Genomic DNA, 57226 nt, shown 5'->3' on the forward strand with positions numbered 1-57226 from the left:
CCTCGGGGTCGCGGGCGCCGGTGTCGAGGTCCTGGTACGAGTAGATGACGATCGGGCCGGCCCACGCACGGGCGCCCCAGATCCGCGCCCCGACCGCCAGGTACCTCGCCTGCTGCGCGTCCGAGACGCCGCGATCGCTGTTCGTCGGGAACCCGAACTCGGTGGCCCACATGGCCTTGTCGGCGTCGCCGTTCGCGACCATGACGGCACGGACGTCCGTCGCACCCCGGAGCCAGTTCCACGCGACGTCCGCGGTCGGTGCGTCCGGCCAGGAGTACGGGTGCATGCCGACCGCGTCGAGGTACGCACCCCCGCCGGCCGCGTAGACGCCACGCAGGAAGTCAGGTGGGGACCACGTGCCGCCCCCGGTCCGGGCGGGAGCGAGGCCGGTGGAGATCACGCCGACCGTGACGCCCGCGGCGATCCCCGCGGCACGGAAGGCGCGTGCTCCCGGGACGAGCAGGTCGTGCGTGTACGCCTGCGGTGACATCCCGGTGATGTTCACCTCGTTGCCGATCTCGACGGCACGCACCCCGGCTGCGAGCATCGGGGGCGAGGCACGGTCCATGAAGGCCGCGAAAGCCGGCCCGCATCCGCCTGGTGCCGAACCCGCCCACCCCGGCACGCCGGTGAGGACCGGGAGCACCGTGAGGCCGTGCGCCGTCGACGCCTGGTAGACGGCGAGCGTGTGGGTGAGGTCGTACGAGTCCGGGCCGGACGGCTCGATCGCCGCCCAGTTCAGGTCGAGCCGGACGATCGTCGCGCCCGTGGCGGCGATCCCGCGGAACAGCGTCGTCAGCCGCGCCGAGCCGAGGGTCATCGGCTGGTCGCCCTGGGTGAACCCGAGTCCCCCCATCCGCCGCAGGGCGTCCCGGGAGGCGCGGGTCGAGCTGTCGACGGCCGTGCCGGACCGCACCTGCGCGCTCGGCGCCGAGGCCGACGCCGACGGGGCGGCCGCGTCGTCCGCCGGGACGGAGCCGTGGTCACCGCAGGCCGACAGGGTCGACGCCGCGCCGGACGTCCGGTGCACCCAGACGGCGCCGACGCCGACGAGCACGACGAGGGCCACCCCGCCCGCGACGAGGTACGCCCATCGGTGGCGGCGGCGTGCCCTCGTCGGGCGGTGCGCCCCGTCGCCGGGAGCGTGTGCCGCCATCAGACCTCCGGCACGACGATCGGGGCGACGGCCCCGGATCCGGCAGGCGGGAGGCCCGGTGCGGCGGGCTCGGTGGGCTCGGGGGCGTCGAGCAGCACGATGTCGGACTGGACGTCCGCGTGCCGCGGCATCGCCCGCACGAACACGGTGGTCTGGTACAGGACGGTGACGATCCCCGTCACGACGAACCCCGCGGCGAGGGCGTCCGCCGCGCCGATGAGCGCGGTGAGCAGGACGGCGAGGAGCCCGGCGCCGAACCCGATGAGGGAACCGCGGCTGATGACGCCGACGCGGTCGACGGCCACGAGCGCGACGCTCGTCATGTAGCTCCCGAGGACGCTGAAGCCCATGAACGCGCCGAGCATGAGTCCCGCGAACGCGGGCACCTGGACCTGGCCCGCGGTGAGCAGACCGCTCGCGACGGGCAGCAGCACGGTGTAGACCACCCAGGCCAGCACCGAGATGACGAGGATCGCGGCGAGCGAGCGCCGGAGGGCGCGGACGAGGGCACGTCCCTGCTGGGACGGGACCGCGGCCTGCATGTACTGATGCACCGGCTGCATCGCCATCGTCGCGAACCGCAGGAGCTTCTCGTTGAGCGCGTACAGCGGGAGCTGCGCCGGGATGAACCGCGCGACGATCACGAGCACGAGCGGGTAGTACGCGGCGACGGCGACGGCGACGGCGACGCCGTGGCGCTGTTCGCGGATGACCCGCCACGCGCCGGCCGCGTCGTGGACCCCGCCCGCGGGCCGCCGCACTCCGCCGAGGAGTCGCACGGACACGATGACGAACGCGGCGAGAGCGCCGGCGAGCTGCAGCGCCGAGAAGGCGATGAGCCCACCGCCCAACGCGAGCGCGCCGACCCCGAGGACCGTCCCGACCACGCGCGGCACGGTGTCGGCCCAGAACAGCGCCACGGGCTCGCGTCGGCCGATGAGGGCCCATGTGCCGGAGAGTCCGCCCGCCGCCATCGCCACGCCCGCGACGACGGCGGCCAGGTGCGCGGTCGGCGCGATGACCCACGTCACGCCGACCGTGATGGCGAGGACGGGGACGAGCACGATCAAGCGGGCGACGATGGAGTCCCAGTAGGCGACGGCGTGCTCGCTCCGCGGCATCATCGCGATGCGGGCGGGCCCGGTGATGCCCCACCCGAACATGGTCAGGACGCTGAGGGACGACCCGACGGCCTGACCCAGCGCGACCGCGGCCCAGGAGTGGGCGCTCGTGAGGGTGACGATCACGGGGATGGTGACGATGCTCGACGCCCCGGACACCACGACGGTCGCGAAGAACCAGCCGAAGGTGCGGATGCGGCGACCGACGCCCTCGCTGTCGACCCGGGCCTCCCGGCGGGTGCGTCCGTCGGTCTCGGTGGTGTTCACAACGGCCTCCTGGATGGACGGGGTGCGGGAACGGTGACGGGTCCGGTGTCGACGGCGCGGGCGTGGGAGCCCGATGCACCGAGGACGAGCATGACGATCGACATGGCGGACGTGTACTCCCAGAGCTCGACGAAGAAGAACCCGACGAGGACGCCGATCCAGATCGTCACGGCGAGCGCGGCGCGGCGGTTGCCGCGGCGGCCGGCACGGTGCAGCGCGACCGCGACCGCCAGGAACAGGACGATGGCGAGCACGCCGCCCACGCCGAACTGGAGCCACATCGAGATGTAGTAGTCGTCGGTGAAGACCTGGAGCGCGGAGCCCTTCGCCTGCGACGCGGCACCGGCGAATCCCAGTCCGCGTCCGAAGAACCGCGGTGACGCGGCGAGGAGCTGTCCCCAGACCGCGAAGCGCTCCAGGAGACTCCCCGCGTTCCCGAGGCCGACGGCCAGGAACCCGATCACCGCGAGGAGACCCCCGACGGCCGCTGCGACGCGGACCCATCCGGCGACGACGCCGCGGGTCAGGAACACGGCGGCCGCGATCGCGACCACGAACACGACGATGCCCGTGCGGTACGTGCTGAAGACGAGGCACGCGACCCCGGACGCGATCGCGACGATCCGCCACACGCGGTCGCGTCGGGCGTCCTCGAGGGTCCCCCACCAGAGCAGCGCGACCGCGCCGAGCACCCCGGCGAACGCACCGAGCTGGTAGTTCGTGCCGAACGTCCCCATGGCGCGGAGCGTGGTGCCGATGTTGCGGATGTTCGTGCCGTAGGACAGGCCGGTCAGGGCCAGGAGCCGATCGGACCCGAGCGCGGACTCGATGCCCGATACGACGGCGTTCACGGCGAGCAGCGTGGTGAGCACCCGGAGCACCGTCCGGATCGTGCGCGCCGTCATCGTCGATGCCAACAGGGCGACGAGCAGGGGGATGAACACGTACCGCAGGCCGCTGAGCCACTGCGCGGACGGCAACTCGAACACCGCGAGGACGGTCGCGGGCAGGACGAGGGCCACCATGCCGAGCACCGGCCACCCGACGCGTCGGTCGATCCGCCCACGGAGGACGGCGACCAGTGCCGCGAGGACCGTCGCACCGAGGACGGCCATGTTCACCGCGGTGGCGCTGTGCACCGTGAGCAGCAGCGGCAGGGTCACCCCGTCGGCCGCGGCGGCGAAGCAGACCGCCACCGCGGGTACGAGCGCGACGAGCGGCAGCGCCACGAGGACCACGATCGCGGCGGGTTGCGCCACGGCGGCGGCGCCGAGGCCGACGGCGGCCACGCTGCCGACGCCCACGACGGTTGCTCCGCGGCGACGGGAGCGCAGGGCCTCGCTCGTGCTCATGCCCCGGACGGCGCGGTCGCCGCGATGGACCGGCGGGCCGCCGCGTGCGCGGACGGGACCCGGACGTGAGCGGGGACCCGGACCGCCACGACGCCGAGGACCTCCTGCCCGCTCGTCCAGAGCCGCTCCACCACGGCGCTCAACGTCGGCGTGGTGACCTCGCCGATGCCGACGACGAGCACCACGGCGGTGGCGATGCGGGCGGCCGCGAGGGCCTCACTGAAGCCGTTCGCCGGCGGCGTGTCGACGAGGACGACCTCGGCGCTGCCGTGCAGGTGGTCCACGACCGGCTGCAGGTTCCGGGCGGTGAACACGTCGCCCGCATCGGACCCGCGGCCGCCGGGGACGACGCTCAACGCGGGGAGCGACGCCGGGCGGAGCAGGACGTCCGACAACTCGGCACGGCCGTTCACGACGTCCACGAGGCCGCGCTCTCCGCGCACCGCGAGTCCGGCCTGGAGGTCGGACGACCGGAGGTCCATGTCGAGCACGGTCGTCGGGACACCGGCACGGGCGAACGCCGTCGCCACGTCGGCGACGACGGTCGTCACGCCCTCGCCCGTCGTGCTCCCGAGGAACGTGATGGTGGGCCGGTCGCCTGCCCGGGCGAGGAGCGACTCGCGGAGGTCACGGACCGCCTCCGTCCACGCGGGGACCGACGACCGGTCGTGCCAGGCGCGGGCCGGGAGGCGCGGGAGCCGTCCGATGACCGGTGCGTCGGCGATCGCGGCGGCCTGCTCGGCGCTCCGGACCCGACGGTCGGCCGCGCCGAGCGCGAGCGCGATGCCGATCCCGACGATCAACCCGGCCACGAGCCCGAGGAGGACCACGACGAGTCGCCCGGGGCTGGTCGGACCGGTCGGGGTGGTCGGCACGCTGACGGTCGAGAGCCGGAGGTCCGCGGGCGTCGTGTCGCCGGACGCCCCGGCCGTGGCGGTGCTGGTACCCGCCGCGCTCGTGGGTGAGAGCAGGTCGGGTGCGACCTGGATGAACCGGTTCGTGACCGCGGCGGCGAGCGCACGGGCGGCGCGCGGGCTGCCCGCGTCCGCCGTGACGGTGATGATCGCCGTGTCGGTCCCCGCGGTCGCCGAGACGTCCTTCGCGAGGGCGGCGACCCCGGTCGACAGGTGGAGCTGTTGGATGACGGGCTCCAGCACCGACGAGCTCGTGATCGCCGACGTGTAGGTCGGCAGGACCTGGCTGATGTACGACGCGCCCTGCAGGCGGTCCGTCGTGCTGCCGCTCGAGCGGATCGTCACGAGCACCTGCGACGACGAACTGTACGTCGGGCTCGCGGTGGCGCTGTAGACGGAACCGCCCACGACGCCGAGGACGACGGCGACGAGCACGAGTGCCCAGTGCCGGAGGACGGTGCGGACCGCGTCGGGTGCGCTCATCATGCGTGGTGCTCCTCTCGCACCCGAGCGGCCGGGGTGACGGCGGCTCGGAGCGACTGTTCGAATCGGTCCTGGTCGATGATCCCGGTCTCGTCCCAGAGGGCGATCGAGGCCTCGGACCCGACCAGCGACATCTGGACGTACGGGTTCGCGACGTGCCCCGGGTGCACGAGGATCGTGCCCAGGAGCGGGGTCGCACCCGGTCGCCAGACGGCGTCCGGGATGAGTGAGGGGAAGACGGAGAGGGCGACGTCGAACTGCGTGCGGATGACGTCGCCGGACGGGATCGGGAAGGGGTGTCGCACGCGGTCGCGGACCAGGCCGACGACGTCGCCGACGAGGGCCGCGAGCGGTGCCCGCGTCTCGATCGCCCGGCGGACCTGCTCGTGCACCGATGCCGCGTCGCGTCGCATCGTCCGGAGCCGACCGATCGGGTACGACGTCGAGAACGGGCCCTGGACCCGCTCGCCGCGGGGCGCCCAGCGACGGAGGTCGACGTTCATCCGGATGGTGAAGTCAGTCGTCGGCGGGACGGCGTCGGCGATGGCGTCGAGCACGGCGGCCGACAGCTTCATGCCGCGCGTGGTGCGGCGCCCGGCTCCGTCGACCGCACGGGCGTCGAGCGTGCGCAGTTCCTGTTCGTCGAGCTGGACGGTGCGGAACCCGCGGAGGCGCCGTGCACGGTCGACGGCGAGCCCGCCGGGTACCTGGGGGTCGGGTGGCACCTGTCGCTCCGCGTCCCGCCGGGCCGCCCGGGCGAGACGGAGCGGGCCGGGACGGTCGAGCCCCGCGACCCGCATGGTGGCGGCCAACGGCCGCCGGGTCGGCGGGCGCACGGTGCGCCCCTCCGGCTCACCCGCGGCGATCGCGAGCACGCGCCGGATGTGGTGGCCGCTGGAGGCGCCGTCGAAGAGGTCGTGCGGCACGAGGACCGCGATCAGTCCGCCGGACACGAGCATCCGGATCGGGAGGACCGCGTAGCCGGCGTCGAGGAGGTGCGTCGCCATCTCGGCCGGTTCCAGGCCGTCGACGGCGACGTCGAGGACGTCGTCCGCGAGCGAGTCGGCCGTGCGGCGGGAGACGTGCCCCCAGGCCCGGTCCGGACGGTAGGCGCGACGGAGCTCGCTGCCGTCGTCGCTGATCAGGTGTCGGTGGAGGGCGTCGGGCAGGGCGTCGATGACGTCCTCACGGACGGGACCGAGGACCACGACCAGGTCGAGTTGGTCGTGGAGCCGCTCACGAATGGGCATGGGTGGGCGCCGTTCGGGTATGGAGCCGGGCGTTCGGGTACGCCACCGTCGGTTCGCTCGACGTCACGCTGCGGGGTTTCGGGTCCTCGCCGCGAGTCGTGCCCTGGGTTCGGGGTCCGGGGCACCGTGGTCGTGACGCCGGTTCGGGGCGGCGTCAGCGGGTTGACTGGCTCGTCGTGGCTGCGACAATAGCGACGCTCAGCGCCGATGTCCAGTACCCGTCCGGCTCGTGCGCCGACCCTGACCCGAACCCGAGAAACGCGAGACCCGAATGTCGCACCTCCCGACCATCTCCGTCGTCGTCCCGTCCTACCGACGCCTCGACCGCCTGTCCGACATGCTCGACCACTGGCTCCGACAGGACCTCGACGAGCTCGTCGTCGTGCTCGACGGCCCGCACGACGGGGCGGAGGCCGCGCTCGCCCGGGCGACGGCGGACCCCCGCATGCGGCTCATCACGCTCCCCGAGAACCGCGGGAGGTCGATCGCGCGCTCGGTCGGGCTCGAGGCCGCCACCTGCGACGTCGTGCTCGTCGCCGACGACGACGTCCTGCCGCTCGAGGGGCTGGTCGAACGCCACCGGGCCTTCCACGCGGAGCACCCCCGCAGCGCCCTGCTCGGCTACATGCCCGTGCGTCTGACACCCCGTCGGGGCCGCGACGAGGCGGCGACCCGCATCTACGCCCGCGACTACGAGAACCAGGTCGCGGTCTGGCGCACCGGGGACGCCATGACGCTGCTGACGTCCTTCTGGGGTGGCAATGCGAGCATCCCCCGCGACCTCTACCGCGAGGCCGAGGCGTACCGGCCGCCGGTGGAGCTCGGCTACAACGAGGACCTCGACCTCGGGCTCCGGCTCGCGGCCATCGGCGCGGGTGCCGGCTTCGACGAGCGTGCCGCGGCTCGGCATCTGCACACCCGGGGCATCGACGCGTTCGTCGCCGAGTGCGTCGTGCGCGGCGAGGCCGTCGCGGATCTCGAGGACCTGTGGCCGGAACTCCCCGGTCAGCTCGGTGACCTCGTCGTCGTGCCGGCCACCCACGGGCGCCTCGGGCGGATCCAGCAGCACATCGGCGACCGCGACACGCCCGGGACATCCGAGTCGATCATCCGGATCGCGTACCGAGTCGCCGGCGTGTTCCGAGCGTGGCGCCTCCAGGACGCCCTGGCCCGGTTCCTCCGCCGTGCCATGGCGATCCGGGGGTACCGACTGCGCCGCGCCCTCCACCCGACGCCGGTCGGCTGACGGACGGCGACACGCCGCTGGACGCCCGTCCGGGTCAGGAATCCCGTCGCGGTTGCTTGACGGTCGCGAGCCGGGGCAATACCGTGGCCAGCACGCGGAACCCGAATCCGCTCGACCCTCGGTTACCCGGCCAGGATCGACCCTCTGACTGCTCAACCGCGTCGTGCCCCGAACACGACCGCGGACCCGTCGTTCCCGAAGACGACGAGTGCGTCGGCGATCGTCGTCCCCGAACGGATCGCCGTCGGTCACCTGTTGACCCGAAGAGCAGGCTCACCCATGTCGAATGCAGTGTTCGACGCGCCCGGCAACCCCGACCCGGACGCGCCCACCGCTGAATCCCCCATCTGGACGGATGCCCCGCACGCCGTTGCGGTGCCCGACCGATCCGCCGAACGGCTCCGTGCCGTGGTGGGTCTGACGGACGCCGTGCTCGTCGTGGCGGCACTCGGAGCCTCGATGCTCGTACCCGACCTCTCCCGCTCCACGATCTCCCGCATCGCCCTGCTCGCAGGTGTCGCCGTGGTCTGGATCGTGTGGCTCGCGGTGTTCGAGCGACGTGGCCTCCTCGGGCTCGGCAACGGGAACCACGGTGTGGGGGCGATCCTCACCGCGACGGCTGCGTCCGTCGCGACCCTCGCCCTCGCATCGTGGTCCACCGGGATCGACCTCCGTGGCGTCGGCCTCCCCTGGGCCGTCGCCGCGGGGGTCGTCCTCCTCCTCGTGGCCCGGCTGTCCTGGGTGCGGTGGATCCGACGCGAACGACTCGCGGGCCGCCTGCGCCGCCGGATCGTCCTCGTCGGCTCCCCCGCCGGCATCGCCGAGGCCACCGCACACCTCACCAGCCGTGTCGCCGCCGGGTGGGACGTCGTCGCATCGGTCGTGCCCGCGCCCGACGCCCTCGACGTCGACCTCCCCGTGCGCGTCGCCGAGGCGCTCGATGCGACCGGGGCGGACCTCGTCCTCGTGACCGGGGCCGACGCCCTGACCGCGGACCGGGTCCGGAAGCTCAGCTGGGACCTCGAACACCGCGCGTGCGAACTCGTCGTCGCCCCGACCATCGTCGACGTCGCGACCGGGCGGCTCCGGAGCGAACGCATCGCGGGTCTGTCCGTGCTGCACGTCGCCGCGCCCACCTACACCGGGCCGCAGCGCGTGGTGAAGCGGGCGACGGACGTCGTGGGCTCCCTCCTGTTGCTCGCGGCGCTCTCGCCGCTCCTCCTCGTCGTCGCGATCGCGGTCCGGACCACGAGCGCCGGCCCGGTGTTCTACCGGCAGGAGCGGATCGGCGCCGGGCACCAGGCATTCGACATCCTCAAGTTCCGCTCGATGGTGACCGACGCCGACGCCCACCTGCACAAGCTCCTGGCGGCGCAGGGCACCAGCGACCGGCCCCTGTTCAAGATCGCGGACGACCCCCGGCTGACCCGGATCGGGGCGTTCATCCGCCGGTACTCCATCGACGAGCTGCCCCAGCTCGTCAACGTCCTCCGCGGCGACATGAGCCTCGTCGGTCCCCGCCCCCAGCGGCCCGCCGAGATCGCCCTCTACGACGCCAGCGCACACCGACGTCTCAAGGTGCGCCCCGGCATGACCGGCCTCTGGCAGGTGAGCGGCCGCTCCCGCCTGTCGTGGCAGGAAGCCATCCGCCTCGACCTCGACTACGTCGAGAACTGGTCCCTCGCCCTCGACCTCGGGATCCTCTGGCGCACCGCTCGTGCCGTCGTCGGTTCCGACGGCGCCTACTAGGAAGGAACGACGAGTCATGCCCGGACTCATCGTCCACGAGTGGATCGGCCGTTCCGGCGGGTCCGAGAAGGTCCTCGACGCCTTCGCCCGCATGTACCCGGACGCGGACGTGTTCTGCCTCTGGAACGAGGCGCCCGACCGCTTCGCACCCGGACGGGTCACCGAGAGCCTCCTCGCTCGCACCCCGCTCCGCGGTCGCAAGGCCCTGGCGCTCCCCGCGATGCCCGCCGTGTGGCGTCGGCTCCGCGCCGAGGGGTACGACTGGGTGCTGTCGAGCTCGCACGCGTTCTCGCACCAGGTCGTCGCCCACTCGGCCGTGCCCGCCGACCGGCACTTCGCGTACGTGCACACGCCCGCCCGGTACGTCTGGACCCCGGAGTTCGACGGCCGCGGGAACGGGCTCGCGAGCCGGATCGCCGCCGTGCCGCTCCGCCTGACCGATCGGCGCCGCGCTGCGGCCCATCGGAACATCGCGGCGAACAGCGCCTTCGTGCAGGGCCGCATCCGCGACACCTGGGGCAAGGACTCCCGCGTGATCCACCCACCGGTCGAGGTCGCCGACCTCCAGGCCGTGTCCGACTGGCGGGCCCTGCTCGACGACGACGAACGCCACGTCCTCGACGCCTTACCGGCCGGTTACGTACTCGGTGCCTCCCGGTTCATCCCCTACAAGCGACTCGACCTCGTCATCGCGGCCGGCGAGGCCGCCGGGCGTCCCGTCGTACTCGCCGGGGGCGGCCCGGAGCAGGCGGCGCTCGAGGCCCACGCCGCGGCGGCGCGTGTGCCCGTCCGGTTCGTGCTCGACCCGTCCGACCGGCTGCTCCGGGCCGTGATGGCGCAGGCGGCCGTGTACGTGTTCCCGGCCGTCGAGGACTTCGGCATCATGCCGGTCGAGGCGATGGCGCTCGGCGTCCCGGTCGTCGTCGGACCGACCGGCGGCGCGACCGAGTCGGTCGTCGACGGCGTCACGGGCGCGGTGGCGTCCGGCCTCGGCCCGCACGAACTCGCGGCCGCCGTCGACCGTGCCGTCACGGTCGACCCCGACGCCTGTCGCCGACGGGCGCGGGACTTCGGCGCCGAGCGGTTCGCCGACGAGGTGCGGGACTGGATGCTCCCGGTCCTGGCCGGTGGCACGGCGGCGGCGCTCGTCACGGCGGGCTCCGGCGTGCCGATCGCCGCGGCCGCGACGTCCGCCCCGGCCTGGTCGGTGACCCGGCACGGCGTGACCGCCGTCGCGAGGGACGAGCCGGCCGCCATGGCGTCGGCCCCGCTCCGCCCCGGTGCGCGGCGGTCCGAGCACGACCTCGACGACGAGCCCCTCCTCGCGGTGCCGGTCCCCGGCCGCGGGCCGCGTACCGGCCGCCGCGGTCGGCGCTCCCCCGTCGGCGCCCGCATCGTCGTGAACGGCGCCTTCCGCACGCAGCGGGTGACGGGGCAGCAGCGGTACGCGACCGAGATCGCGGATCGGCTGTCGGGCCTCCCGGACGTCCGCGAGACCGCGGCCGGCACCGGTGGGGACCGTCCGATCGCCGCCTGGGCCCGAGCCCAGTCCGCCGGCGTCGGCCGGTCCCCCGACGAGTACCTGCTCACGCTGACGAGCCGCGGTCCCGCGCTCGCGGCCCGGCACGTCGTCGTCGTGCACGACCTGTTCGTCCTCGACCACCCGGAGTGGTTCAGCCGGCGGTACGTCGCGACGCACGCGCCGGTGCTGCGGACCCAGCTCCGCTCGGCCGCCCTCGTGGTCGCGGTGAGCGAGCCCATCGCGGGGCGCGTCCGGGCCCTGCTCGGCCCGGGCACCCCGGTCGTCACGGTGCCGAACGCGCCCGCGGACCCGTTCCGCCCCGGCCTCGCGGTGCCCGAGTCCACCGGTGCGCGTGAGGCCGCCGGACGGTACGTGCTCGCCGTGGGCAGTGACGACCCGCGCAAGAACACCGCCCGGCTCGTCGCCGCGCACGCCGCGCTCCCGGAGGCCCTGCGGACGACGCACCCCCTCGTGATGGTCGGCGGCGGGAGCGCGATCTACGCGCGCACTGACGCGGACGACCGCGGGGCGCTCCGCCTCGGGTACGTCGACGACGCCGAGCTCGCCCGCCTCTACGCCCACGCCGCGCTGGTGGCGTTCCCGAGCCTCGACGAGGGCTTCGGCCTCCCCGCCGTCGAGGCGTTCGCCGCCGGATCGGACGTCCTCGTCTCGGACGTGCCGGCCCTGCGCTGGGTGTGCGGTGACGACGCCACCTACGTGGACCCGACCTCGACCGACGCGATCCGCGACGGGCTCACCGCCGCGCTCACCGGGCCGACCGCTGCCGACGAGCGCACCCGCCGGGCCGCGACGATCCGCGACCGGTTCTCGTGGGACCGCAGCGCCACGCTCCTCCACGACGCGGTGACGCGCCTGGTCCGGGCGGGAGGCGCGGCATGAGGATCGCACATGTGTCCAGCTCCCTGCTCAGTCCGCTGGGCGGCGCCGAACAGTACTGCCTCGCACTCGCCGGAGCACAGGTCCGGCGCGGGCACGACGTCACCGTCGTCACCGGATGGGTCGACGACGGCGCCCGCGCCCTCGTGGCCGCGACGGGCGCACGGCTCGTCGTCGTGCCCGGACGCCGTCCCTACTCCCCGGACCGCCAGGGCACGGGCCGCCTCGCCCGGGTCCGGTTCCACGCGGCCGAGCTGCGCGACTCCCTCCGTCCGACGGCCATCACCCGTTTCCTCGAGGACGGCGGGTTCGACGCCGTGCACGTCCACCGGTTCTCCGGGTTCGGGGCCGCACCGTTCCGGCTCGCCGGTCCGCGGGTGGTGCACACCGCGCACGACTTCACGCTCGTCCACACGTCGGCGTCCCTGACGCGCGGCGACGCCCCGATCGACCACGTCGGTCGGGTCCAGGGGCTCCGATCGCGCGTCGTCGCCGCTGCCATCCCGCGGGACGCGACGCTCATCTTCCCCAGCGAGCGCACGCGCGACCGGCACGCGGAACGCGGTTTCCGACTCGACGCCCACCGGAGCACGGTGCTGCCGCACGGTTGGTCGGCGCCCCGGGACGCCCCGCCGCGGAGCGAGTCCGACGTGCTCCGCGTCCTGTTCCTCGGCAAGCTCGCCGAGCACAAGGGGATCCCGCTGCTGCTCGACGCGTGGGGCGCCGGCGTCCCGGGCGCCACGCTCACCGTCGGTGGTGACGGCCCCCTGCGCGACGCCGTGTCGGCGGCCGACGCGGTGGTCGCTGCCGGCTGGCTTGACGAGGCCGGGCGGGCCCGCGCCCTCGCCGAGACCGACCTGCTCGTGATGCCGAGCCGGTGGGCCGAGAACTTCCCGATCGTCGTGGCCGAGGCCCTGCTCGCCGGGGTGCCCGTCCTCACCACGACCACGGCCTCACCCCCGCTCGTCGCGGACGGCGACAGCGGCCTCGTCGTGCCGCCCACCGCCGCCGCGCTCCGGGGCGCGATCGAACGACTCGTCGACGACCGCGCGCTCCGCGCCGCACTCCGCGCGGGAGCGACCCGTCGCGCCGAGGAACTCGACATGGACCGGCACGTCGACCGGGTCCTCGAGCACTACGGAGCGTCCGCATGAGCCCCCGCATCCGGGTCGGCACGGACATGATCGCCGTGCAGACGGTCGCCGCGAGCATCGACCGGTTCGGCGACCGCTACCTCGACCGCATCCTGTCGCCCAGGGAGCGGCTCCAGTGCCACGACGAGCCGCACCGCGTCGCCGCGCGCTTCGCCGGCAAGGAGGCCGTGGTCAAGCTGCTCCGCCCGGCTCCCGACGAGCCGGTGCTGCCGCACGACGTCGAGATCCTCAGCCTGCCGAGCGGCGCACCCGTCGTCCGGCTCCACCACGCCGCCCGTGACCGATCGGTCCGCGAACGGCTCCAGTCCGTGAGCGTCTCGCTCACCCACGAGGGCGGATTCGCCGCCGCGACCGCCGTCTCCGTCATCCGGGGGAAGGAACACCAGCCAATGTCCACGATCATCCGCGAGGTCCTCGAGCGCCACGGCCACCTCTCCGTCCCCGTCGCCCAGGTCCTCGACACCGACGACCTGTACCAGGTCGGCCTGACGTCACACGCGACCATCACGGTCATGCTCGCCGTCGAGGAGGAGTGCGACATCGAGTTCCCCGACGAGGCGCTCACCCGCAGCACCTTCGCCACGATCGCGTCGATCGAGGCGGTCGTCCGCGCTCAGGCGGTGGCAGCGTGACGGTCCTCCCCGACGTCCGCGCCACGGACGTCGTCTCCCTGCACGACCGCGCGGTCGAGGCCGCGGGCGTCGCCGCCGAGTGGGCGGACCGGATCGACGCCGAAGGACGGTTCCCGAGCGAGTCCGTGGCGGCGCTGCGCCGACTCGGACTGCTCGCCGCGGTCCTCCCGGTCGATCTGGGCGGCGAGGGCGCCACGCTCACGGAACTCGCCGACGTCGCCACCGTCCTCGGCGGTGCCTGCGCCTCCACGGCCATGGTGTTCGCGATGCACGTCGGGCAGGTCGCCACGCTCGTCCGCCACGGCGGCACGAGCGTCGCCGCCGCCCGGCTCCTCGCCCGGGTCCGGGACGAGGGCGCCCTCATCGCGTCGGCCACGACCGAGATCACGACCGGCGGCGACACCGGATCGAGCGGCTGCTCGGTCGAGGCCACCACCTGCGGCGTGCGTCTCGCCAAGGAGGCCCCGGTCATCTCCTACGGTCTCCATGCCAGCGCGGTGCTCGCCACCGCGCGCCGGACCCCGGACAGCCCGCCGTCCGACCAGGTGCTCGTGGTCTGCCCGGCCGAGCGCACCGAGCTCGTGCGTCGGAGCGGCTGGGACACCCTCGGCCTCCGCGGCACAGCGAGCGAGGGGTTCTCGCTGACCGCCGAGGTCGACGCGGACCACGTGCTCGCCCAGCCCTTCGCCGAGATGTCGGCGCAGACCATGACGCCGGTGTCGCACGTGCTCTGGGCCGCGGCCTGGCTCGGCATGGCCCGGAGCGCCACCGAGACCGCCCGCGCGTCGGTCCGTCGCGCCGCCCGCAAGGCCCTCGGCACCACCCCGCCCGCAGCACTCCGCCTCGCCGAGGTCGAGCTGCGCGTGCAGTCCCTGGCCGACACGATCGAGGCGTCCGCGCGACGGTGGGAGGCGGCGGCGAACGAGCCCGCCGTGCTCGAGTCCGTGGCGACGGCCCGCTGGGTCAACGGCCTCAAGGTCACGGCGAGCGAAGCCGTGCTCGACATCGTCTCCCGCGCGCTCGTGATCACGGGCATCGCGGGGTACCGGCTCGGAGACCCGTCGAGCCTGGGCCGGATCGTGCGCGACGCGCACGGCACCGCCCTCATGGTCGGCAACGACCGCATCCTGCACCACAACGCCAAGATCGCAACCATCAGCAACGGAAGGTCGAACCCGTGACCGACACGACAACAGCACCGCAGACCACCGACCTCGACGCCGCCCGCCTCGCGTTCCGCGACGAGCTCGTCGACGCCGGCCTCCTCGTCCCCGCCGGGGAGCCCGGCCTCTTCGGCCGCAACGGCACGTTCGACGACGTCGTCGACGCCGTCGACCGGTACATCACGCTCGGGTTCGCCGAGCTCGCCCCGGAGCGGATCCGCTTCGCCCCGGTCATCGCCCGGTCCGCCTTCGAGCGCACCGACTACGTGGCCTCGTTCCCGCAGCTCACGGGTGCCATCCACACGTTCACGGGCTCCGACCGCGACCACGCCGCGCTCCTCGCCGCGCGTGCAGCGGGCGAGGACTGGGACCGGTTCCTGCACCCCGGCGAGACCATGCTCGTGTCCGCCGTGTGCCACCCGCTCTACGACCACCTGGCGGGCCAGCAGGTCGACGGTCGCGTGTTCGACGTCGTCGGGTACACGTTCCGCCACGAGCCCTCCGACGACCCGATGCGGCTCCAGTCGTTCCGCATGCACGAGTTCGTCTACGTGGGCGGCGAGGACGACGCCAGGACCTTCCGCAACACGTGGAGCGAGCGCCAGGCCGCGATGCTCGCCGCCCTCGGGCTCGACGTCACCCGCGTCCCCGCGAACGACCCCTTCTTCGGCCGCGCCGGCAAGTTCCTCGCCGCGAACCAGCTCACCGACGAGCTGAAGATCGAGGTCACCGTCCCGATCTACCCAGGGCTCTCCGACGGCACCGCGATCGCCAGTGCGAACAGTGCGGCCGACCACTTCGGCGCACCCTTCGGGATCACGACCGCGGACGGCACCGTCGCCCACACGTCGTGCATCGCGTTCGGCATGGAGCGGATCACGCTCGCCCTCTTCCGCACGTTCGGGACCTCGCTCGCCGACTGGCCGGTCTCGACGCTCGACCAGCTGTCGCTGCGCTGATGCCGGCGCTCGACACGTGGCTCGGCGGTGGGGCCGTGCTCGCGACCGTCGAACGCCCCACCCGGCCCGGTTCCACCGGGGTCGTCGTCTGCCCACCGTTCGGGCACGAGCACGTCCTCGCCTACCGGACCGAACGCCTCCTCGCCGCGCGACTCGCGGACCACGGCATCGCCTCCGTGCGCTACGACCACCCCGGCAGCGGGGACTCCGTCGTCGCCGCGACCGCGACGTCCCATCGTGACGGCGCACGGCTCGCGGCCGAGGCGCTGCGCACCGCCGGCTGCACCCGAATCGTGTACGTCGGCCTCGCGTCCGGGGCCCTCGTCGCGGCCGCGGCCGCCGACGACGACCCGGACGCCGCGGGGCTCGTGCTCTGGGACCCGCCGCGGTCCGGACGCTCCTGGCTCCGCGCGGCACGGGCACTCGCCGCGGTCTCGGTGGCGGGGATCGACACCAGACCCGGATCGGCGGTCACCACCGCCCACGACGGCACGGTCACCGTGGTGGGTGCGGACATCCCCGCCGACCAGGCAGCGGCGATCGGGGCCCTCGGGTACCCGACCGGACCGGCCGACCGCATGCCCGTGCTCGTGGCGGTGCGGAACGACGGGGACCGCCGTGTCCCGGCCGGGTACGACCGGGACGGCATCGACATCGTGCGGGTCGACGGGCACGAGGCGCTCCTCGGCGTGTCGAGCCTCTCCGCGCGCATCCCCGCCGCGAGCGTCGACGCCGTCGGCGAGTGGGTGACCCGCCGTGTGCCGCCCGAGCCCGTCCCGGCGCCGATGGAGCTCGTCCCGACCGAGCGGGCGGTCGTCGACCAGGACGTCGAGGAACACCTCGTCCGCATCGGACCGGACCACCTCTTCGCCGTCGACACCAGGCCGCGGCACGGCGACGACGCCCCGACCGTGGTGCTGCTCAACGGTTCGTCCGAACACCGCATCGGCGTCACGCGCCTGCAGGTCGCCCTCGCTCGACGACTCGCCGCGGCCGGCATCCGGTCCGTCCGTGTCGACCGTCGGGGCACGGGCGAGACCGGACCCGTCGCCGCCGACGAGCCGAGCCTGCTCTTCACCCAGGAGTGGATCGACGACGTGAGCCACGTCCTCGACCACCTCGCGCTCCCGGCCGACCGGGTCGGGATCGTCGGACTCTCGGTCGGCGGGTGGTTGGGCCTCCGGGTCGCCGCAGGCCGTGCCGGGTTCGTGGTCGGCCTGAGCCAGGCGGACTACCGGTCCCGCCCCGCAGCACCGGGTGCCGTCGCGGCCGAGGACGCGGAGGCACGGCCCCACCTCCGCACACGCCGTGACGCGCTCGTCGCCGCCGTCAAGCGGCACCTGCCGTACCGCGTGGCGTTGGCGCTGGCCCGGCGTGGACACCTGCAGTTCGTCGAACCGGTCGTCCGCGGGCCGCTCGCGGCCGGCACCGACGTGACCCTCGTGCTCGGTCCGGGCGACGGCGCCGTCTTCCGAGCACGGGGCGGCGCCACGGCAGCCCACCGGCTCGCGCACCTGCCCGGGACGCTCCGGGTCGTGGAGCTCCCCGAGGCCGATCACGCGATGTTCGGTGCCGCGACGCGCGAGGCGGCCACGGAGGCCGTGCTCGCCACCGCCGTCGCGGCCTTCGTCCAGGACCCGTCCGTCCGGCAGGCCGTGGGCGTCTGACGACCGAGGGGCCGTGCCGGGTCGGCACGGCCCCTCGGCGCACGGCCCCTCGCCGCACGGCCCCTCGCCGCACGGCCCCTCGCCGCAGCGCTCAGGCGGCGGCGGGTGCGGGCGTCAGGCGATCGAGCGCGGCTCGGTACTCGCTGACGTCACGGGCGAGCCCCGGCTCGGTGATGATCGAGGCGCGGATCCGACCGTCGGTGTCAATGACGAACGTCGCGCGGTTCGCGAAGCCCTTCTTCTCGAGGAAGACCCCGTACTCCTTGCTGACCGCACCGTGCGGCCAGAAGTCCGCGAGCAGCGTGAAGTCGTACCCGTTCGAGTCGGCGAACGAGCGGAGCGTGGCCTTCGAGTCGACGCTGATGCCGATGAGCTCGACGCGGTGGTCGGCGAACATCGCGATGTTGTCGCGGAGCGCGCAGAGCTCGCTCGTGCAGGTCGAGGAGAACGCGAGCGGGAAGAACACGAGCGCCACCGGACGCACGCCGCGGAAGTCGCTGAGGCGGACGTGCTCGCCGCGCTGGTCCGGCAGTTCGAAGTCGGGAGCGAGGGAACCGATCTCGAGGGCCATCTGGCGTGCTTCTCTCTGGGTCTGCCCCGGTCGCGGGACGGCATGGGTCCCGGCTGCATCACGCGCACACCCGGCGGGCGCGCGCACGACGTGAGATCCTACGCCGACGGCACGCGAACGCAAGCGCGGTGCCCGATGCCGCGTGCGCTGGCATCGAGCCGCGCGAGCGCGTCGGACGCGGGAACTAGAGTGGTCTCGCCCATCCACGCGTCGTGACCCGGCGACGGATGCATCGACATGTCCACCACGAACGAACGAGGTCAACGGTGACGGTGAACGACCAGGACCCCCAGCGTCAGCCATGGATCGCGGGTGCCGACACCCAGGACCAGGACCCGGAGGAGACCGCCGAGTGGCGTGAGTCCCTCGACGGCCTGGTCGCCGCGAACGGCCACGGCCGGGGGCGCGAGGTCATGCTCAGCCTGCTGCAACGCTCGCGCGAGCTCCACCTGGGCGTGCCGATGGTCCCGACCACCGACTACGTCAACACCATCGCGCCTGAGAACGAGCCGGAGTTCCCGGGCGACGAGGACCTCGAGCGCCGCTACCGCCGCTGGATCCGCTGGAACGCCGCCATCACGGTGCACCGCGCCCAGCGCCCCGGTGTCGCGGTCGGCGGCCACATCTCGACCTACGCGTCGAGCGCCGCCCTGTACGAGGTCGGCTACAACCACTTCTTCCGCGCGCAGGACCACCCGTCCGGCGGCGACCAGGTCTTCTTCCAGGGCCACGCCTCCCCCGGCATGTACGCCCGGGCGTACCTGGAGGGCCGTCTCAGCGAGGACCAGCTCGACGGCTTCCGGCAGGAGCACTCGCACCAGGGCGGCGGACTGTCGTCGTACCCGCACCCGCGTCTCATGCCCTCGTTCTGGCAGTTCCCGACGGTCTCGATGGGCATCGGGCCGATCAACGCGATCTACCAGGCGCAGCAGGCCAAGTACCTGACGAACCGCGGCATCAAGGACGCCTCGGAGCAGCAGGTGTGGGCGTTCCTCGGCGACGGCGAGATGGACGAGGTCGAGTCCCGGGGCCAGCTGCAGGTCGCGGCGAACGACGGCCTCGACAACCTGAACTTCGTCATCAACTGCAACCTCCAGCGCCTCGACGGCCCGGTGCGCGGCAACGGCAAGATCATCCAGGAGCTCGAGGCGTTCTTCCGCGGCGCGGGCTGGAACGTCATCAAGGTCGTCTGGGGTCGCGAGTGGGACGACCTCCTCGCCCGCGACACCGAGGGCGCGCTCCTCAACCTGATGAACCGCACTCCCGACGGTGACTACCAGACGTACAAGGCCGAGAACGGCGCGTACGTCCGCGAGAACTTCTTCGGCCGCGACCCGAAGGCGCTCGCACTCGTCGAGGACTACACGGACGACCAGATCTGGAACCTCAAGCGCGGCGGCCACGACTACCGCAAGGTGTACGCGGCGTTCAAGGCGGCCTCCGAGCACAAGGGCCAGCCGACGGTCATCCTGGCCAAGACGGTCAAGGGCTACGGACTCGGTCCGAGCTTCGAGGGCCGCAACGCGACCCACCAGATGAAGAAGCTGACGCTCGACAACCTCAAGCAGTTCCGCGACGAGATGCGGATCCCCGTGTCGGACGCGCAGCTCGACGAGAACCCCTACCTGCCGCCGTACTACCACCCCGGACACGACGACGAGGCCGTGCAGTACATGCACGAGCGTCGGCGTGCCCTCGGCGGGTACGTCCCGGAGCGCCGGACCAAGTACACGCAGGTGACGCTGCCCGACGACGGCCGCTACGCCATCGCCAAGAAGGGCTCGGGCAAGCAAGAGGTCGCGACGACCATGGCGTTCGCCCGCCTGCTCAAGGACCTGCTCCGCTCGCCCGACTTCGGCGACCGCGTCGTGCCGATCATCCCGGACGAGGCCCGCACGTTCGGCATGGACGCGTACTTCCCGACCGCGAAGATCTACAACCCGAACGGCCAGCACTACACCTCGGTCGACCGCGAGCTCCTCCTCGCCTACAAGGAGAGCCCGCAGGGACAGATCATCCACGTCGGGATCAACGAAGCGGGAGCCCTCGCGGCCTTCACCGCGGTCGGCACGTCCTACTCGACGCAGGGTGAGCCGCTCATCCCGGTCTACGTCTTCTACTCGATGTTCGGGTTCCAGCGCACCGGCGACGCCCTGTGGGCCGCTGGCGACCAGATGGCGCGCGGGTTCCTCATCGGCGCCACCGCGGGCCGCACGACGCTGACGGGTGAGGGTCTGCAGCACGCCGACGGCCACTCGCTGCTCCTGGCGTCGACGAACCCGGCCGTGGTCGCATACGACCCCGCGTACGGGTACGAGATCGCACACATCGTGCAGTCCGGACTCGACCGCATGTACGGCACGAACGAGGACGGCTCGCCGAAGCACGCCGACCCGAACGTCATGTACTACCTCACGGTGTACAACGAGCCGCTCGTCCAGCCGGCGGAGCCGGAGCACGTCGACGTCGACGGCATCGTGCGCGGCATGTACCTGCTCAAGGCCGCCGAGCACGACGGCCCGAAGGCGCAGCTGCTCGCGTCCGGTGTCGCCGTGCCGTGGATCCTCGAGGCCCAGCAGCTGCTGGCCCAGGACTGGGGCGTCTCCGCCGACGTCTGGAGCGTCACGAGCTGGAACGAGCTCCGTCGTGACGGCCTCGCCGCCGCATCGGACGCCTTCCTCCACCCCGAGGAGCAGCCGCGCACGCCCTTCGTCACCGAGAAGCTCCAGGGCACGCACGGCCCCGTCGTCGCCGTGAGCGACTGGTCGCACGCGGTTCCCGACCAGATCCGCGAGTTCGTCCCGAGCGACTACGCGACGCTCGGAGCCGACGGCTTCGGGTTCTCGGACACCCGTGCCGCCGCGCGTCGGGTCTTCCTGATCGACGGCCCGTCGGTGGTCGTGCGGACACTGCAGCAGCTCGTGCGTCGCGGTGAGATGGATCCGTCGGTGGTCCGTCAGGCGATCGACAAGTACCGCCTGTGGGACGTCACGGCCGGCACGACCGGCAGCGCGGGCGGCGAGAGCTGACCCGCCCGTGAGCGCACTGCGCGCCGATGCCCTGGGCCGGGCGGGCGACCGGGGACGGACGCTCGCCTGGCTCCGCCAGGTGTCGGGCGAACTCGCGAGCGCGACCATCAAGCGCCTCGAGGACACGCTCCCCTGGTACGGCGAGATGCCGCCCGGCCGCCGGTCGGCCGTCGGCCTGGTCGCACAGGCGGGCATCACGTCGTTCATCGCCTGGTTCGAGGACCCCGCGGCCACTCCGTGGATCGCGGCCGACGTCTTCGGCGCGGCACCGCGCGAACTGCTCCGGTCGGTGAGCCTGCAGCAGACGCTCCAACTCATCCGCGTCGTGGTCGAGGTCGTCGAGGACCGTGTGAAGGACGGCGACGACGGCCTGCAGGAGGCCATCCTCCTGTACTCCCGCGAGATCGCGTTCGCCGCGGCGGACGTCTACGCCCGGGCCGCGGAGGCACGCGGGCTGTGGGACGCCCGACTCGAGGCCCTCGTCGTCGACTCGATCCTGTCGGGCGAGTACGACGACGAGCTGCCGAGCCGGATCGCCGCGCTCGGCTGGCACGGGCACGGCGAGGTCGCGGTGCTCGTCGGCACCGCGCCGCCGCAGCTCGAGGTGGACACGATCCGTCGGACCGCCCGGCACCTCGACGCGGACGTCCTGATCGGTGTGCAGGGGGCGCGCCTCGTCGTCGTGATCGGCCGGGCCACGCCCCGGGACGACACACCCGAGGGCGAGGACCCGACCTCGTTCACGACCATCGCCGAGGCCCTCGCACCGTCCTTCGGCGACGGACACCTGGTCCTCGGCAACGAGGTCCCGGGTGTCGTCGACGCCTCGACGAGCGCCAAGGCCGCCCTCGCCGGCTTCGCGGTGGCCCGTGCCTGGCGGGGCGCGCCCCGACCCGTGCTGGCCGACGACCTGCTGCCCGAGCGTGCCCTCGCGGGCGATCCCCTGGCGCGGACGGCGCTCGTCCAGCGGATCTACACGCCGCTCAAGGACCAGTCGGGCGAACTCCTGCAGACCCTCTGGTGCTACCTCGACACGGGACGCAGCCTCGAGGCAACGGCGCGGGAGCTGTTCGTCCACCCGAACACGGTCCGCTACCGGCTCCGGCGGGTGGCCGACGTCATCGGGTGGGACGCCACCCACGCCCGCGACGCGCTCATCGTGCAGTCGGCGCTCATCATCGGGGCGATGTCGGAGTCCACGGGCCAGCGACGACGCCGGCCGCCACGGCGCTGACCGACACCGTCCCGGTCACCAGGGCGGGTCCCTTCGTTCGGGTCCCACAATGTCGGACCCGATTTCTGTGACGGTCCGCACACACGCGTGCCCCTGCACGCCGGGGAGGATTGTCCGGTGATCGTCGTCGTCGCCCCCGGACAGGGCTCGCAGACCCCCGGATTCCTCGCCCCGTGGCTGGAGGACCCGGCCGTCCGTGACCGGGTCGCCGCGTGGTCGGACGCGATCGGCGTCGACCTCGTCGCGCACGGAACGACGAGCGACGCCGACACCATCCGCGACACCGCCCTCGCGCAGCCCCTCATCGTCGCCGCGGGACTCGTGACCGCGGACGCGCTGCTCGCGGACGGGCGCCGGAGCCTCGTCGGCGGCGTCGCCGGGCACTCCGTCGGCGAGTTCACCGCCGCCGCGATCGCGGGTGTGCTCGCCCCCTCGGACGCCGTCGCGCTCGTCGCCGAACGCGGACGCGCCATGGCCGACGCCGCCACCCGCACGCCGACCGGCATGAGCGCCGTCCTGGGCGGCGACCAGGAGGCCCTCCCCGCCGCGATCGAGGCGGCCGGGCTCAGCGCCGCCAACCACAACGGCGGCGGTCAGACCGTCGTCGCCGGTCGCGTCGAGGCGCTGGCCGCGTTCGCCGCGGAGCCGCCCGCCAAGGCCCGGATCGTCCCCCTCAGCGTCGCCGGTGCGTTCCACACGGACTTCATGGCCCCCGCGGTCGACCGCGTGGCCCCGCTCGCCGCAGCGGCCTCGGTGGCCGACCCGACCCTCCCGATCTGGACCAACGCGGACGGCTCCCGTGTCGACGACGGCCGCCGCTTCGTGGACCTCATGGTGCGGCAGATCGCGAACCCGGTGCACTGGGACGCCGTCATGGACTCGTTCGTCGCCGCCGGGGTCACCGGCATCGTCGAACTCGCGCCGGCCGGTGCGCTCGTCGGGCTCGCCAAGCGGGCCATGCGCGGCACGCCGGCCGTCGCGGTGAAGTCGCCCGCGGACCTCCCCGCCGCGATCGACCTGCTCGAGTCGGCGGGAGCGGCCGCGTGAGCGCGGACGAGGGCGTCCTCGACCCGGCGCCGTCGCGCCCGATGCTCGCCCAGCGGACCGGTCACGCCTTCACCCGCATCCTCGGCATCGGGGCGGCCCGGGGCGAGCACGCGGTCCCGAACGACGACCTCGTCGGGCCGATCGACTCGTCGGACGAGTGGATCCGCCAGCGCACCGGCATCGTCACCCGTGCGCGGGCCGGTGACGACGTCCAGGCCGTGGACCTCGCCGAGGCGGCGTCCCGCGAGGCGATCGCGGCCGCCGGGATCACGGCGGACCAGATCGGCGTCGTGCTCGTCTCCACCGTCACCAACACCGTCGCGACGCCGTCGATGGCGTCGCTCCTCGCCGAGCGCATCGGCGCCGCGCCCGCCGCCGCGTACGACATCAGCGCCGCGTGCGCCGGCTACGCGTACGGCATCGCCCAGGCCGACTCCTTCGTCAAGACGGGCGTCGCCGACCACGTGCTCGTCGTCGGGGCCGAGAAGCTGAGCGAGATCGTCGACCCCACGGACCGTTCGATCTCGTTCCTGCTCGGCGACGGCGCCGGCGCGGCCGTGGTCGGGCCGAGCGACACCCCGGGCATCGCGCCGACGGTCTGGGGATCCGACGGCTCCAAGTGGGACGCCATCCGCATGACGAGCACGTTCTCCGAGTGGCGCGCGGGCGGCGAGCAACCCACCATCCGTCAGGAGGGCCAGACGGTCTTCCGCTGGGCGGTGTGGGAGATGGTCAAGGTCGCCAAGCGCGCGCTCGAGGTCGCCGGCGTGGAGGCCTCGGACCTCGCCGCGTTCGTACCGCACCAGGCGAACATGCGGATCATCGACGAGTTCGCCAAGCAGCTCGGGCTCCCGGAGCGCGTCGTGATCGGCCGCGACATCACGACGACCGGCAACACGTCGGCCGCGAGCATCCCCCTCGCGACCCACCGCCTGCTCGAGGAACACCCGGACCTCCACGGCGGCCTCGCCCTGCAGATCGGCTTCGGCGCCGGACTCGTGTTCGGCGCGCAGGTCGTCGTGCTCCCCTGACCGTTCCACCCGGCGTGCCGCCTGCGGCGCTCCCGAACCCCCCGACCCGGCGTGCCCTAGGCTTGTCCACGGTCATCGACACCCCCTCAAGGAGAAGAACAATGGCAGCGTCCACCGAAGAAGTCCTGGCCGGCCTGGCCGAGCTCATCAACGACGAGACCGGCATCGCGACCGACACCGTGCAGATGGACAAGTCGTTCACCGACGACCTCGACATCGACTCGATCTCGATGATGACGATCGTCGTCAACGCCGAGGAGAAGTTCGACGTGAAGATCCCGGACGAAGAGGTCAAGAACCTCAAGACCGTCGGTGACGCCGTGAACTACATCGTCAAGGCGCAGGGCTGACACCCGCCTGACCCGTCGTGGTCCGGATCCCCTCGGGTCCGGGCCACGACGTGTCCTGGCGCCCGTCGCGCCGCCCGTCGCACCGTCCGTCCTGCAGAAAGACCGTCGTCCATGACCACCAAGCACACCGTCGTCGTCACGGGGATCGGCGCCATCTCGCCGCTCGCCGCGACCGCCCCCGCCACGTGGGATGCCCTGCTCGCGGGCGAGTCGGGCATCACCGCCATCGAGGAGGACTGGGTCGAGCGCTACGACCTGCCCGTCCACTTCGCCGGGCAGGCCCGCCGCTTCATCGGCGACCAGCTGACCCGCCAAGAGGTCAAGCGGCTCGACCCGGGTTCGCAGCTCGCGCTCATCGCCGCGCGCGAGGCCTGGTCGGACGCCGGCATCGACGACGGAGCCGTCGTCCCCGAGCGCCTCATCGTCGACTGGGCGACGGGGATCGGCGGCGTCAACACGCTGCTGGACGCGTGGGACACCCTGCGCGAGCGCGGTCCCCGGCGGATGCTCCCCATGACCGTGCCGATGCTCATGGCGAACGGTCCGGCCGCCGCGATCGAGATGGCGTTCGGCGCCCGCGGCGGTGCCCGCACCTACATCTCGGCCTGCGCGTCGAGCACCGAGTCCCTGGTCGAGGCCTACCGCCACGTCGCGACCGGTGATGCCGACATCGTCATCGCCGGTGGGTCCGAGGCGGCGCTGCACCCGATGCCCCTCGGGGCGTTCGCGGCCATGCAGGCGCTGTCCCGCCGCAACGACGACCCGGCCACGGCCTCCCGGCCCTACGACGTCACGCGCGACGGCTTCGTGCTCGGGGACGGCGCAGCGGCGCTCATCCTCGAGACCAAGGAGCGCGCCGAGGCCCGAGGCGCCCGGATCTACGCCGAGGTCGCCGGTGGGGGCATCACCTCCGACGCCTTCCACATCACCGCCCCCGACCCCGAGGGCAGCGCGGCCGCCCGCGCGGTCATCCAGGCGCTCGAGCACGCCGGTGCCGCGCGAGAGGACGTCGTCCACGTGAACGCGCACGCCACGAGCACCCCGGTCGGCGACGTCGCCGAGTACCACGCGATGCGTCGCGTGTTCGGGGAGCACCTCGACGGCATCGCCGTGTCCGCCACGAAGGCGTCGACCGGGCACCTGCTCGGCGGTGCGGGTGCGATCGAGGCGGTGTTCACGGTCCTCGCGCTCGCGAACCGCGTCGCACCGCCCACCATCAACCTGACGGAGCAGGACCCGGAGATCGTCATGGACGTCGTCCGCGAGCCGCGCACGCTCGGGGACGGCGACCTGCTCGCGATCAGCAACTCGTTCGGGTTCGGCGGCCACAACGCGGTCGTCGCGTTCCGGACCGTCTGACCGCGCCCCCGGGCGACACGACACAGGGCCGGGAGCGTCTGCTCCCGGCCCTGTGTCGTGTCCTGACGATCCGCGGCCGGTCAGCCGACGCGGTGCAACCAGACGACGGGGTTGTCCTCACCGGCGTACCGGAACGGCTCGAGCTCGTCGTCCCACGCCTGCCCGAGCGCGAGGCGTAACTCGCGGTGCAGCTCGAGCGCGTTGCTGCCCGCCAGCTCCATGGCGTACCGCACCCGGTCCTCGGGGACGACCACGTTGCCGGCAGCGTCCGTCTGCGCGTAGAACACGCCGAGGTCCGGCGTGTGCATCCACCGGCCGCCGTCGGACTGCTCGGTCGCGTCCTCGGTGACCTCGTACCGCAGGTGCTCCCAACCCCGGAGCGCGGACGCGATCGCCGCACCGGTGCCCACCGGACCCGTCCAGGTGTACTCGGTGCGCCGGGCGCCTTCGAGCACGGGCTGGTCGAGCCACGAGAAGTTCACGGCACGGTTCATGGCGCGACCTGCCGCCCATTCGACGTGCGGGCACAGCGCGCGAGGTGAGGAGTGCACGTAGAGCACACCCCTCGTGGCCGGACGTCCGGCCGTCACGGTTCCTGGGGTCACGATTCCTCCGATCATCAGGTGCGACTTCCCCATCGACCTGGACCCGGAGGCTCACGACCACGTCTGCCTCCGCAGACGGAACCGATTCGATATGCGATTGTGACGTCCGAGGGACGTGCTCATTATGCACGGGCACCGCTGGGAACGCCAGTGTGCTGCGCGCGTCGGCGGCGACCCTCAGTGCAGGACGGCGCCGTCGGCGTCGTACCCGTGGGTCTCCCCGGCCTCGACGGGCACGGGCAGGCGGTTCTCGGGCGGCGGGACCGGGCACGCGTACTGGTACGAGAACGCGCACGGCGGCAGCACCGCACGGTTGAAGTCCACCGTGATCGGACCGGCCGCACCGGGATCGTCGAGGAACAGGAACCGGCCCATCGAGTAGGACCGCTCCCCCGAGGTGGCGTCCTGGAACACGAGCTGGAGCCGGTCCCCCGCACGGACGACGACGAGCGCGCGGTCCTCGACGCCGATCCGGATCCGGAGGGTCCCCGCGACGGGGAGCGGGGCGCCGGCCGCGTCGGTCACGCTGCCCCGGCCCTCCCGGTCGCCGGGCTCCCACACGCCGGTCCGCACCCACGCCGTCGACACGGGGAACACACCGATGTGCCCGAAGCGGGCGATCGCCGGCGAGGCCGGATCCCACACCCGGAGTGCGTGGCCGGCGGTGGTCGCGGCGACGGAGCCGGAGGTGCCGTCGGCGAACCGGACGGCCGAGGCCACGACGGCGTCGTCGCCGGCGACGTGCACCGTCCCGTCGACGAGCACGTCGTCCACGACGACCCCGGCATCGGCCGTCGCGGTGACGCTGAGCCCACCGATCGCGGGCGCCCACGTCCCGGGGACCGGCCACACGGGCTGCGGCACCGTGACGGTCTGGCTGTTGACCAGGGCGAGCGGACCCCGTGGACTCCGCACCCACCGCTCGCGCTCGGCACGCAGCGCCTGGAGGGCCGGATCGCCGCCGTCGCGCCGGTCGCCGTCCTCGGTCGTCACAGCTGGTCCTGCCGGGGGTAGATGACCTCTTGCACGATGATGATCACCGACGCGGCGACGGGCACGGCCACGAGCGCGCCGAGGACACCCCCGATCGTGCCACCCGCCACCGCGGCGATGACCACGAGGGCACCGGGGACCTGCACGGCCCGCGACATGATCCGCGGGGCGATCACGTAGGCCTCCACCTGCATGTACACGAGGTAGTAGATCGCGGCGACGAGCGCGGTGAGGGGTGATGCGAAGAGGCAGATCAGACAGATCACGATCGCGGCCCCGAGGGTGCCCACGAGCGGGACCAGCGCGCCGAGGAACGCGAACGTCGCCAGGAGCACGGGCAGCGGCGCGCGGATGATCAGGAGGAACACGAGGCTCAGCACGCCGTTGAGGACGGCCTCGGCGATCTGCCCGACCACGTAGCGACCGACGGACCGGGTGATCTGCTCGGTGACGTCGGCGAAGTTCGCGCGACGCGACGCCGGCACGAAGCGGTACGTCATGCGCTTGATCGACCGCATGGACGCGAGGAAGTACAGCATGAGGATGAGCACGATCACCGCGCCGGTCAGCCCCGAGACGATGCCGGTCCCGACGGCGAGCAGTCCGCCGCCGACGCTGAGGAGGTTGCCCGGGTCCTCGACGTACTTGCTCGCCGATCCGAGCGCGTCGTCGATGTTGATCGAGCCGTTCAGCTGCCGCGACAGGTCCTGGACCCAGTCCTGCTGCGACAGCCCCTGCACGAAGTCCGGGAACGACTGCACGAGGTTCGTGGCCTGGTCGACGATGACGGGGACGATCGCGAACAGGATCCCGACGAAGGCGCCGATGACGCCGAGCACGACCACGGTGATCGCGAGCCACCGCGGGATGATGCGTTCGAGCCAGTTGACGACGGGATCGAGGCCGAGGGCGACGAACACCGCGACGCCGATGTAGACGAGCACGGTGGAGAGCTCGCGCAGGAGGATCGCGGCGAGCAGCGCGACGAGGACGCCGATGCCCCCCATGAACCCGATACGGAACGCGTTGACCCGGACGCCCGTCGCGCCACGGTGCAGCTCGAACGTGACGTCGGGGCTCGGGGCGTGCGTCTGCGACGTCTCGGCGACGCGTTTCCTCATGCCCTGACCCTACCGACCGGCACCGACGCGAGCGGGACGACGCGGGCGAGCGGCGTGCTCCGAGGACGACCACCGACCGGGCGCGCCGCGGCGGAGGCGGCGGTGGGGCGGGCGGGACTCGAACCCGCGGATCGTTCGGTTATGAGCCGACTGCCTTGACCAGCTTGGCTACCGCCCCGCGCCGGGGCCATCGGGCACCGGCTCACCACGATACAGCGCCTCGAACGTCGACAGGGTGCGGTTGATGTCGTGGTCGACGATCATGTCGAGGCTCTGCCGCTTCATGCGGAGGTACTCGTCGTCGGGCGCTGCGAGCACGGCGGTGAGCCTGTCCGCCAGGTCCTGCGGGTCGCCCGGACGGAACAGGTACCCGTTGCCGTCGATGAGGTGCGGCAGGGCCATCGCATCCGCTGCGACGACCGGGAGTCCGGAGGCCATCGCCTCGAGCGAGGCGATGCTCTGCAACTCGGCGGTCGAGGGCATCGCGAAGACGGTGGCGTTCGTCAGCGCTGCCCGGAGGTCCTCGTCCGACTGGTACCCGGTGAACACGACGCGGTCCGCCACCCCGAGTTCCTCGGCGAGCGAGGACAGCCGCGGGATCATCTCGCCGCCGCCCACGATGCGGATCGTCGCCTCGAGCTCGGCGGGGATGAGGGGCAGGGCACGCACCAGTACGTCGAGCTGCTTCTCGGGCGCCACGCGGCCGACGAACACGATCTCGTTCCGCGGCGGTCGGAGGTCACGCGAGGTGTACCGGGATGCGTCGATGCCGCACGAGATCGCGAGCACCTGCTGGGCCTTGATCGCGGCCTGCAGGTAGGCCGCCGCCTTCCGGGTGGGCGTCGTGACCGCGTCGGCGAGCCGGTACGTCCTGGCCGCGTCCGCCCACGCGATCTTGAGGGCGATCGGCAGCGTCCACCGTCCGAACGGTGCGTACTCGAGCAGGTTCTCGGGCATGAAGTGGTTCGTGGCGATGACGCGGATGCCGCGTGCCTTGGCCTCGCGCGCGATGCCACGGCCGATCACGATGTGGGACTGGATGTGCAGCGCGTCGGGCTTGAACGCGTCGAGGATCGGGGCGGTGTTCCGGCGCACGGTCCAGGGCCACGCGAACCGGAGCCAGGAGTGGAGCGGCCACTTCATCGAGAAGAGCCGGTGCACCACGAAGGTCACGCCGCCGTGTTCCTCGTCGTGCGTGCCGTGGTGGCGGTTGGCGGCGGGCGCGACGACCTGCACCTCGTGCCCGCGCTCGGCGAGGCCGATCGCGAGTCGTTCGCAGAACACCGCGGCGCCGTTGACGTCCGGTGGGAAGGTGTCGGCGGCGAGGAGGATGCGGAGCCGCTCCGGTCGCCCGCTGGGGGTGGTCGTCGATTCGTCCTGTCCTGGCACGGGGCGCGTCGTCCTCTCGTCTCATGCTCGGCTGGCCTCCGACGCTACCGCACGCCTCGCCGCGCACGCCCCCACCGGGCGTCGGCGGGTCGGCCCGGTCCTGCGCATCGGTACAGACCGTGGCCCGGCCCGGTGCGCCGGGCGACGCTCAGCGTCGCGCCTCGGGCTGGTGTTTCGCCAACTGGAACACGCCCGTGATCGCGATCGCCGCGGCGAGGAGGAACCCGGCCACGGCGAACCACGGCGCACCGGTGGCCTCGCGCAGGACGACGATGCCGATTCCCACGGCGACGATCGGGTCGATGACCGTCAGGCCGGCGATCACGAGGTCCGGCGATCCGCTGGCGTAGGCGTTCTGGACGAAGTAGCCGCCGAGTACCGCGGCGACGATCACCCCCGCGATCGCGACGGCGGTCACCCAGTCGAACGTGCCGTTCACCACACGGTTCAGCGTCACCTTGGCGAGCGTGGCGACGAAGCCGTAGAGGATCCCGGCCCCGACGATGAAGTACAGGGGGTTGCGCCGCCTGCGGACGAGCCGGAAGGACAGCAGCACGATCGCCAGCACGACGGCGAGGATGACGAGCACCGTCACGAGCTGGCTGTGGGTGATCGGCGTCTCGTGTCCGACGAGCGCGGCGATCCCCACGAAGATCCCGACGCCGACGATGCAGGTCCACACCGCCCGACACGAGGGTGCGTCGAGCGGGACCCCCGAGGAGCGCGTCGAGAACCACGTCGTGATGACGAGGGCGACGGCCCCGAGTGGCTGCACGACGATGAGCGGCGCGAAGGTGATGCTGACGAGTTGGAGGACCACGGCGCACCCGAGCATGAGGGTGCCGAGCACCCACGATCCACTGCCGAGGAGCGCGAGCACGTGCCGGACCGACAGGCCGCCGGACTGCCTGCCGATGCGCGCCTCGACCCGGTGCACGCCGGCGCTCTGGAAGTGCGCGCCGAGCGACAGGAAGACGCTGCCGACGAGGGCCACCGGGATCATGAGCGCCTGGAACGGCGTCATGTTGATGCGATCGGTGAGATCGACGAGGTCCGGCGCCACGGGGTCGAGGCTACCGCTCGGCTGGCCGATAGCCTGGACGAATGGCCGTCCTCCCGATCCGCATCACGGGCGATCCCGTGCTCCACGCTCCTGCGACCGAGGTCACCACCTTCGACGACGGACTCCGTGCGCTCGTCGACGACATGTACGCCACCATGGACCTCGCTCCGGGCGTCGGGCTGGCCGGGCCGCAGGTCGGGGTCGCCAAGCGTCTGTTCGTGTTCTCGTGGAGGGACGACGACGGCGAGCTCTGGCGGGGCGCGGCGGTGAACCCCGTGCTGTGGACGTCGCCCCTCGTCCCGGAGACCCACGCGGACCTCGACGAGGACGAGGAGTCCGAGGGCTGCCTGTCCATCCCGGGCGAGCGGTTCCCGCTCCGTCGGGCCGAGGGCGCCATCCTCCGCGCGCAGGACGTCGACGGCACCCCGTACGAGATCGAGGCGCACGGCTGGCTCGCCCGCGTCTTCCAGCACGAGTACGACCACCTGGACGGCGTGCTCTACGCCGACCGGTTGTCCCACCCGCACGGCAAGGCCGCACTCAAGGCGGTGCGCAAGCAGAGCTGGGGGGTGCCGGGCAAGTCCTGGCTCCCCGGTCGCGACCACCCGGAAGGCTGAGCCCTCAGTCCTCGACCGCGGCGATGGCGGCGCGCACGCGCGCGATCTGCGGGTGCCCCGGGCAGTAGAGGACGACGGCACGGGCCTCGAGCAACGCATGTCGGGAGGCCACCCTGCCGTCGAAGGGACCGGTCCCGACCTCTGCGCACCGGCCCGCGAGCGCGCGGAGCCCGAGCGCCCCGCCCGCCGCCGCCAGGGCGGCGCGCTGTTGGTCGGACGGCACCGACCCGGCGATCCGCACGGCGGTGCAGGAGCGACTCCGGGCCTCCCATGCGGCGGCGTACGTGGTGAAGAGCGTGACGTCGCCGAAGTCGTCGTCGGGGACGCCGTCCGTCGCGCTCCTGCTCGTCGTGGTCCGGCAGCGGAAGGCGAACACGACGGGGCTCGCGCCGACGCTGTCCGTACCCGCCCCCGCGCCCGTGCCCGTGCCCGGAGCGGTGTCCGACGAGGCCCCCGTGTCCGCTGACGCACCCGCGCCTGCTGCGGTCCTCGAGGATCCCGATGCCGGGCCGGGTGCCTGCGGGCTCGCGGTCGACGGCAGCGCGCCCGCGGTGGGCGGCGCGGCCGGCTCGTTCGTCGTGCACGCGCCCAGGGCCAGCAGCGACGCGAGCGCCAGCCCGAGCGCCGTCGCCGCCGCCGCGCTCCTCCGGACGATCCGCACCTGAGAACGCTAACAGGGTCTCCTGGCGCGGACGGGCATCCGACGTGACCGCACCGGTGTCAGCTCCAAGCGTGACGCGCCCGGGATGCGGCCCCGTGGTCGTGGCGAGCCCGGAGTGCTGGTATGCTCGTATCCGCTGTTCAGCAGCATTCCTCGATAGCTCAATTGGCAGAGCAGCCGGCTGTTAACCGGCAGGTTCTTGGTTCGAGTCCAAGTCGGGGAGCATGTGGCCCTCACCCTCCTGGGTGGGGGCCTTTTCGTTTGCCCGCAGGTAGTCACCAATGAAACGCACCGGGTCGCGCTTGAGCGGGTGTGCCACTGCCTCGATCTCGGTCGCCTGGAACGCCGTGCGGAATCCCGGACATGGTCCGAAGAGTCGGCGTCACGTCCCTGATCGGGGAGACGGGATGCGGAAGAAGGCGCTCGAGAACTGGGCGGGCAACGAGACGGCGAAGTACGCGCTCGACAACTGGGACACACTCGCGGATCTGACGCCGACGACGCGGTTCGAGACGCTGAAGAGAGCGCGTTTCCAGTCGCGCGACGAGGCGGCCGCGCGCGGTACTGCGGTGCACGCGCTGGCGGAGCAGATCGTGGAGGGCGCAGAGGTCGACGTGCCGGATGAGCTCGCGGGGCACGTGGCGTCGGCAGTCCGGTTCCTCGACGAGTGGAAGGTCCGCTCGGTCCCGAACGAGGCGACCGTGTGGAACGAGAAGGGCCACTACGGCGGGACGCTCGACGGTGTCGCGACGTCGGACGTGTGGGACGAGCGCTGCGGTGAACAGCGGGTGATCCTGTTCGACTGGAAGACGAACCGGTCGGGGATGTACGGCGAGACGGCGCTGCAGCTGTCGGCGTACGGGAACGCAAAGTTATACATCGGCGCTGACGGTCAGGACCATCCGATGGCTGAGCTCGGGGTGACGGATCACTGGGCGATCGGGGTCCGTTCGGATGGGTATTCGGTGTACCCGATGGACCGGTCGGAGCAGACGTTCCGGACGTTCCAGTACGTGGCGACGGTGGCGCGTCGGACGGGTGCGATGGATGCGATGGATGCGATGGATGCGATGGATGCGCTGAAGAGTGCGGAGATCTTCGCGGAGCGTGCCGCATGAGCGCGGTGGAGGTCGCTGGTCAGGCTCCCGCTGTCTCGCAGCAGTTCACGCTGCGTGATGTGGCCGAGGTCGCCTACCAACACGCGGTGCGCCAGATGCGCGCGCTGGAGAGCAAGTTGTCCGCGTTCCAGTCAATAAACCGGAACGTGGGCGCAATGTACGGGGCCTCTGGTTCCGGGAGAGAGAACTGAGGTGTCAGATGCTCAGGCCGGATCGTTGTCCAGGAACCGGGAGAGGGAGATCCCCACGACGGCGGGGACGGTCACTCCAAGCAGGATCCCCGAAAACGAGACGTACCAGACCGAGAAGCCGTGGAGTGCTTCATCCGCGCTGACGGCCTCGATGCAGTTCACCACGGATGTGGTCGCGCCGACCCAGATCAACAGGAGCCACGAGATCGCAAGCCACCGCAGCCGTAGCGACACCTCAGCTAGAAACGCGCGTAAAGGGGCGCGCATCTCCACCAAAATCAGCAGCGCCGCAATTGGGTACACGGTTGCGATCAGCGTCGCCCCATTTGTTGAGATCACGTCAGGGAGCGTAGTCGAAGCGGTGGCAGCCGATGGCTGACGAGCGGAAGTGCTACGCCGGCGATCTGTCGTCGGACGTTCTCGGGAAGCGGATCCGAATCCGACCGATGGCCGGGGAGCCGAGGGGCGACGCTGTCCAGCACTATCTGGCGACGGGTGACGAGCGGCGCACGCTGATCGACTTCGAGTCGGAGGCGACGACGTCGGTGCCCGACACGGAGCTGGTCGAGGTGCTCACGTGAGCGCGCTCATCACACACCCAACTTGCGGGAAGTCGTGGTGGCAGCGCGGGAACCGGACGGGGCACTGCGCGTGCATTTACTGACGTGGATCAGCATGGCGAGCTGGTCGTCCCGCACACCGCGCCCGGGCTCGCAGCGCACGTCACCCCACCGGGCGCGCATCACCTGACGGAGATGCTCACCACATGGCTGCTCGCCGACCACGACGTCATCGCGGACGAACCATCCGGGCTCGCTTACTTCGAGGCCGTCGCCGACTTCCTCTGGAAGGCCCGGAGCCGGTTCCCGCGTGCACCCCGACCGTCGCGGGGCGTGCTGCCCCGGCCGTGCCCAATTTGCGAGCGCTTCGCGCTCGGCGCCGAGTAGCGCAGCGAAGACCCGGCGGACTTCGAGCTGAAGTGCTCATTCTGCGGCGACACCGAAGACGCGACCGCGGTGATCCGCGCCGGCCGCGTCCGTGAGCTCCTCACCGACCTCCGTGAAGAGCTCAGCAAGGAGCCGGTGGAGTGGTGGACTAAGCGGCAGGCGTCCCGCGGGATGGGGATCACGATCCGCACGATCGACCGGTTCATCCAGTCGGGTCTGCAGACGATGACGCACTACGGGACGTGTGGGTGCGGGTCGAGGATCTGCAGGGAATGTGCCGGGCGAAGCGGGCGGCGCAGCAGCAGACACGTCGCACCGCGATCATCGACAAGGCGAAGGCGCAGTGGGATCCGAAGGAGGACGAAACACCGCACCCCGCCTAACCGCTGGCATGTCTCAACTCCCTGTATGCTTGCGCCAGCGAACCCGTCAGCACACTTGACGGTTGGAACGCCTCGAGCATCTGCTCGAGGCGTTCTCGCGTCAGTGAGGGGCTTGGGACGTGGACACAGCGCTGATTTCCTTCGGAGCCGCCCTCCTCGGCGCGGTTTCCGGCTTCGCCGCCAATCTCTACCTTGCCCAGCGCGACCGGCGACTCAACGCGCGCGAGGCCATCTACTACCAGCACTTGAACTCGATCTACGACGATGTCTGGAAGGCCCGCGCGAGAGCGCTCCGCGGCCGACGCACCTGCCGGCGAGTCATCAACCGCTTCGAACGCGTGACTCGCCTCATCGAGATGGAGTCGCGGCGCACGCGGAGGGCGGCCGATCTGACCGCAGCTCAGGAGCTGCACGACGCGATGCGCTCCATCTGGTTCCAGGCGGCTCGACACTCCGCGAGCGTCACAGCGTGGGATCGCGTGGCGAATGCGATGCTCAGGCTGAACGACGACATAGGCGATCGGCTGAACGAGTAGACCCCCGGTGAGGCATTGTTGCCCCGGGCATGGGGATGATCCACCCGCGTTCGGGCGAACGGATCCCGGGTCAACCTCTGGCTCAAGAGAGGGGGGCTGACCCGAAGCTTTCAGCTGTGCCCCGTGGCGCTGGTGATCGCCAACACTGTCGCGGGCGCATTGCCGATCATCGAGACAGCTGAATCGTAGAAGAACCGCCGGATGACGTCCCCCCACTCCGCCTTGCGTTCCGGAGAGGTTGACTGGGCCTCCGCGGCGAAGAGGCAGACCCAGAGCCTGCGCGCCGCATCCTCGTAGTCGAACCGCTGACCGACCACCTCGTCGTCCCAGGCGGCGAGGATCTCACGTAGCAAACGGTTGATGAACAAGCGAAGGGGCGGTGTCAGCGTCTGATCCTGGTTGACCAGGCTCAGCGTCTCGAACACCGCCTCCCTGAGCAGTGTCTTCCCCTCGTCCGACATTGAGGGCCTTTTGTCTTCCCATCGGTCCGCCAGGCCATCGAGCACGTCGAGAGCGGTCTGAGGATAGACATCCTCAGCACGGATGCCAACGGTCCAGCCATTTGGATAGGACAACACAATCCGAGTCCAGGCCGGGACGTAACGGCGATACGTCGTCACACGGACGCCCTCGCGCTCGAGTTCCTCGAGGCCTTGCTCCACCAGGTGGAGATCATCGAGTGCCAGCATCTGGTCTCGCATCCCCTCTTCGGTCTCGAGATCCCGCGAAGCCGCGACCGACATGGCGGTGGCGTGGCGCTCCTTCCAGTCGATCATCCTGTCGTGCAAGCGCTGCGCCGGGTTCATGCGCCGATTCTAAGCGAGGGGTGCTCACGCCGTGCGCGTGTGCTCTGAATCGGCATGCCCCGCCATCACTCCGCGCGGCACGAGCCGCTGCCCGACCCACACCCGGCGGCACGACCGGGCACGAGGCATCAGGCAGGCACGGGGCGAGCACGTCGTGGTGCTCGCGGACCAGCTGGTCAACGTGCAGCATGCGTTGGTGGACCGTGCCAGTCGCGAGTCCGGCTGCGAGTAGGTGGTTGCGGTACTCCTTGACGTACATAGCGGTGATCCTTCGGGTGTCTGCCGTCCGGGTAGGCGGCGTGCGTGTGGTGAGCACGAGCCTGGGAGGATCGAAGGTTAGGGGAGGACCCTGACGTGCGTTCATCTGGTTCGGCGTACCGTCGGCGGCCCGTGTCACGACCGAAGGTCGCTCGGGTGGACGCGGCTCTGCTCGCCGTCGTCGAACCGGAACTCCACGCTGCTCGAGTACACGCGCACGATCCGCCCGGGTCGCGAGGCGCGGCCGGACATGCCGACGAACGTCGCGCGCCGGTGGCCGCTCCCAGTCCGCTCGCGGAGCTGCTCGATCGTCATGCGGTCACCGCCGTCGGGAAGGTGATGACATCGCCGGCGTAGTCCTGCTTCTCGTCGTGGCGACGGTTGCCGAGTCGTTCGGAGAGGCTCAGGATCGCGGCAGTCTTGGGACCGGCAGGTTCTTGGTTCGAGTCCGAGTCGGGGAGCCAATCGAGACAATGGCCCTCCGCATCAGCGGAGGGCCGTTGTCGTTCTCGTCGGATCCGCCGAGGCACGGCGCCGCGATGCTGTGCCCGGGATCAGTACCCGGCAGCCGGATCGACGACCCCGATGAACCCGGTGCCGTCTCCGCTGAGGAACGCCGCGGTGTTCACGCGGATCCGTTCGGCGAGCAGCGGCGCCACCATGTCCGGGGTGTCCGCCTGGTGGGGCGTGATGACCACGCCCGGCTCGTCCCACAGGGGATGGCCGTCGGGCAGCGGTTCGGGATCGGTGACGTCGAGGCCCGCGCCGGCGATCTGCCCGCTCCGCAGCGCGGCGAGCAGCGCGTCGGTGTCGACGAGTCCGCCACGGGCGATGTTCACGATCCGGACTGAGGGACGCATGCGCGCCAGGCGGTCGGCGTCGAGCAGTCGCGCGGTGCCGGACGTCATCGCGGCGGCGATCATCACGACGTCGGCATCCGGCAGGACCTCGTCGATGTGGTCGACGGTGACGGTGCGCGCCGCTCCGGGCACGGGCTCCGCGGACCGTCGGACGACGGTGACCTCGGTGTCGAACGGGGCGAGCAACCGGATGTACTCGAGGGCGATCCCGCCCGCACCGATGACCACGACGTTCCGTCCGTACAGCGACACGCCCTCGGGCTCGGTCGCCCAGCTCGTCGCCCGGGCGCGCTTCGGCAGCACGCGGAGCGTCGCGAGCGTCAGGGCGAGCGCGTGCTCGGCCACCGGCTCCGCGTAGGCACCCTTCGCGCTCGTGAACAGCACGCGGCCGCCGTGGTCGGCGATGAGGTCGGCGAAGGCGTCGACACCGGCGAACGGCAGCTGGACCCACGTCACGCCGGGTGAGGCCGCGAGTGCGTCCGCCAGGCCCTGCGCATCGCGTGCGTCGAGCCAGACGACGCCTCGCGTGTCCGCGGAGGCCGATGCGACGGAGCCGCCCGCCGCCTCCACCGCGGCGACGTGCAGGTCCCCCGGGGCCGGGAGGATCGCGACCGGGCCCGGGGTCGGGACCGGTCCCGGGAGGGGCCGCCCGGCATCGGTCACGACGGCGCGGTGGCCGCGGGTCGTCTGCGGCCGCTCGTTGGTGCTCACGGGGTTCCTTCGGGGGTCGTGGCCGCGACGGCCGTCTCGATCGGGGGTGCCATCCGACGCGAGGTCGGCTTGGCCCGCTTGACGGGCCGTGCGGCGGTCGCGGCGAGGGTCTTGACGTAGGGGTCGAGTGGCGCGTCGAACACCTCGTCGAAGGTGCCGAGCCCGACGAGCCGCCCCTCGCGGAGCACGGCGACGCGGTCGGCCAGGGCACGGGCCTCCCGGACGTCGCTCGAGACGACGACCGCCGAGAACCCGAGGGCGCGCTGGATGGTCGCGAGGGCCTCGAGCACGGACTGGCGGACGAGGACGTCGACGCCCCGCGCGGGCTCGTCGGCCACGAGGAGCTGCGGCTCGAGCACGAGCGCCCGGGCGAGGGCGACGCGCTGCCGCTGCCCGCTCGAGAGCTCCCACGTGTGCGAGCGCATGATCCCGAGCGGCAGGTGCACGGCGTCGACGAGGCGCGCGACCATGAGGCCGGCGACCTTGCGGTCGAACCGTCGGTCCCGCGCGTACACCGGCTCGGCGATCGCCTCGCCGACGGTCAGGTCCGGGCTCAGGTGGTCGGCCGCGTCCTGACTCAGGTAGCCGATCGTGCCGGTCAGCCGGGTGCGGCGCCGCGAGTGCGTGCCGAGCCGACGCAGGCCCTGTCCGAGCACGGTGAGCTCGCCGCCGACGATGTGCCGACGGGCCGATGCCTCGCCCTCGCGCGGGTCCCCCACCTGTCCGGCGATCGCCGCGGCGAGGGTCGACTTGCCCGACCCGGAACCACCGAGCACGGCGAGGATCTCGCCCTGCTGCACCGTGAGGCTGACGCCGTCGACGGCACGGACCGGCCGGGCCGCGCCGGTGCCGCGGTACTCGATCGACACGTCGTCCGCGATGACCGCGGGACCGTTCACCCCGACCATGCGTCCCCTTCCTGATCGCGGGAGCCGTCGATCACTGCGCCGCCAGCTGCTCCAGGGTACGCCGTCGCTCCGCCTGCTCCGCCGGGTCCGGGACCGGCAGGGACGCGAGGAGGCGCTGGGTGTACGGATGCCGGGGCGCGCCGAGGACCTCGGCCGCGGTGCCCTCCTCGACGAGGTCGCCGCGGTACAGCACGGCGATCCGGTCGGACAGCGCGCCGACGACGGCGAGGTCGTGGCTGATGAACAACGACGCGAACCCGAGGTCCTGCTGGAGCTCGAGGAACAGTTCGAGCACGCGGGCCTGCACGGACACGTCGAGCGCACTCGTCGGTTCGTCGGCGATGAGCAGCTTCGGCCGCAGCGCGAGCGACCGCGCGAGCGACGCGCGCTGCCGCTGACCGCCCGAGAGCTCGTGCGGGAACCGCTCGCCGTACGCCCGGGGCAGCTGGACGGCCTCGAGCAGTTCGTCGACCCGTGCGCGGGCGGCGCGCGGGGACCGGGCCTCACCATGCACGACGAGCGGCTCGGCCACGGCCTCCGCGATCGTCAGCAGCGGGTTGAAGCTCGTCGCCGGGTCCTGGAACACGAACCCGATCTCCTTGCGACGGGGCTTGAAGTCGCGCTCGCGGTAGCCGAGCATCTCGGTGCCGAGCACCTCGAGGGACCCGCCGGTCACGCGCGTGAGGCCCGCGATCGCCCGGCCGATGGTCGTCTTGCCGGACCCCGACTCGCCCACGAGTCCCAGGACCTCGCCCGGGCGGATCGCCAGGTCGACGCCCTTGACGGCGCGGAACGCGGGCGATCCGAGCCGCCCCGGGTACTCGATCTCGAGACCGCGAGCCCGCACGACCGGCGCGACGGACTCGTCGACCAGCGCCCGCCGGTCGCTCGTCGTCGCGGCCGACAGCCGCGGCACGGCCGCGAGCAGGCGCTTCGTGTAGTCGGCGGTCGGCGCGGCGAACAGCGTTCGTACGTCGGCCTCCTCGACGACCTCGCCCTGGTACATCACGGCCACCCGGTCCGCGAGGTCGGCGACCACGCCCATGTTGTGGGTGATGAGGACGATGGCGGCACCGAACTCGTCGCGGCAGCGCCGGAGCAGGTCGAGGATCTCCGCCTGCACGGTGACGTCGAGGGCCGTCGTCGGCTCGTCCGCGATGATCACGCTCGGCTCGAGGACGAGGGCCATGGCGATGACGACGCGCTGCTTCTGACCGCCGGAGAACTGGTGCGGGTAGTGGTCGACCCGCTGCTCGGGGTCGGGGATCCCGACGCGGCGCAGGTACTCGATGGCGCGCTTCCGGGCCTCGTGCTTCGAGACCCCACCGTGGGCACGGATGCCCTCGGCGATCTGCCATCCGACCGTGAACACGGGGTTCAGCGCGGTCGACGGCTCCTGGAACACCATCGCGCCCGCGGTGCCGCGGAGTTCCCGGAGCCGCTGCGACGAGACGCGCACGACGTCGTCGCCGCCGAGCACGACCGCACCCGACACGGTGGCGGTCTCCGGGAGCAGCCGCAGCATGCTCCGGGCCGTCACCGACTTGCCGGACCCGGACTCGCCGACCAGGGCCAGGACCTCACCCGGCCGCACGTCGATCGACACGTGGTCGACCGCGGCGACCGCACCGTTGTCCGTGGCGAAGGTGACCGACAGGTCGTCGACGGTCGCCACCGCCTCCCCGGTGCTCCGACCGTTCTGGAGGCGCGGCGCGGCGCCCGCCTCGTTCGTCGCGTCCGTCATGCGCCCGCTCCTTCCGTGGCCGCGGCCGGGACCGGCCGCTCGGTGACCCGCTGCTTCGCACGGCGGCGCGCACGGAGGCGGGGGTCGGAGATGTCGTTGAGGCTCTCGCCGATGAAGGTGACCCCGAGCACGAGCAGCACGATCGCGATGCCCGGGTAGACACCCGTCCACCAGATCCCGCTCGCGGTGTCGGACAGGGCGCGGTTGAGGTCGTACCCCCACTCCGAGCCCGCGGTCGGGCCGATGCCGAAGCCGAGGAACCCGAGGCTTGCGAGCGTCAGGATCGCGTCCGACGCGTTGAGCGTCAGGATGAGCGGCAGGCTGCGCGTCGCGTTGCGGAGCACGTGGCGCGTCATGATGCGCCACGGGTTCGTGCCGACGACGCGGGCCGACTCCACGAACGCCTCGCCCTTGAGCCGGACGGCCTCGGCACGGATGACGCGGAAGTACTGCGGCACGTACACGACCGTGATCGAGATGCCTGCCGAGACGATGCCGCCCGCGTAGCTCGACTGACCGCCGGAGATCACGATCGACACGACGATCGCGAGCAGGAGGGACGGGAACGCGTACACAGCGTCGGCGACGACCACGAGCACCCGGTCGAGCCAGCCGCCGATGTACCCGGAGACCATGCCGAGCAGGACGCCGACGACGATGGAGATCACGACCGCGACGACGACCACGAGGACCGCGGTGCGGGCGCCGAACACCACCCGGCTGAACACGTCGAACCCACCGACGGTCGTGCCCCAGACGTGCGTGCTGCTCGGGGCGCCGGTGCGTGGGAACGGATGGCCCGCGCCGTCCTGCAACTGCGCGAACCCGTACGGCGCGATGAGCGGCGCGAAGAGGGCGACGAGCAGGAACAGCGCGCAGATGACGACTCCGGTGACGAGCATCGCCCGCTGCCAGCCGACGCTCCGCCGGAGCTGTTCGACGATCGGCAGGCGCTTCCACCAGGCCTCGCGGCGGTCGAGGAGGGCCACGTCGGACATCTCAGTACCTCACTCTCGGGTCGATGAGCGCCGCGACCACGTCGACGACGAAGTTCGTGACGGCGACGATGACGGCGAGGACCGCGACGATCCCCTGCACGGCGACGAAGTCGCGCGCGGACAGGTACTGCTGGAGCTCGAACCCGAGTCCCCGCCACCCGAAGGTCGTCTCGGTGAGCACGGACCCGCCGAGGAGCATGGCGATCTGCAGCCCCATGACGGTGATGATCGGCACGAGGGCGGGCCGGAACGCGTGCGTGCGCACGAGCCGGGACTCGCGGACGCCACGCGACCGGGCGGCGTCGACGTAGTCCGACCCGAGGGAGCCGATCATGTTCGCGCGGACGAGGCGCAGGAAGATGCCCGCCGTCAGCAGACCGAGCGTGAACGCCGGCAGCACCGCGTGCTGCAGGACGTCGCCGATGATGACGCCGTTCCCGGTCCGGAGCGCGTCGACGAGGTAGATGCCCGTTGCGCCGGGGACGTTGTTCAGCGCGAGTTCGACCCGGGTCGAGGCGCGGTCGCCCAGCGGCAGCCACCCGAGCCAGATCGAGAACACGAGCTTGAGCAGCAGACCGCCGAAGAACACGGGGGTCGCGTACGTCAGGATCGCCAGGGCGCGCAGGAGGACGTCCGGCCACTTGTCGCGCATGTACGCGGCGAGCATGCCGAGCGGGATGCCGAGCACGAGCGCGATGATGAGCGCGTAGAACACGAGCTCGACCGTGGCGCCGCCGTACTCGAGGATGATCTGGCTGATCGGCCGGTGGTCCGTGACCGTCGTGCCGAAGTCGCCGCGGACGATCTGTCCGAGGTACTGCAGGTACTGCACGATCACCGGACGGTCGTAGCCCGCGGCGTGCAACCGCGCCTGCAGCTGCTCAGGCGTCAGGCGCCCTCCCACCGAGGCGACGATCGGGTTCCCGATGACGCGCATGAGGAAGAACACGAGCGTCACGAGGATGAAGACGGTCGGGAAGATGAGGAGGAACCGGACGAGGACGTACCGTCCGAGCCCTCCCCCGCCGGCCGAGCGACGAGCGGCGGTCGCCTTCGTCGGCTCCGCCGCCACGGGGTCCGCGTTGGTCACGGTCACGAGTGCTGTGTGCCTTTCTGTCCGGTGCCGGTCGGGAGGGACGGTTCGCGCCCGCCTCGTCGGCGTGCGGACCGTACCGGGGTCGCCCCGGTCCTCCCGGCCGGGCAACGAGAGGGGGCGCCCCGGTCGGAGCGCCCCCTGCACGTGGTGCCGAGATTACTTGGTGAGCGTCCCGTACCGGAACTTGAACGAGGGGTCGAGCACGAGGCCCTTGACGTCCTTGCTCGCGACGGCGACCTGCTTGCCCTGGAGGAGGGGCAGGGTCGAGATCTGCTCGGCCTCACGCTGCTGCGCCTGACCGATGATGTCCGCACGCTTCGTCTTGTCGGACTCCGCCTGCTCCTGCGCGATCAGCTTCTGGATCGTCGGGTCGTCGTAGTGGTTCTGCACGAAGTTGTCCTTCGTGAAGAACGGCGACAGGTAGTTGTCCGCGTCCGAGAAGTCCGGGAACCAGCCGAGCTGGTACTCCGGGTAGGCGTCCTTCACGCGCTCGGCCGAGTAGGTCGTGTACAGCGTCGACTGGATGTTGACGTCGAACAGGCCAGAGTTCTCGAGCTGGGTCTTGAGGAGCGCGTACTCGTCGTCGCTCGCCTCGCCGTAGTGGTCCGGCGCGTACTGGATGTTGAGCGTCACCTTGCCGGTCACACCCGCGTCGGCGAGGGTCTTCTTCGCCTTCTGGACGTCCGGGCCGCCGTTGCCGTCGCCGTAGAGCGTCTTGAACGGCGTGGTCGCACCGGTCAGGCCGTCCGGCACCATCGAGTACGCCGGCGTGTAGGTGTTGTCGTAGACCTGCTTGGCCAGGGCGCTGCGGTCCACGACGTCGGCGACGGCCTTGCGGACCGCGAGGGCCTTGGCCGGGTCCTTCTCGCTCGTCGTCGCGCCGAACGGCTGCGTGTTGAAGTTGAACACGACGTAGCGGAGCTCGCCGCCCGGACCGTAGGTGACCTTGAGGTTCTTCTTCTTCGCCAGGTTCGTGACGTCGGTCGGCGTGAAGGAGCGGTACGCCACGTCGACGTCGCCCTTCTGCACCGCGAGCTTGAGGTCGGTCTCCTTGGTGAAGTACTGCGCCGTGACCTGGTCGGTCTTCGCCTTGCCGAGCACGCCGTCGTACTTGTCGTTGCGGGCGTACTGGATGAGGTCGTTCTGCTTGTACGACGTGATCTTGTACTGTCCCGCGAAGGCGTCGCCGGAGACGATCTTCGACGCCGGCGTCAGCTTGGTCGCCGAGAACACCTGCTCGTCGACGATGGGGCCGGCCGGGCTCGACAGCACCTGCGGCCAGGTCTGGTCGGCGTGGTTCAGGTGGAACACGACCGTCGTCGCGTTCGGGGTCGAGATGCTCTTCATGTTGGCGAGCAGCGACTGCGGGCCGTTCGCGTTGTTGATCTTGACCTCGCGGTCGAACGAGAACTTGACGTCGCTCGAGGTGAGCTTGTGCCCGTTCGCGAACTCGAGGCCCTTCTTGAGGGTGACCGTGTAGGTCGTCGGGTTCGTGAAGGTGCCCTTGGTCGCGATGTCCGGCTTGACGTCCGGGCTGCCCGACGGCGTGTTCATGAGGAACGGGAACACCTGGTTCTGGACCACGAAGGACCCGGTGTCGTACGACCCGGCCGGGTCCAGCGAGACGATGCTGTCGCTCGTGCCGACGATCAGGCCGTTCAGGTTCGAGGACGAGCCGCCGCCCGCACAGCCGGTGAGCACGAGCGTCGTCGCCAGGGCCCCTCCGGCGAGCACGGCGGCGCGCTTGCCCAGCTTGGTCACGGAAGCCATGTCCGTATGCCTCTCTGTCATGGATGCAGGAGTCCTCGGTCGCGCATGTGGATCTGCTGGGCGCGCGAGGACACTCAAGATTGGCACCCCCGCCACCTGGAGGACGAATCGGGGGACGTTTGTTTACACCGTCGTAATACCGTCCGGCCGGACGGAAGCGTGCTCCGGCGCACATCGGCGCGAGTCGGCGCGCGGCGGCGCGATTCGGCGCGCGGCCTCAAGCCGACTCGGCGTCCGCTTTGAGCCGCATTCGCTGGGCATCGATCGCGACGAGCTGCCGCTGGAGCTCGGCGCGGCGATCGGCTTGCTCGTGCGGGTCGGTGCGCTGGAGCTGTCCGAGCAGGGACGCCTTCCGGGCGAGCAGGTCCCGTTCGACGAGTGCCACGACGATGCTGCGGCAGTACAACGCCAGGTCCTCGTCCGTACGGGCGGGCAGCGGCGCGACGGCGAGTTCCTGGACGAACGGGGCGAACGGCCCGGGCACGTCGCCGAGCACTCGGTCGAGCCACCCCGGTCCACCGAGTGCGTCCCCGTTCGCCACGACGGCGTCGCGCACGACCGCGAGCACCGGGGCCGTGAACACCGCACCCGCCGTGAGCCCGACGAGCGTGGCACCGACCCGTTCGGGCTGCTGGACCATCGCCATGACGGCGTCGCGCTCCATGCGCGTGATCGGGTCGTTCGGGAGCGCGCGGAGCGTCGCGGTCGGGGCGTCGTCCGGGATCGGGGCACCGGTGCCGCCCGTGCCACCCGCCGCGAGCGCACGGGCCCCGGCCGCGCCGAACGCTGCTCCCGTGCGGCGGTCGGCACCGCGGACTGCCCCGGTGTCATCGGCGTAGCGGGACCCCGCCGCGGCGGATCGTCCGGGCCCGGCAGCGTCACCGGAGGTGCCCTGCCGGCGCCGCGCGGTCTCGACGGCGCTGCGGACCTCACCGATGTCCATGCCGAGCCAGCCGGCGAGTTCGCGGACGTAGCCCTGCGTCATCGCGCGGTCCCGGATGCCGGCGAGCACGGGAGCCGCGGCCCGCAACGCGGCCACGCGCCCCTCGACCGTCTCGAGGTCGTGGCCGTCCAGCGTCCGCCGGATCATGAACTCGAACATCGGGCGTCGCCCGGCGACGAGCCGGCGGATCGCGTCGTCACCCCGAGCGAGGCGGAGGTCGCACGGGTCGAGTCCGCCCGGGGCGACCGCGACGAACGTCTGCGCGGCGAACCGCTGTTCCTCGGCGAAGGCCCGGGAGGCCGCGCGCTGACCGGCCTCGTCCGGGTCGAAGGTGAACACGACCTCGCCCGTGGCGGACGGGTCGCGCCCGGACACGTCGCCGAGCATGGGGCGGAGGACCTTGATGTGGTCGACGCCGAACGCCGTGCCACAGGTCGCGACGGCCGTCGTCACACCCGCGAGGTGGCACGCCATGACGTCGGTGTAGCCCTCGACGATGACGACCTGCTTGCTCTTCGAGATGTCCCGGCGAGCGAGGTCGAGCCCGTAGAGCACCTGGCTCTTGTGGTACACGGGCGTCTCGGGGGTGTTGAGGTACTTCGGCCCCTTGTCGTCGTCGAGCAGCCGCCGCGCGCCGAAGCCGATGGTGGCTCCCGTGACGTCGCGGATGGGCCAGATGAGCCGTCCGCGGAAGCGGTCGTACGGGGACCGATCGCCCTGGCTGACGAGGCCGGCGGTGACGATCTCCTCGAGGCTGAACCCCCGTCCGCGCAGGTGGTCCCGGAGGGCGTCGTACGACTTCGGGGCGAACCCGATGCCGAACCGCGCCGCCGCGGCGGGGTCGAACCCGCGTTCGCCGAGGAACCGCCGGGCGGGTTCGGCACCCGGCGTCGTGAGCTGCTCGATGAACCAGGTGGCCGCGGCCTCGTTCGCGGCGAGCAGGCGGGCACGCGTGTTGTGGTCGGTGCGGGGGCCGTCGCCGTCCTCGTAGTGGAGCGTGAAGCCGATCTTGGCGGCCATCCGCTCGACGGCCTCCTGGAACGTCGTGTGGTCCATCTTCATGAGGAAGCTGTAGACGTCGCCGTCCTCGCCGCACCCGAAGCAGTGGTACCGACCGACCTGGGGCCGCACGTGGAACGAGGGGCTCCGCTCGTCGTGGAACGGGCAGAGTCCCTTGAGGGAACCGACGCCGGCGGACTTCAGCGTCACGTAGTCCCCCACGACGTCGGCGATGTTCACACGCTGACGCACCTCGTCGATGTCGTCCCGCGTGATGAGTCCCGCCACGCGACGATCCTACGCGGCGGCGCCGACCCCGACTGCGGACCCGGCGTCGGGAGGTGGACAAGCCCCGCGCCGCGGGACCGGGTTCAGACCGCGATGTGCACGGTCTCGCGCACGCCCGCGACGAGGCGCTTGTGCCATGCGAGCGCGCCTTGGTCGGTCAGGCTCGCGACCTGGTCCACGACGGCTCGACGCCGGCCGGCGTCGTCGGTGGCCGCCCGCCAGTCCGCGGCGAACCCGGGCTCGAGCTCGCGGTCCTCCGCCGCGACGAGCGCGTCGAGGAGTTCGGTGAGCACCGCCCGCTGGCGTTCGTACACGGGCTGCCGGTCGCCCTGCGTCATGACGAAGGCCGCGACGATGCCCTTGAGCACCGCGATCTCGCCGATGATCTCGGGCGGGACGACGACGCTCGCCGCGAACCGGACCAGGCTGCCCGAGGCGTAGGAGGCCCGCGTCGCCTGGGTCGCGGTGCGGGCGAACCGCCCGATGAACTGGCTCGTCAGGTTCTTGAGCCGGGCCTGCGCGACGCGTGAGCCGTCGTACGAGGTCATCCACAACGACAGCGACCGCAGCCGGTCGAACGCCTCGAGGAGTTCGTCCCGGCTCAGGGTGTCGCCGACCCAGGCGTGCATGGCGGACACGATGTCGTTCTCGCCGACGCGGTCCCCGAGGGCAGCCACCTCGATGAACCCGGCCACGACGGCGTCCTCGAAGTCGTGCACCGAGTACGCGATGTCGTCGGACAGGTCCATGACCTGGGCCTCGATGCACCGCTGCCGCCGTGGTGCGCCCGAGCGGAGCCACGTGAACGCGTCGACGTCGTCGTCGTAGAACCCGAACTTCCGCCGGCCCGACGACGGTTCGAGCACGCCCTGCGCCGCTGGCCACGGGTACTTGCAGCTCGCGTCGAGGCTCGCCCGCGTCAGGTTCAGTCCGTAGGGCCGGCCGTCCTCGCCGTAGAGCTTCGGCTCGATGCGCGTGAGCAGCCGGAGCGTCTGCGCGTTGCCCTCGAACCCGCCGATGTCCGCCGCCCAGGCGTTGATCGCGGTCTCGCCGTTGTGGCCGAACGGCGGGTGTCCGATGTCGTGGGCCAGGCACGCGGTGTCCACGACGTCCGGGTCGAGCCCGAGGCTGTCCGCGAGCTCCCGTCCGACCTGGGCGACCTCGAGCGAGTGCGTCAGGCGGTTGCGGGCGAAGTCGAGGCCGGTGGTCGGGCTGAGCACCTGCGTCTTGGCCGCGAGCCGCCGGAGCGCGCTCGAGTGCAGCAGGCGGGCGCGGTCACGGGCGAAGTCGCTCCGTCGGCTCGAGTGTTCCTCGGGCAGCCACCGCTCGGCGTCGGCGGGGCCGTAGCTCGCCAACCCGCCGTGCCCCGTCAGGGAGTCCATCAGCCGCCCGAGTGGTGCAGCTCGGCCGCGGCGAGGACCTGCCGGAACTCCGCGTCGACGTCGCGGCTCTCGAGCCATCGGTCCGGCAGCGCGGTCTTCTTCGGGTGTCCCGCGCGACCCCGTGGGCCCTCGACGTCGGCACCCGGGTAGGGCGCGGACCAGTCGAGTCGGCCGAGGAGGTCGTCGATCTCCTGCAGACTCGACGCCATCGCGAGTGCGGATCGGACCTCACCGCCGATCGGGTAGCCCTTGAAGTACCAGGCGACGTGCTTCCGGATGTCGCGGCAACCGTGCTCCTCGGACTCGAGGAACTCGACGAGGAGTTCCGCGTGCCGCCGGAACGCGACCGCGACCTCGCCGAGCGAGGGCATCGCCCGGACGTCCTCGCCGCGGAAGGCCGCCGCCAGGTCGCCGAACAGCCAGGGGCGACCGAGGCACCCGCGCCCGACGACGACGCCGTCGCACCCGGTCTCGTCGACCATCCGCAGGGCGTCCGCCGCCGACCAGATGTCACCGTTGCCGAGGACGGGGACGTCGGTGATCGTCTCCTTGAGGGTCGCGATCGCCGACCAGTCCGCCTGGCCCGAGTAGTGCTCGTTCGCCGTCCGCGCGTGGAGCGAGATCGCCGCGACACCGGCGTCCCGCGCGATCCGCGCGGCGTCGAGGTACGTCAGGTGGTCCGCGTCGATCCCCTTGCGCATCTTGACCGTGACCGGCACGTCGCCGGCGGCGCGGACCGTCTTGGTCACGAGCTCGCGGAACAGGTCCAGTTTCCAGGGCAGTGCTGCCCCTCCGCCCTTGCGGGTGACCTTCGGCACGGGGCACCCGAAGTTCAGGTCGATGTGGTCGGCGCGGTCCTCCGCGACGAGCATGGTCGCCGCCTCGGCGACCGTGTTCGGCTCGACGCCGTACAGCTGGATCGACCGCGGGGTCTCGGACTCGTGGTGCTGGATGAGCTGCATCGACACCGGGGTCCGCTCGACGAGCGCCCGCGACGTGATCATCTCGCACACGTAGAGGCCGGCGCCGTACTCGCGGCAGAGGCGGCGGTACGCCATGTTGGTGATCCCCGCCATGGGGGCGAGCACGACCGGCGCCGCGACCTCGATGGGGCCGATGCGCAGGGGCGCTGCGGGTGCACTCGTGATCGTCATCGTCCTCCATTGTCCCAGATGCTCGGTGTCGGAGCGCCGCGCCGGATCCCCCTGTTAGCGTCTCGGGCATGACGACCGCCATGGACGGCCCCGACCGCTTCGCCGCCGACGCCGACGCTCGTGGGCTCGAGGTCGAGATCGTGGAGCGGGGCCCGTCCGCCTCGCTCGGGGAGGCCGCGGCCGCGCTCGGCATCCAGCCCGGTGACATCGTCAAGTCGCTCGTGGTCAAGCGGCACGACGGCGGGTACCTGTTCGCGCTCGTGCCGGGCGGCCGCAGCATCGCCTGGAAGAAGCTCCGCGCGGTCGTCGGTGTCAACAAGCTGTCGATGCCCGACGCGGGTACCGCGCTCGAGGCCACCGGCTACGAACGCGGCACGATCACGCCGATCGGCAGCACGACGCCGTGGCCGGTGTACGCCGACGAGCGGATCGCCGGCCGCCGCATCGCGATGGGCAGCGGTCGTCACGGCGCGAGCGCCTTCGTCGACGCGGACGCGCTCGTCGCCGCCTACGGCGCCGTCCTCGCGGACATCACCGACGAGGAACCGCAGCGCTCCTGACCCGCCCCGGCCCCGTTCCGCGAGATCGCAGTCGTTGCCGCTGTCCCGCGCCCAGAACGGCAACGACTGCGATCTCGCGCCCCTGATGGCGCGTCGCCGGTCTAGTCAGGGACCTCGGTCCAGGCGCCCTCGGCACCCGGCACGAAGCAGACGTCGCCCTCGCAGACCGGCGCGCCTCCGGCCAGGTCGAGCGCCACCAGCCCACCACCAGTCGGGAGGAGCGGGACCGGTCGCTGCACCGCCTCCCGTCCGTCGAGACCCGGCAGCGCGCTCATCGTGCGCCCTCGGCGACGACCGCCGCGTCGGCGTCCGCGTCGTCAGCTGCTCGCGCCGTCGTCGCGGCGACGTCGTCCGCGGTCCGCATCGCGACCACCTGCTCGAGCACCTGCGTGAACGTCGCGGCATCCTGGGCGCCCGAGACGCCGTACTTGCCGTCGATGACGAAGAACGGGACGCCCGTGATGCCGAACGCCTGCGCCTGTGCCTGGTCGGCACGCACGGCGTCGAGCTGCGCGTCGTCCCGGAGGACGGCGAGGACCTCGTCACGGTCGAGACCGACCTCGGCACCGAGGTCCGCCAGGTCGTCGTCGTGCCCGACGTGGCGACCCTCCACGAAGTAGGCGGCGAACATGCGCTCGACCATGGGCAGCTGCAGGCCCTTGGTCTTGGCGAGGTGGATCACCTGGTGCGCCTTCACCGTGTTCGTGTGGTGGAGCGTGTCGTAGTGGTACTCGAGGCCGACCCCGGCCGCGATCCCGGTCACGCTGTCGATCATCTGCTGCGCCTGCCCGACCGGCAGCCCACGATGCGACGCGAGGAACTCGGCTTCGGTCCCCTCGAAGTCCACCGGCGTGTCCGGGCTCAGCTCGAACGCGTGGTACTCGACCTCGACCGTGCCGTCGAACGCGGCCGCCCCCGCCTCGAACTTGCGCTTGCCGATGTAACACCAGGGGCAGGCGATGTCGGACCAGACGTCGACCTTCACGGTTTCGCTCATGACGGGCGCAACCCCGGCCCTCCCGACCGCATTCCCACGGCCGGGAGGCCCGGGTCGGCAGCTCGACTACGCGCCGACCAGGCGCGCTCCGAGGTACCCCTGGAGCTGGTCGAGCGCCACGCGCTCCTGCCCCATCGTGTCGCGCTCGCGGACGGTGACGGCGCGGTCCTCGAGCGTGTCGAAGTCGACGGTGATGCAGAACGGGGTGCCGATCTCGTCGTGCCGGCGGTACCGACGGCCGATCGCACCGGCGTCGTCGAAGTCGACGTTCCACAACTGTCGGAGGTCGTCGGCGAGGCCGCGCGCGACGGGCGACAGCTGCTCGTTGCGCGACAGCGGCAGCACGGCGGCCTTGACCGGGGCGAGACGGGGGTCCAGGCGCAGGACCGTGCGCTTGTCGACGCCGCCCTTGGCGTTCGGGGCCTCGTCCTCGTGGTAGGCGTCGAGCAGGAACGCCATGAGGGCGCGGGTGAGTCCGAACGACGGTTCGATGACGTACGGCGTGTACCGCTCGCCGGACGCCTGGTCGAAGTACCGGAGGTCCTGGCCCGACGCGTCGATGTGGTTCGTCAGGTCGAAGTCGGTGCGGTTCGCGACGCCCATGAGCTCGCCCCACTCCCCCGACACGAAGCCGAAGCGGTACTCGATGTCCGCGGTGGCGTCGGAGTAGTGCGCCCGCTCGCCGTCCGGCACGTCGAAGCGACGCAGGTGCTCCGGGTCGATGCCCAGATCGGTGTACCAGGCGACGGCGTCCGTGATCCAGCGCTCGTACCACTCGGCGGCCTCGGCCGGGGGCACGAAGTACTCGATCTCCATCTGCTCGAACTCACGCGTCCGGAAGATGAAGTTGCCGGGCGTGATCTCGTTGCGGAACGCCTTGCCGACCTGGCCGATGCCGAACGGGGGCTTCATCCGGCTCGTGGTGACGACCTGCGCGAAGTCGACGAAGATGCCCTGCGCGGTCTCCGGACGGAGGAAGTTCAGGCCCTCCTCGTTGTCGACCGGCCCGAGGTACGTCTTGAGCATCCCCGAGAAGTTCTGCGGCTCGGTCCACTGGCCGCGCGTGCCGCAGTTCGGGCAGGCGATCTCGGCCATGCCGCCCTCGGGCTGCCGGTCCTTCTTCGCGACGAACGCGTCCACCAGGTGGTCCTGCCGGAACCGGTGGTGGCAGTGCAGGCACTCGACGAGCGGGTCCGTGAAGGTCGCGACGTGACCCGAGGCCTCCCACACCTTGCGGGGCAGGATCACCGCGGAGTCAAGGCCCACCATGTCCCCACGGCCGCGGACGAACCGCTGCCACCACTGGCGCTTGATGTTCTCCTTGAGCTCGACGCCGAGGGGCCCGTAGTCCCACGCCGACCGCGATCCGCCGTAGATCTCGCCGGACTGGAAGACGAAGCCACGACGTTTCGCGAGGGCGATGACGTTGTCGAGACGGGAGGGCTGTGCCAAAGGGTGCTCCAGAGGTCGCCGAGCTGGACGCCCGGTGCGGTGACGTACCGGGCAATGCTACCGGCGGCACTCCGCCTGTGCGGGCGCTCAGCGCCCACAGCCGACACCGAGCGGACCGTGACCGGACCGGTACGCCAGGTCGTCGGGGAATGCGTACCGTCATGTCCAGTTGACGATCAGTCAGCAAACACCACGAACGACAGGACGAGATCCGATGACAACACACCGCGTGCGTGGCGGCAGCAGCCGTGCGCTCGCTTGGGGGACCACGATCGCGATCGGCGTCACCGCCGCGCTCACGATCACCGGCTGCAGCGCGGCCGCGACCCGGCCCGAGGGGACCGCAGTCGCACACCGCTCCACGACGAGAACGACCGCGAGCGCGACGTCGACCCCGTCGGCGCCCGCGACCACGTCCAACCCGCACGCGACGCCGGCGCCGTCCGCCGCCGAGGCCGCTGCAGCGGCCTCGGCGTCCGCCGCCTCGGCCTCGACGTCCGCCGCGGCGGCCGCTGCCGCCGCTGCCGCCGCTCCGAGTACACCGAGCAGTGCCGCGCTCGTCGCGATGCTCCAGGACGCACCCGTCCCCGCACTGTGCCGGCACACCGCCGGGACCCTCGTGCACGGCACGCTGCCCGCCCATGCGGGCCACGCCGGGACCGTAGCGCTCTCCTACCTCGTCGGCACGGGCCGCCCCGAGGCAGCGCTGACGAGCGTCGGCGCACTCGAGGGCGCCGGGAGTCACGACGTCGTCGCGGGCCTGTACTGCGACGCCGGTGGAGTGCCCTGGCCCGAGGTGGTCGGCGTGTGGCGGTGGACGGGCGGCTCGACGCTCCGGTTCGTGTCCGTCTACGCCCCCGAGCAGCTCTCGCACAACATCGTGTCGCTGCACAGCATCGCCGTGTCGGGCGCCGCGATCGACGTGACCTGGACCGGCCCGGCTCCGGGCAAGGACGATGCGGACGGCAGCGAGCACTCGAGCGCCGTCCTCACCCTCCGGGGTGAGCAGCTCGTCGCATCCGGGTACCACTCGACCGTCGTCTGACGCAGCCACGATCCGGCAGGTCGACCGGTCCCGCGCCGCGGTGCGGGGCTGGTCGACCGGGTCGGTCGCGCTTCAGGCGCGCGGCGTCGGCGCGTCCACCGCCCCGCCGAACCGTCGGTCCCGCGAGGCGTACAGCTGGATGGCGTCCCAGAGGTCCTGCCGGCGGAAGTCCGGCCACAGGCGGTCGAGGAACACCATCTCGGCGTACGCCGACTGCCAGAGCAGGAAGTTGCTCGTCCGCTGCTCCCCCGAGCTCCGGACGAACAGGTCGACGTCGGGCATCTCCGGCGTGTAGAGCCGCCGGGCGATCGCCTTCTCCGTGACCTGTGCCGGCCGCATCCGACCCGCCGCGACGTCGTCCGCGATGCTCCGGACCGCGTCGGCGATCTCGGTCCGGCCCCCGTAGTTGACGCACATCGTCAGCGTCAGCCGGTCGTTGTGCGCGGTCATCCGCTCCGCGTACTGCAGCTCGTCGATGACGCTCCGCCACAGCCGCGGCTTGCGTCCGGCCCAGCGCACGCGGACGCCCCACTCGTTCAGCTGGTCTCGACGGCGGTGCAGGACCTCGCGGTTGAACCCCATGAGGAACCGCACCTCGTCCGGCGACCGCTTCCAGTTCTCGGTCGAGAACGCGTACGCCGACAGGTGCTTCACGCCGATCTGGACCGCACCCGCGACGACGTCGAGCAACGACGCCTCGCCTGCGCGGTGCCCCTCGATTCGGGTCAGGCCGCGCTCGTTCGCCCATCGCCCGTTGCCGTCCATGACGACGGCGACGTGCTCCGGGACCGCGCCGGCCGGGAGGGACGGCGGCTGTTCACCGGTCCAGTCCAGCGGTCGGAACGGTTCCGCTGGCACGGATCGGCGGGGGCTCATGCGTTCGGGGTTCCTTCTGCTCGTCCTGCGGCCGATCCGGGGGTCACCGGAACGGGGTGCTCACTCCGGTCGACGTGCGGGAGGGAGCGCAACGATCGTTCCAGGTGCCACTGCGCGTACGCCGCGACCACGCCGGAGGCCCGGGAGCGCGTCCGCTCGTCCGCCGCGTCGGCCGTCGCCCAGTCCCCGGCGAGCAGCGCACCGAGCAGGCCGAGCGTCACGGGATCGAGCCGTGGCGAGCCCGGCGGCGCCGCGCGGTCCGCGACGACCCCGCCGAGCTGCACGACGAACGCCGAGTGCGGGCCGGGATCGCCGGTGACGGCGCAGTCCCGGAAGCTCGGGGCCCATCCCGCGATGCTCATCGCGCGGAGCAGGTACGAGTCGAGGGTCAGGCTCGACGCGTGCTCCTGCCGGGACAGCGACCGGAGCGCCCCGACGAGGAGCAGGTACTGCTGCAGGCCCGCATCGGCGTCGCTCAGCCGGTCGGCGGTCTCGACCATGGCGCTCGCGGCCGTGTAGCTGCCGTAGTCGGCGACGATCTGCGCCCCGTACGACCCGATCGACTCGGCCTGCGTCACGATGTCGAGCGACCGGCCCTCGTAGAACTGCGCGTCGACGACCATGAACGGCTCGAGGCGCGCACCGAACTTGCTCGCGGTGCGCCGGACGCCCTTCGCCACGGCGCGGACCTTGCCGTGCTGCCGGCTCAGCATGGTGACGATGCGGTCCGCCTCACCCAGCTTGTGGGTGCGGAGGACGACGCACTCGTCACGGTACAGGGGCACCGGACCATGATCCCACGGGCCTCCGACGGCGCTGGCGCAGGGCCTCCGACCGCGCGCTGGCGCAGGGCCTCCGACGGCGCCGACGCAGGGCGTCAGGCGGACGCGAGCACGGCCTCCCCGGCGACGGCACCGGCGCGCACCGCGCGGTTGACGGCCGACACGATCGCCTTGAGCGAGGCGGTCGCGATGTCGGCGTCGATGCCGACGCCCCACAGGCGGGAGCCATCGACGTCGAGCTCGACGTACGCGGCGGCCTTGGCGTCACCGGAGGCGCTCATGGTGTGCTCGACGTAGTCGTACAGCGTCACCGCGACGCCCTGGTCGGCGAGGATCCGGATGAACGCGTCGATCGGGCCGGTCCCGACCGCCTGGGCGTCCACCCCGCCGTCGTCGACGCGCATCGTCACGGTGAGCTGCGTCGTCCCACCGAAGTCGCTCGACGTCGCCGTCTTCGTGAGCTCGTAGCGGCCCCACTTGTCGTCCTCGGCGGGCGCCGGCAGGTACTCGTCGCTGAACAGCTCCCAGATCGCCTCGGACGTGAACTCGCCGCCCTCGGCATCGGTCCGCCGCTGCACCACGCCGGAGAACTCGATCTGCAACCTGCGCGGCAGGTCCAGGGCGTGGTCCTGCTTGAGCAGGTACGCGACGCCACCCTTGCCGGACTGGGAGTTCACGCGGATGACCGCTTCGTAGCTCCGGCCGATGTCCTTCGGGTCGACGGGCAGGTACGGCACCGCCCAGACCATGTCGTCGACGCTGCTGCCCGCTGCCTCGGCCCGGGCCGCCATGGCCTCGAGCCCCTTCTTGATGGCGTCCTGGTGCGACCCGCTGAACGCGGTGTACACGAGGTCGCCCGCCCAGGGCTGTCGCTCGGGCACGGGCAGCTGGTTGCAGTACTCGACCGTGCGCTTGACCTGGTCGATGTCCGAGAAGTCGATCATCGGGTCGATGCCCTGCGTGAACAGGTTCATGCCGAGCGCGACGAGGTCCACGTTGCCCGTCCGCTCCCCGTTGCCGAACAGGCAGCCCTCGATCCGGTCGGCACCGGCCATGTACCCGAGCTCGGCCGCGGCGACGGCGGTGCCGCGGTCGTTGTGCGGGTGGAGCGACAGGATCAGGTTCTGCCGGTGGTTCAGGTGCCGCGACATCCACTCGATCGAGTCGGCGTAGACGTTCGGCGTCGCCATCTCGACGGTGGCGGGCAGGTTGATGACGACCTTGCGCTCCGGTGTCGGCTCGAGGACCTCGAGCACCTCGTTGCAGATGCGCAGCGCGACCTCGAGCTCGGTGCCCGTGTACGACTCCGGCGAGTACTCGTAGTACACCGTGGTGCCGTGACGGAGTGTGGCCTCGGCGGCCTTGCACATCCGGGCGCCCTCGAGCGCGATGTCGACGACCCCCTGGACGTCGGTCCGGAAGACGACGTCACGCTGGACGACGCTCGTCGAGTTGTACAAGTGGACGATGGCCTGCTTCGCCCCGTCGATCGCCTCGTAGGTGCGGGCGATGAGGTGCTCACGGGCCTGCGTCAGGACCTGGATCGTCACGTCGTCCGGGATCGCGCCTTCGTCGATCAGACTGCGGACGAAGTCGAAGTCGGTCTGCGAGGCGCTGGGGAACCCGACCTCGATCTCCTTGTAGCCCATGCGCACGAGCAGGTCGAACATCGCCCGCTTGCGGTCGGCGTCCATCGGGTCGATGAGGGCCTGGTTGCCGTCACGGAGGTCGACCGCGCACCAGCGGGGTGCCTCGGTGATCTGCTTCGTCGGCCAGGTGCGGTCCGGCAGGTCGACCGTGATCTGCTCGGAGAAGGGGAC

Annotated in this window: 52 protein-coding genes and 2 tRNA genes (2 of these 54 running past the window's edge); 23 read left to right on the forward strand and 31 right to left on the reverse strand. The window is 71.9% G+C overall.

The genetic code is table 11. From position 1 onward, the window contains the following. The 5 genes in view from DEI92_RS04815 to DEI92_RS04835 are tightly spaced (each overlapping or abutting the next) and all read right to left on the reverse strand, a layout consistent with a single transcriptional unit that may run on beyond the window. Positions 1-1156, reverse strand: partial view of a hypothetical protein gene (locus tag DEI92_RS04815; RefSeq protein WP_111012562.1) — the 5' portion only. Its footprint begins 98 nt before the window's first position; only the first 1156 of its 1254 coding nucleotides appear in the window; it begins with the start codon at positions 1154-1156; its stop codon lies beyond the left edge, outside the window. Next, on the reverse strand, positions 1156-2544 hold the full coding sequence (locus DEI92_RS04820; RefSeq protein ID WP_111008714.1) for a hypothetical protein: 1389 nt from the start codon (positions 2542-2544) through the stop codon (positions 1156-1158). Before DEI92_RS04820 ends, DEI92_RS04815 begins: the two co-directional genes overlap by 1 nt. Then, complete coding sequence (locus DEI92_RS04825) at positions 2541-3896, reverse strand: hypothetical protein (protein WP_111012563.1); 1356 nt, start codon at positions 3894-3896, stop codon at positions 2541-2543. The genes DEI92_RS04820 and DEI92_RS04825 overlap by 4 nt, the downstream gene beginning before the upstream one ends. Further along, a complete protein-coding gene (locus DEI92_RS04830) occupies positions 3893-5296 on the reverse strand; it encodes a Wzz/FepE/Etk N-terminal domain-containing protein (RefSeq protein WP_111008712.1) in 1404 nt (467 codons plus the stop codon). Before DEI92_RS04830 ends, DEI92_RS04825 begins: the two co-directional genes overlap by 4 nt. After that, a complete protein-coding gene (locus DEI92_RS04835) occupies positions 5293-6543 on the reverse strand; it encodes a hypothetical protein (RefSeq protein ID WP_111012564.1) in 1251 nt (416 codons plus the stop codon). Before DEI92_RS04835 ends, DEI92_RS04830 begins: the two co-directional genes overlap by 4 nt. Positions 6544-6814: 271 nt before the next feature. Here DEI92_RS04835 and DEI92_RS04840 point away from each other — a divergent pair, with 271 nt between their 5' ends. The 8 genes from DEI92_RS04840 to DEI92_RS04875 all read left to right on the forward strand — a co-directional run bounded on the left by DEI92_RS04840 (position 6815) and on the right by DEI92_RS04875 (position 17532). Next, positions 6815-7789 carry a glycosyltransferase gene (locus tag DEI92_RS04840; protein ID WP_111012565.1) on the forward strand — a complete coding sequence of 325 codons (975 nt, stop codon included), beginning with the start codon at positions 6815-6817 and terminating at the stop codon, positions 7787-7789. Positions 7790-8068: 279 nt separating this feature from the next. Next, positions 8069-9538 (forward strand): sugar transferase, encoded by a 1470-nt coding sequence (locus tag DEI92_RS04845; RefSeq protein WP_111012566.1) that lies wholly within the window; start codon positions 8069-8071, stop codon positions 9536-9538. A 16-nt stretch (positions 9539-9554) separates the two neighbouring features. Beyond that, positions 9555-11960 (forward strand): glycosyltransferase, encoded by a 2406-nt coding sequence (locus DEI92_RS04850; protein ID WP_111012567.1) that lies wholly within the window; start codon positions 9555-9557, stop codon positions 11958-11960. An 11-nt stretch (positions 11961-11971) separates the two neighbouring features. Beyond that, complete coding sequence (locus DEI92_RS04855; protein WP_181434647.1) at positions 11972-13111, forward strand: glycosyltransferase; 1140 nt, start codon at positions 11972-11974, stop codon at positions 13109-13111. After that, the gene (locus DEI92_RS04860; protein WP_111008706.1) at positions 13108-13743 is read left to right on the forward strand and encodes an acyl carrier protein; all 636 of its coding nucleotides are present in this window, start codon (positions 13108-13110) and stop codon (positions 13741-13743) included. The genes DEI92_RS04855 and DEI92_RS04860 overlap by 4 nt, the downstream gene beginning before the upstream one ends. After that, positions 13740-14924, forward strand: coding sequence for an acyl-CoA dehydrogenase family protein (locus DEI92_RS04865; RefSeq protein ID WP_220037454.1), 1185 nt, complete (start codon positions 13740-13742; stop codon positions 14922-14924). Before DEI92_RS04860 ends, DEI92_RS04865 begins: the two co-directional genes overlap by 4 nt. Further along, the gene (locus DEI92_RS04870; RefSeq protein WP_111012569.1) at positions 14921-15865 is read left to right on the forward strand and encodes an amino acid--[acyl-carrier-protein] ligase; all 945 of its coding nucleotides are present in this window, start codon (positions 14921-14923) and stop codon (positions 15863-15865) included. The genes DEI92_RS04865 and DEI92_RS04870 overlap by 4 nt, the downstream gene beginning before the upstream one ends. Then, a complete protein-coding gene (locus DEI92_RS04875) occupies positions 15865-17532 on the forward strand; it encodes an alpha/beta hydrolase (RefSeq protein ID WP_111012570.1) in 1668 nt (555 codons plus the stop codon). The genes DEI92_RS04870 and DEI92_RS04875 overlap by 1 nt, the downstream gene beginning before the upstream one ends. 91 nt (positions 17533-17623) lie before the next feature. Here the strand turns inward: DEI92_RS04875 and DEI92_RS04880 are convergent, their stop codons facing one another. Further along, complete coding sequence (locus DEI92_RS04880; protein ID WP_111008703.1) at positions 17624-18103, reverse strand: peroxiredoxin; 480 nt, start codon at positions 18101-18103, stop codon at positions 17624-17626. Between the two features lie 266 nt (positions 18104-18369). Between DEI92_RS04880 and aceE the strand changes: the two genes are divergently transcribed. The 6 genes from aceE to DEI92_RS04910 all read left to right on the forward strand — a co-directional run bounded on the left by aceE (position 18370) and on the right by DEI92_RS04910 (position 26153). Continuing rightward, the gene (gene aceE, locus DEI92_RS04885) at positions 18370-21132 is read left to right on the forward strand and encodes a pyruvate dehydrogenase (acetyl-transferring), homodimeric type (protein ID WP_375342531.1); all 2763 of its coding nucleotides are present in this window, start codon (positions 18370-18372) and stop codon (positions 21130-21132) included. Positions 21133-21148: 16 nt separating this feature from the next. Continuing rightward, positions 21149-22366, forward strand: a complete 1218-nt coding sequence (locus tag DEI92_RS04890; RefSeq protein WP_181434699.1) for a CdaR family transcriptional regulator — start codon at positions 21149-21151, stop codon at positions 22364-22366. Between the two features lie 117 nt (positions 22367-22483). Beyond that, positions 22484-23413: an ACP S-malonyltransferase gene (locus DEI92_RS04895; RefSeq protein WP_111012571.1), complete on the forward strand. Its 930-nt coding sequence runs from the start codon at positions 22484-22486 to the stop codon at positions 23411-23413. Between the two features lie 41 nt (positions 23414-23454). Beyond that, positions 23455-24444 (forward strand): beta-ketoacyl-ACP synthase III, encoded by a 990-nt coding sequence (locus DEI92_RS04900; RefSeq protein ID WP_111008943.1) that lies wholly within the window; start codon positions 23455-23457, stop codon positions 24442-24444. A 101-nt stretch (positions 24445-24545) separates the two neighbouring features. Further along, a complete protein-coding gene (locus DEI92_RS04905) occupies positions 24546-24794 on the forward strand; it encodes an acyl carrier protein (protein ID WP_111008700.1) in 249 nt (82 codons plus the stop codon). A gap of 111 nt (positions 24795-24905) precedes the next feature. Beyond that, positions 24906-26153 (forward strand): beta-ketoacyl synthase, encoded by a 1248-nt coding sequence (locus DEI92_RS04910; protein WP_111012572.1) that lies wholly within the window; start codon positions 24906-24908, stop codon positions 26151-26153. Positions 26154-26233: 80 nt separating this feature from the next. On the opposite strand, the gene DEI92_RS04915 is transcribed toward DEI92_RS04910, so the two are convergent. The 6 genes from DEI92_RS04915 to DEI92_RS04940 all read right to left on the reverse strand — a co-directional run bounded on the left by DEI92_RS04915 (position 26234) and on the right by DEI92_RS04940 (position 31324). After that, positions 26234-26773, reverse strand: a complete 540-nt coding sequence (locus tag DEI92_RS04915) for a DUF3145 domain-containing protein (RefSeq protein WP_258370070.1) — start codon at positions 26771-26773, stop codon at positions 26234-26236. A gap of 162 nt (positions 26774-26935) precedes the next feature. Then, a complete protein-coding gene (locus DEI92_RS04920; protein ID WP_111012574.1) occupies positions 26936-27751 on the reverse strand; it encodes a DUF1684 domain-containing protein in 816 nt (271 codons plus the stop codon). Next, positions 27748-28872, reverse strand: a complete 1125-nt coding sequence (locus DEI92_RS04925) for an AI-2E family transporter (RefSeq protein WP_111012575.1) — start codon at positions 28870-28872, stop codon at positions 27748-27750. The genes DEI92_RS04920 and DEI92_RS04925 overlap by 4 nt, the downstream gene beginning before the upstream one ends. 103 nt (positions 28873-28975) lie before the next feature. Further along, positions 28976-29050: transfer RNA gene (locus DEI92_RS04930), tRNA-Ile, on the reverse strand. Then, a complete protein-coding gene (locus DEI92_RS04935; protein ID WP_111012576.1) occupies positions 29041-30261 on the reverse strand; it encodes a glycosyltransferase in 1221 nt (406 codons plus the stop codon). The genes DEI92_RS04930 and DEI92_RS04935 overlap by 10 nt, the downstream gene beginning before the upstream one ends. Before the next feature lie 148 nt (positions 30262-30409). Further along, positions 30410-31324, reverse strand: coding sequence for a multidrug DMT transporter permease (locus tag DEI92_RS04940; RefSeq protein WP_258370071.1), 915 nt, complete (start codon positions 31322-31324; stop codon positions 30410-30412). A gap of 41 nt (positions 31325-31365) precedes the next feature. Here DEI92_RS04940 and def point away from each other — a divergent pair, with 41 nt between their 5' ends. Then, positions 31366-31941, forward strand: a complete 576-nt coding sequence (gene def / locus DEI92_RS04945) for a peptide deformylase (protein ID WP_111012577.1) — start codon at positions 31366-31368, stop codon at positions 31939-31941. A 4-nt stretch (positions 31942-31945) separates the two neighbouring features. On the opposite strand, the gene DEI92_RS16280 is transcribed toward def, so the two are convergent. Continuing rightward, positions 31946-32602: a hypothetical protein gene (locus DEI92_RS16280; protein WP_146249100.1), complete on the reverse strand. Its 657-nt coding sequence runs from the start codon at positions 32600-32602 to the stop codon at positions 31946-31948. 150 nt (positions 32603-32752) lie between these two features. Here DEI92_RS16280 and DEI92_RS04960 point away from each other — a divergent pair. From DEI92_RS04960 to DEI92_RS04970, 3 genes are all read left to right on the forward strand, one after another. Beyond that, positions 32753-32825: transfer RNA gene (locus tag DEI92_RS04960), tRNA-Asn, on the forward strand. Positions 32826-33009: 184 nt separating this feature from the next. Next, positions 33010-33720 (forward strand): hypothetical protein, encoded by a 711-nt coding sequence (locus DEI92_RS04965; protein WP_111012580.1) that lies wholly within the window; start codon positions 33010-33012, stop codon positions 33718-33720. Further along, on the forward strand, positions 33717-33911 hold the full coding sequence (locus tag DEI92_RS04970; protein WP_111012581.1) for a hypothetical protein: 195 nt from the start codon (positions 33717-33719) through the stop codon (positions 33909-33911). The genes DEI92_RS04965 and DEI92_RS04970 overlap by 4 nt, the downstream gene beginning before the upstream one ends. 12 nt (positions 33912-33923) lie before the next feature. On the opposite strand, the gene DEI92_RS04975 is transcribed toward DEI92_RS04970, so the two are convergent. Continuing rightward, positions 33924-34250, reverse strand: coding sequence for a hypothetical protein (locus DEI92_RS04975; protein WP_111048124.1), 327 nt, complete (start codon positions 34248-34250; stop codon positions 33924-33926). 32 nt (positions 34251-34282) lie between these two features. Here DEI92_RS04975 and DEI92_RS04980 point away from each other — a divergent pair, with 32 nt between their 5' ends. The 3 genes from DEI92_RS04980 to DEI92_RS04990 all read left to right on the forward strand — a co-directional run bounded on the left by DEI92_RS04980 (position 34283) and on the right by DEI92_RS04990 (position 35777). Continuing rightward, a complete protein-coding gene (locus DEI92_RS04980) occupies positions 34283-34492 on the forward strand; it encodes a hypothetical protein (protein ID WP_111012583.1) in 210 nt (69 codons plus the stop codon). Between the two features lie 84 nt (positions 34493-34576). Beyond that, positions 34577-34858 carry a hypothetical protein gene (locus DEI92_RS04985; protein WP_111012584.1) on the forward strand — a complete coding sequence of 94 codons (282 nt, stop codon included), beginning with the start codon at positions 34577-34579 and terminating at the stop codon, positions 34856-34858. 502 nt (positions 34859-35360) lie between these two features. Continuing rightward, positions 35361-35777: a hypothetical protein gene (locus DEI92_RS04990; RefSeq protein WP_111012585.1), complete on the forward strand. Its 417-nt coding sequence runs from the start codon at positions 35361-35363 to the stop codon at positions 35775-35777. A 110-nt stretch (positions 35778-35887) separates the two neighbouring features. On the opposite strand, the gene DEI92_RS04995 is transcribed toward DEI92_RS04990, so the two are convergent. The 11 genes from DEI92_RS04995 to dusB form a co-directional block, all read right to left on the reverse strand. Further along, positions 35888-36583 (reverse strand): hypothetical protein, encoded by a 696-nt coding sequence (locus DEI92_RS04995; protein WP_146249101.1) that lies wholly within the window; start codon positions 36581-36583, stop codon positions 35888-35890. Positions 36584-36976: 393 nt separating this feature from the next. Further along, the gene (locus DEI92_RS05000; RefSeq protein WP_111012587.1) at positions 36977-37156 is read right to left on the reverse strand and encodes a hypothetical protein; all 180 of its coding nucleotides are present in this window, start codon (positions 37154-37156) and stop codon (positions 36977-36979) included. A 239-nt stretch (positions 37157-37395) separates the two neighbouring features. After that, positions 37396-38412, reverse strand: coding sequence for a D-isomer specific 2-hydroxyacid dehydrogenase family protein (locus DEI92_RS05005; RefSeq protein ID WP_258370072.1), 1017 nt, complete (start codon positions 38410-38412; stop codon positions 37396-37398). Beyond that, positions 38409-39320 carry an ATP-binding cassette domain-containing protein gene (locus DEI92_RS05010; protein ID WP_111012588.1) on the reverse strand — a complete coding sequence of 304 codons (912 nt, stop codon included), beginning with the start codon at positions 39318-39320 and terminating at the stop codon, positions 38409-38411. The genes DEI92_RS05005 and DEI92_RS05010 overlap by 4 nt, the downstream gene beginning before the upstream one ends. A 31-nt stretch (positions 39321-39351) precedes the next feature. Further along, positions 39352-41064 carry an ABC transporter ATP-binding protein gene (locus tag DEI92_RS05015; protein WP_111012589.1) on the reverse strand — a complete coding sequence of 571 codons (1713 nt, stop codon included), beginning with the start codon at positions 41062-41064 and terminating at the stop codon, positions 39352-39354. After that, positions 41061-42062 (reverse strand): ABC transporter permease, encoded by a 1002-nt coding sequence (locus DEI92_RS05020; RefSeq protein WP_111008689.1) that lies wholly within the window; start codon positions 42060-42062, stop codon positions 41061-41063. The genes DEI92_RS05015 and DEI92_RS05020 overlap by 4 nt, the downstream gene beginning before the upstream one ends. Before the next feature lies 1 nt (position 42063). Beyond that, positions 42064-43158: an ABC transporter permease gene (locus DEI92_RS05025; RefSeq protein ID WP_375342532.1), complete on the reverse strand. Its 1095-nt coding sequence runs from the start codon at positions 43156-43158 to the stop codon at positions 42064-42066. Positions 43159-43314: 156 nt separating this feature from the next. Next, entirely contained in the window at positions 43315-44928 is a 1614-nt protein-coding gene (locus tag DEI92_RS05030; protein ID WP_111012590.1) for an ABC transporter substrate-binding protein, read from the reverse strand. A gap of 217 nt (positions 44929-45145) precedes the next feature. Continuing rightward, on the reverse strand, positions 45146-47158 hold the full coding sequence (gene dnaG / locus DEI92_RS05035; RefSeq protein WP_111012591.1) for a DNA primase: 2013 nt from the start codon (positions 47156-47158) through the stop codon (positions 45146-45148). A gap of 83 nt (positions 47159-47241) precedes the next feature. Beyond that, positions 47242-48540, reverse strand: a complete 1299-nt coding sequence (locus DEI92_RS05040; RefSeq protein WP_111012592.1) for a deoxyguanosinetriphosphate triphosphohydrolase — start codon at positions 48538-48540, stop codon at positions 47242-47244. Beyond that, a complete protein-coding gene (gene dusB / locus DEI92_RS05045; protein WP_111012593.1) occupies positions 48540-49694 on the reverse strand; it encodes a tRNA dihydrouridine synthase DusB in 1155 nt (384 codons plus the stop codon). The genes DEI92_RS05040 and dusB overlap by 1 nt, the downstream gene beginning before the upstream one ends. 68 nt (positions 49695-49762) lie before the next feature. Here dusB and DEI92_RS05050 point away from each other — a divergent pair, with 68 nt between their 5' ends. Further along, entirely contained in the window at positions 49763-50254 is a 492-nt protein-coding gene (locus DEI92_RS05050) for an aminoacyl-tRNA deacylase (RefSeq protein WP_111012594.1), read from the forward strand. Between the two features lie 101 nt (positions 50255-50355). On the opposite strand, the gene DEI92_RS16460 is transcribed toward DEI92_RS05050, so the two are convergent. The 3 genes from DEI92_RS16460 to DEI92_RS05060 form a co-directional block, all read right to left on the reverse strand. After that, positions 50356-50529, reverse strand: coding sequence for a hypothetical protein (locus DEI92_RS16460; RefSeq protein ID WP_181434648.1), 174 nt, complete (start codon positions 50527-50529; stop codon positions 50356-50358). Beyond that, positions 50526-51251, reverse strand: coding sequence for a DsbA family protein (locus DEI92_RS05055; RefSeq protein WP_111012595.1), 726 nt, complete (start codon positions 51249-51251; stop codon positions 50526-50528). Before DEI92_RS05055 ends, DEI92_RS16460 begins: the two co-directional genes overlap by 4 nt. A 66-nt stretch (positions 51252-51317) precedes the next feature. Further along, a complete protein-coding gene (locus DEI92_RS05060) occupies positions 51318-52703 on the reverse strand; it encodes a glycine--tRNA ligase (RefSeq protein ID WP_111012596.1) in 1386 nt (461 codons plus the stop codon). A gap of 214 nt (positions 52704-52917) precedes the next feature. Between DEI92_RS05060 and DEI92_RS05065 the strand changes: the two genes are divergently transcribed. Then, the gene (locus tag DEI92_RS05065) at positions 52918-53748 is read left to right on the forward strand and encodes a hypothetical protein (protein WP_146249102.1); all 831 of its coding nucleotides are present in this window, start codon (positions 52918-52920) and stop codon (positions 53746-53748) included. A gap of 72 nt (positions 53749-53820) precedes the next feature. Here the strand turns inward: DEI92_RS05065 and DEI92_RS05070 are convergent, their stop codons facing one another. The 3 genes from DEI92_RS05070 to leuA form a co-directional block, all read right to left on the reverse strand. Further along, positions 53821-54624: an isoprenyl transferase gene (locus DEI92_RS05070; protein ID WP_111012598.1), complete on the reverse strand. Its 804-nt coding sequence runs from the start codon at positions 54622-54624 to the stop codon at positions 53821-53823. Beyond that, positions 54621-55409 carry a DNA repair protein RecO gene (gene recO, locus DEI92_RS05075; protein ID WP_111012599.1) on the reverse strand — a complete coding sequence of 263 codons (789 nt, stop codon included), beginning with the start codon at positions 55407-55409 and terminating at the stop codon, positions 54621-54623. Before recO ends, DEI92_RS05070 begins: the two co-directional genes overlap by 4 nt. Positions 55410-55501: 92 nt before the next feature. Beyond that, a protein-coding gene (gene leuA / locus DEI92_RS05080; RefSeq protein ID WP_111012855.1) for a 2-isopropylmalate synthase crosses the window boundary here: on the reverse strand, positions 55502-57226 show its 3' portion. 45 nt of this gene lie beyond the right edge of the window; only the last 1725 of its 1770 coding nucleotides appear in the window; its start codon lies off the right edge, out of view — the gene reads right to left on this strand; the stop codon is at positions 55502-55504.

Origin of the sequence: Curtobacterium sp. MCBD17_034, assembly GCF_003234515.1 — a bacterium.
Taxonomy (GTDB): Bacteria; Actinomycetota; Actinomycetes; order Actinomycetales; family Microbacteriaceae; genus Curtobacterium.

What these genes read in the sequence shown, in the direction of transcription:
- DEI92_RS04825 (WP_111012563.1), bottom strand. Translation starts at nt 3,896, where the DNA reads ATGAGCACGAGCGAGGCCCTGCGCTCCCGTCGCCGCGGAGCAACCGTC.
- DEI92_RS04830 (WP_111008712.1), bottom strand. Translation starts at nt 5,296, where the DNA reads ATGATGAGCGCACCCGACGCGGTCCGCACCGTCCTCCGGCACTGGGCA.
- DEI92_RS04835 (WP_111012564.1), bottom strand. Translation starts at nt 6,543, where the DNA reads ATGCCCATTCGTGAGCGGCTCCACGACCAACTCGACCTGGTCGTGGTC.
- DEI92_RS04840 (WP_111012565.1), top strand. Translation starts at nt 6,815, where the DNA reads ATGTCGCACCTCCCGACCATCTCCGTCGTCGTCCCGTCCTACCGACGC.
- DEI92_RS04845 (WP_111012566.1), top strand. Translation starts at nt 8,069, where the DNA reads ATGTCGAATGCAGTGTTCGACGCGCCCGGCAACCCCGACCCGGACGCG.
- DEI92_RS04850 (WP_111012567.1), top strand. Translation starts at nt 9,555, where the DNA reads ATGCCCGGACTCATCGTCCACGAGTGGATCGGCCGTTCCGGCGGGTCC.
- DEI92_RS04860 (WP_111008706.1), top strand. Translation starts at nt 13,108, where the DNA reads ATGAGCCCCCGCATCCGGGTCGGCACGGACATGATCGCCGTGCAGACG.
- DEI92_RS04875 (WP_111012570.1), top strand. Translation starts at nt 15,865, where the DNA reads ATGCCGGCGCTCGACACGTGGCTCGGCGGTGGGGCCGTGCTCGCGACC.
- DEI92_RS04880 (WP_111008703.1), bottom strand. Translation starts at nt 18,103, where the DNA reads ATGGCCCTCGAGATCGGTTCCCTCGCTCCCGACTTCGAACTGCCGGAC.
- DEI92_RS04900 (WP_111008943.1), top strand. Translation starts at nt 23,455, where the DNA reads ATGCTCGCCCAGCGGACCGGTCACGCCTTCACCCGCATCCTCGGCATC.
- DEI92_RS04905 (WP_111008700.1), top strand. Translation starts at nt 24,546, where the DNA reads ATGGCAGCGTCCACCGAAGAAGTCCTGGCCGGCCTGGCCGAGCTCATC.
- DEI92_RS04910 (WP_111012572.1), top strand. Translation starts at nt 24,906, where the DNA reads ATGACCACCAAGCACACCGTCGTCGTCACGGGGATCGGCGCCATCTCG.
- DEI92_RS04915 (WP_258370070.1), bottom strand. Translation starts at nt 26,773, where the DNA reads ATGATCGGAGGAATCGTGACCCCAGGAACCGTGACGGCCGGACGTCCG.
- DEI92_RS04925 (WP_111012575.1), bottom strand. Translation starts at nt 28,872, where the DNA reads ATGAGGAAACGCGTCGCCGAGACGTCGCAGACGCACGCCCCGAGCCCC.
- def (WP_111012577.1), top strand. Translation starts at nt 31,366, where the DNA reads ATGGCCGTCCTCCCGATCCGCATCACGGGCGATCCCGTGCTCCACGCT.
- DEI92_RS04965 (WP_111012580.1), top strand. Translation starts at nt 33,010, where the DNA reads ATGCGGAAGAAGGCGCTCGAGAACTGGGCGGGCAACGAGACGGCGAAG.
- DEI92_RS04970 (WP_111012581.1), top strand. Translation starts at nt 33,717, where the DNA reads ATGAGCGCGGTGGAGGTCGCTGGTCAGGCTCCCGCTGTCTCGCAGCAG.
- DEI92_RS04980 (WP_111012583.1), top strand. Translation starts at nt 34,283, where the DNA reads ATGGCTGACGAGCGGAAGTGCTACGCCGGCGATCTGTCGTCGGACGTT.
- DEI92_RS04995 (WP_146249101.1), bottom strand. Translation starts at nt 36,583, where the DNA reads ATGAACCCGGCGCAGCGCTTGCACGACAGGATGATCGACTGGAAGGAG.
- DEI92_RS05000 (WP_111012587.1), bottom strand. Translation starts at nt 37,156, where the DNA reads ATGACGATCGAGCAGCTCCGCGAGCGGACTGGGAGCGGCCACCGGCGC.
- DEI92_RS05010 (WP_111012588.1), bottom strand. Translation starts at nt 39,320, where the DNA reads ATGGTCGGGGTGAACGGTCCCGCGGTCATCGCGGACGACGTGTCGATC.
- DEI92_RS05015 (WP_111012589.1), bottom strand. Translation starts at nt 41,064, where the DNA reads ATGACGGACGCGACGAACGAGGCGGGCGCCGCGCCGCGCCTCCAGAAC.
- DEI92_RS05020 (WP_111008689.1), bottom strand. Translation starts at nt 42,062, where the DNA reads ATGTCCGACGTGGCCCTCCTCGACCGCCGCGAGGCCTGGTGGAAGCGC.
- DEI92_RS05030 (WP_111012590.1), bottom strand. Translation starts at nt 44,928, where the DNA reads ATGGCTTCCGTGACCAAGCTGGGCAAGCGCGCCGCCGTGCTCGCCGGA.
- DEI92_RS05040 (WP_111012592.1), bottom strand. Translation starts at nt 48,540, where the DNA reads ATGGACTCCCTGACGGGGCACGGCGGGTTGGCGAGCTACGGCCCCGCC.
- dusB (WP_111012593.1), bottom strand. Translation starts at nt 49,694, where the DNA reads ATGACGATCACGAGTGCACCCGCAGCGCCCCTGCGCATCGGCCCCATC.
- DEI92_RS05050 (WP_111012594.1), top strand. Translation starts at nt 49,763, where the DNA reads ATGACGACCGCCATGGACGGCCCCGACCGCTTCGCCGCCGACGCCGAC.
- DEI92_RS16460 (WP_181434648.1), bottom strand. Translation starts at nt 50,529, where the DNA reads ATGAGCGCGCTGCCGGGTCTCGACGGACGGGAGGCGGTGCAGCGACCG.
- DEI92_RS05055 (WP_111012595.1), bottom strand. Translation starts at nt 51,251, where the DNA reads ATGAGCGAAACCGTGAAGGTCGACGTCTGGTCCGACATCGCCTGCCCC.
- DEI92_RS05065 (WP_146249102.1), top strand. Translation starts at nt 52,918, where the DNA reads ATGACAACACACCGCGTGCGTGGCGGCAGCAGCCGTGCGCTCGCTTGG.
- DEI92_RS05070 (WP_111012598.1), bottom strand. Translation starts at nt 54,624, where the DNA reads ATGAGCCCCCGCCGATCCGTGCCAGCGGAACCGTTCCGACCGCTGGAC.